36 protein-coding genes, 2 tRNA genes and 2 pseudogenes are annotated in these 44,438 nt (G+C 71.3%); 13 read left to right on the top strand and 27 right to left on the bottom strand.

Annotated features, from left to right (window positions below):
• The 5 genes and pseudogenes from IH45_RS0129240 to IH45_RS0129220 all read right to left on the bottom strand — a co-directional run.
• Positions 1–427, bottom strand: a pseudogene (locus tag IH45_RS0129240) (Rne/Rng family ribonuclease); the annotation flags it as partial.
• Between the two features lie 248 nt (positions 428–675).
• Positions 676–1,419 carry a TIGR03936 family radical SAM-associated protein gene (locus IH45_RS0129235; RefSeq protein WP_030675022.1) on the bottom strand — a complete coding sequence of 248 codons (744 nt, stop codon included), beginning with the start codon at positions 1,417–1,419 and terminating at the stop codon, positions 676–678.
• A 115-nt stretch (positions 1,420–1,534) separates the two neighbouring features.
• Positions 1,535–2,767, bottom strand: a complete 1,233-nt coding sequence (locus IH45_RS0129230) for a hypothetical protein (protein WP_234440717.1) — start codon at positions 2,765–2,767, stop codon at positions 1,535–1,537.
• Between the two features lie 105 nt (positions 2,768–2,872).
• Positions 2,873–4,798: a TIGR03960 family B12-binding radical SAM protein gene (locus IH45_RS0129225; RefSeq protein WP_030675015.1), complete on the bottom strand. Its 1,926-nt coding sequence runs from the start codon at positions 4,796–4,798 to the stop codon at positions 2,873–2,875.
• A 166-nt stretch (positions 4,799–4,964) separates the two neighbouring features.
• Positions 4,965–6,731: a CYTH and CHAD domain-containing protein gene (locus IH45_RS0129220; protein ID WP_030675012.1), complete on the bottom strand. Its 1,767-nt coding sequence runs from the start codon at positions 6,729–6,731 to the stop codon at positions 4,965–4,967.
• Between the two features lie 297 nt (positions 6,732–7,028).
• Here IH45_RS0129220 and IH45_RS0129210 point away from each other — a divergent pair, with 297 nt between their 5' ends.
• The 3 genes from IH45_RS0129210 (at position 7,029) to IH45_RS0129200 (ending at position 10,696) form a co-directional block, all read left to right on the top strand.
• Positions 7,029–8,408: a family 2B encapsulin nanocompartment shell protein gene (locus IH45_RS0129210; RefSeq protein WP_030675008.1), complete on the top strand. Its 1,380-nt coding sequence runs from the start codon at positions 7,029–7,031 to the stop codon at positions 8,406–8,408.
• The gene (locus IH45_RS0129205; RefSeq protein ID WP_030675006.1) at positions 8,395–10,065 is read left to right on the top strand and encodes a cysteine desulfurase; all 1,671 of its coding nucleotides are present in this window, start codon (positions 8,395–8,397) and stop codon (positions 10,063–10,065) included. The genes IH45_RS0129210 and IH45_RS0129205 overlap by 14 nt, the downstream gene beginning before the upstream one ends.
• 166 nt (positions 10,066–10,231) lie before the next feature.
• The gene (locus tag IH45_RS0129200) at positions 10,232–10,696 is read left to right on the top strand and encodes a hypothetical protein (RefSeq protein ID WP_030675004.1); all 465 of its coding nucleotides are present in this window, start codon (positions 10,232–10,234) and stop codon (positions 10,694–10,696) included.
• Positions 10,697–10,707: 11 nt separating this feature from the next.
• Here the strand turns inward: IH45_RS0129200 and rodA are convergent, their stop codons facing one another.
• The 9 genes from rodA to IH45_RS0129155 form a co-directional block, all read right to left on the bottom strand.
• Positions 10,708–11,916: a rod shape-determining protein RodA gene (gene rodA, locus IH45_RS0129195; protein ID WP_030675003.1), complete on the bottom strand. Its 1,209-nt coding sequence runs from the start codon at positions 11,914–11,916 to the stop codon at positions 10,708–10,710.
• Entirely contained in the window at positions 11,913–14,054 is a 2,142-nt protein-coding gene (gene mrdA, locus IH45_RS0129190) for a penicillin-binding protein 2 (protein ID WP_030675001.1), read from the bottom strand. The genes rodA and mrdA overlap by 4 nt, the downstream gene beginning before the upstream one ends.
• Complete coding sequence (gene mreD, locus IH45_RS0129185) at positions 14,051–14,773, bottom strand: rod shape-determining protein MreD (protein WP_030674999.1); 723 nt, start codon at positions 14,771–14,773, stop codon at positions 14,051–14,053. The genes mrdA and mreD overlap by 4 nt, the downstream gene beginning before the upstream one ends.
• Before the next feature lie 3 nt (positions 14,774–14,776).
• Complete coding sequence (gene mreC, locus IH45_RS0129180; RefSeq protein ID WP_030674997.1) at positions 14,777–15,709, bottom strand: rod shape-determining protein MreC; 933 nt, start codon at positions 15,707–15,709, stop codon at positions 14,777–14,779.
• 186 nt (positions 15,710–15,895) lie between these two features.
• On the bottom strand, positions 15,896–16,915 hold the full coding sequence (locus tag IH45_RS0129175) for a rod shape-determining protein (protein ID WP_003985182.1): 1,020 nt from the start codon (positions 16,913–16,915) through the stop codon (positions 15,896–15,898).
• 287 nt (positions 16,916–17,202) lie between these two features.
• A complete protein-coding gene (gene ndk / locus IH45_RS0129170; protein WP_030674994.1) occupies positions 17,203–17,616 on the bottom strand; it encodes a nucleoside-diphosphate kinase in 414 nt (137 codons plus the stop codon).
• Positions 17,617–17,837: 221 nt separating this feature from the next.
• The gene (locus IH45_RS0129165) at positions 17,838–18,197 is read right to left on the bottom strand and encodes a DUF4233 domain-containing protein (protein WP_030674992.1); all 360 of its coding nucleotides are present in this window, start codon (positions 18,195–18,197) and stop codon (positions 17,838–17,840) included.
• Positions 18,198–18,199: 2 nt separating this feature from the next.
• Positions 18,200–19,738, bottom strand: coding sequence for a bifunctional tetrahydrofolate synthase/dihydrofolate synthase (gene folC / locus IH45_RS0129160; protein WP_030674989.1), 1,539 nt, complete (start codon positions 19,736–19,738; stop codon positions 18,200–18,202).
• A gap of 58 nt (positions 19,739–19,796) precedes the next feature.
• Entirely contained in the window at positions 19,797–21,245 is a 1,449-nt protein-coding gene (locus IH45_RS0129155; protein ID WP_030674986.1) for a peptidoglycan D,D-transpeptidase FtsI family protein, read from the bottom strand.
• Between the two features lie 326 nt (positions 21,246–21,571).
• On the opposite strand from IH45_RS0129155, the gene IH45_RS0129150 reads away from it, so the two are divergent.
• Positions 21,572–22,777 (top strand): hypothetical protein, encoded by a 1,206-nt coding sequence (locus IH45_RS0129150; RefSeq protein ID WP_030674982.1) that lies wholly within the window; start codon positions 21,572–21,574, stop codon positions 22,775–22,777.
• Here the strand turns inward: IH45_RS0129150 and IH45_RS0129145 are convergent.
• On the bottom strand, positions 22,743–25,388 hold the full coding sequence (locus IH45_RS0129145; protein WP_030674980.1) for a valine--tRNA ligase: 2,646 nt from the start codon (positions 25,386–25,388) through the stop codon (positions 22,743–22,745). The genes IH45_RS0129150 and IH45_RS0129145 overlap by 35 nt on opposite strands.
• A gap of 159 nt (positions 25,389–25,547) precedes the next feature.
• Here IH45_RS0129145 and IH45_RS0129140 point away from each other — a divergent pair, with 159 nt between their 5' ends.
• Together IH45_RS0129140 and IH45_RS0129135 are read left to right on the top strand one after the other, a co-directional pair.
• On the top strand, positions 25,548–26,453 hold the full coding sequence (locus IH45_RS0129140; protein WP_030674977.1) for a hypothetical protein: 906 nt from the start codon (positions 25,548–25,550) through the stop codon (positions 26,451–26,453).
• 44 nt (positions 26,454–26,497) lie between these two features.
• Positions 26,498–27,433: a hypothetical protein gene (locus IH45_RS0129135; RefSeq protein WP_030674976.1), complete on the top strand. Its 936-nt coding sequence runs from the start codon at positions 26,498–26,500 to the stop codon at positions 27,431–27,433.
• Between the two features lie 80 nt (positions 27,434–27,513).
• Here the strand turns inward: IH45_RS0129135 and clpX are convergent, their stop codons facing one another.
• The 5 genes from clpX to IH45_RS0129110 form a co-directional block, all read right to left on the bottom strand.
• Positions 27,514–28,803, bottom strand: coding sequence for an ATP-dependent Clp protease ATP-binding subunit ClpX (clpX, locus tag IH45_RS0129130; RefSeq protein WP_030588820.1), 1,290 nt, complete (start codon positions 28,801–28,803; stop codon positions 27,514–27,516).
• 163 nt (positions 28,804–28,966) lie between these two features.
• The gene (locus IH45_RS0129125; protein WP_003983739.1) at positions 28,967–29,650 is read right to left on the bottom strand and encodes an ATP-dependent Clp protease proteolytic subunit; all 684 of its coding nucleotides are present in this window, start codon (positions 29,648–29,650) and stop codon (positions 28,967–28,969) included.
• A gap of 68 nt (positions 29,651–29,718) precedes the next feature.
• The gene (locus IH45_RS0129120) at positions 29,719–30,321 is read right to left on the bottom strand and encodes an ATP-dependent Clp protease proteolytic subunit (protein ID WP_030643979.1); all 603 of its coding nucleotides are present in this window, start codon (positions 30,319–30,321) and stop codon (positions 29,719–29,721) included.
• 358 nt (positions 30,322–30,679) lie between these two features.
• Complete coding sequence (gene tig / locus IH45_RS0129115) at positions 30,680–32,074, bottom strand: trigger factor (protein WP_030674973.1); 1,395 nt, start codon at positions 32,072–32,074, stop codon at positions 30,680–30,682.
• Positions 32,075–32,387: 313 nt separating this feature from the next.
• Positions 32,388–32,464 (bottom strand) — tRNA-Pro (locus tag IH45_RS0129110).
• Between the two features lie 181 nt (positions 32,465–32,645).
• Here IH45_RS0129110 and IH45_RS0129105 point away from each other — a divergent pair.
• The 3 genes from IH45_RS0129105 (at position 32,646) to IH45_RS0129095 (ending at position 33,389) form a co-directional block, all read left to right on the top strand.
• Positions 32,646–32,719: transfer RNA gene (locus tag IH45_RS0129105), tRNA-Gly, on the top strand.
• Positions 32,720–32,786: 67 nt separating this feature from the next.
• On the top strand, positions 32,787–32,975 hold the full coding sequence (locus tag IH45_RS0129100) for a hypothetical protein (RefSeq protein ID WP_030674970.1): 189 nt from the start codon (positions 32,787–32,789) through the stop codon (positions 32,973–32,975).
• 36 nt (positions 32,976–33,011) lie between these two features.
• Entirely contained in the window at positions 33,012–33,389 is a 378-nt protein-coding gene (locus tag IH45_RS0129095) for an arsenate reductase family protein (RefSeq protein WP_030674966.1), read from the top strand.
• 44 nt (positions 33,390–33,433) lie between these two features.
• Here IH45_RS0129095 and IH45_RS0129090 read toward each other — a convergent pair whose 3' ends face one another.
• Positions 33,434–33,628 (bottom strand): hypothetical protein, encoded by a 195-nt coding sequence (locus IH45_RS0129090; RefSeq protein WP_003983743.1) that lies wholly within the window; start codon positions 33,626–33,628, stop codon positions 33,434–33,436.
• A 605-nt stretch (positions 33,629–34,233) separates the two neighbouring features.
• On the opposite strand from IH45_RS0129090, the gene IH45_RS0129085 reads away from it, so the two are divergent.
• Positions 34,234–35,319 carry an acyltransferase family protein gene (locus IH45_RS0129085; protein ID WP_030674963.1) on the top strand — a complete coding sequence of 362 codons (1,086 nt, stop codon included), beginning with the start codon at positions 34,234–34,236 and terminating at the stop codon, positions 35,317–35,319.
• Positions 35,320–35,370: 51 nt separating this feature from the next.
• Here the strand turns inward: IH45_RS0129085 and IH45_RS0129080 are convergent, their stop codons facing one another.
• A complete protein-coding gene (locus IH45_RS0129080) occupies positions 35,371–36,165 on the bottom strand; it encodes an ABC transporter ATP-binding protein (RefSeq protein ID WP_030674960.1) in 795 nt (264 codons plus the stop codon).
• Positions 36,166–36,487: 322 nt separating this feature from the next.
• Here IH45_RS0129080 and IH45_RS0129075 point away from each other — a divergent pair, with 322 nt between their 5' ends.
• Entirely contained in the window at positions 36,488–37,693 is a 1,206-nt protein-coding gene (locus IH45_RS0129075; RefSeq protein WP_030674958.1) for a cation:proton antiporter, read from the top strand.
• A gap of 29 nt (positions 37,694–37,722) precedes the next feature.
• On the opposite strand, the gene IH45_RS0129070 is transcribed toward IH45_RS0129075, so the two are convergent.
• Both IH45_RS0129070 and IH45_RS0129065 read right to left on the bottom strand, forming a co-directional pair.
• Positions 37,723–38,172 (bottom strand): SRPBCC family protein, encoded by a 450-nt coding sequence (locus tag IH45_RS0129070; RefSeq protein WP_032918646.1) that lies wholly within the window; start codon positions 38,170–38,172, stop codon positions 37,723–37,725.
• 17 nt (positions 38,173–38,189) lie between these two features.
• Positions 38,190–39,332, bottom strand: coding sequence for a PP2C family protein-serine/threonine phosphatase (locus tag IH45_RS0129065; protein WP_030674956.1), 1,143 nt, complete (start codon positions 39,330–39,332; stop codon positions 38,190–38,192).
• 127 nt (positions 39,333–39,459) lie between these two features.
• On the opposite strand from IH45_RS0129065, the gene IH45_RS0129060 reads away from it, so the two are divergent.
• Positions 39,460–40,689 carry a GNAT family N-acetyltransferase gene (locus IH45_RS0129060; protein ID WP_030674953.1) on the top strand — a complete coding sequence of 410 codons (1,230 nt, stop codon included), beginning with the start codon at positions 39,460–39,462 and terminating at the stop codon, positions 40,687–40,689.
• A 37-nt stretch (positions 40,690–40,726) separates the two neighbouring features.
• On the opposite strand, the gene IH45_RS0129055 is transcribed toward IH45_RS0129060, so the two are convergent.
• On the bottom strand, positions 40,727–41,545 hold the full coding sequence (locus IH45_RS0129055) for an Fpg/Nei family DNA glycosylase (protein WP_030674949.1): 819 nt from the start codon (positions 41,543–41,545) through the stop codon (positions 40,727–40,729).
• 100 nt (positions 41,546–41,645) lie between these two features.
• Positions 41,646–42,134: a ribose-5-phosphate isomerase gene (locus IH45_RS0129050; protein WP_030674946.1), complete on the bottom strand. Its 489-nt coding sequence runs from the start codon at positions 42,132–42,134 to the stop codon at positions 41,646–41,648.
• Between the two features lie 205 nt (positions 42,135–42,339).
• Between IH45_RS0129050 and IH45_RS0129045 the strand changes: the two genes are divergently transcribed.
• A complete protein-coding gene (locus IH45_RS0129045; RefSeq protein WP_030674943.1) occupies positions 42,340–43,839 on the top strand; it encodes an amino acid permease in 1,500 nt (499 codons plus the stop codon).
• Here IH45_RS0129045 and IH45_RS0129040 read toward each other — a convergent pair.
• Positions 43,800–44,438: pseudogene (locus IH45_RS0129040) on the bottom strand (hypothetical protein); the annotation flags it as partial. The gene IH45_RS0129045 and the pseudogene IH45_RS0129040 overlap by 40 nt on opposite strands.

The raw sequence follows: 44,438 nt of genomic DNA, 5'->3' as shown, positions 1-44,438 counted from the left end.
GGGTGGCGCGGCGGCGGGGCCGGGCGCGCGGCGCCTCGTCCTCGGCGGCGGGCTGCTCCGGCTGCGCGGCCGGGGCCTCGGGCGCGCTCTCCGCGGCCTCGCTCACCTGCGGGGAGCCCGCGGGAGCGGTGGCCTTACGGGTGGCGCGGCGGCGCGTACGGGCGGGCTTGGCGTCGTCGCCGGAGACGACCGTCGAGGCGGCGCCCGTGTCGTCCTGTGCGGAGTTCGCGGCCGTGGCGGGCGCCTCGGCGCCGCCGTCGGCGGTCACCGGTGCCTCGGCGGGCGTGCTCGCCGCCGTGGGCGGGCCGGCCGGCCGGGATGCGGCGCGGCGCCGGCGGCGCGGCGGCAGCGTGTCGCTGGGGGTGCTGCCCTCGGAAAGCTGTTCCGCAGGGCCGCTGGATTCGTTGGGCTCAATGGGTTCGAGCATGCGGGCGGTTCTCCCGTCACGCTCCCGGGCGCCGCGCCTGGTTCCGGACGCGGCCCGCGTGATGTGCGCGGTGCCGCCCTCCGGGGCGCGGGCGCCGCACGGGAGCTGTCGTCTCGCTCGCCGGGCCCGTCTGCGGGACCGGCGAAAGTCTGCTGGTCAGTGCGTCTGCCGGACCGGGGTGGCTCCCTGGTTGATCGGCGACGCGACGACGGCGGTCCTGTGCAGGACCGTCCGGCGCCTCGCGGCACTCAGCCGGCGGCCGTTGTTCTGTCGGCCTCGGCAGCGTCGCGGTCGGGCGCGAGCGGGTCGGTCACCGCGCCGGTCTCCTCATCGAGCAGCCCCTGCGCCAGCCTGGTCACCGCAGCGGGGACCGGCGGCGCCAGGTCGGCCGTAGCTCGGAGGCCGGACAGGACGTCGTCGGGTCGTACGGCAGGTGTCGCATGCCGAACAACCAGCCGCAGTATCGCACAGGCATCGCCGCCCGGCCTATCGCCGTCCGCCGCCGCGGCTTCGAGCCGGGCCACTGCGGCCCGCGCGTCGAAGGTCCGCATGCCGTTCTTGGTACGGCGCTCGACCTGCACTTCTTCGGCGGCGAGGAAGGTCTCGACGGCGTGCGCGGCCTCGGCGGCCCCGACACCGTCGAGGCGCAGCTCCCACACCGACGCCTGGAGCCGGTCGGCGAGCCCGGACGTACGGGCCTCCACCGCGTCGGTGATGTCCAGGCCCGACGGCAGCGACTCGTCCAGCAGGGCGCGGAGCGTGTCCGGGTCGCGGCGCTCGGCGAGCTGGATCTCCAGGTACTCGGCCTCGCTGCCCGTACCGGTCGGTGCGGCGTTGGCGTACGACACCTTCGGGTGCGGGGTGAAGCCCGCCGAATACGCCATGGGGACCTCGGCGCGGCGCAGCGCCCGCTCGAAAGCGCGCTGGAAGTCGCGGTGGCTGGTGAACCGGAGGCGGCCGCGCTTGGTGTAGCGCAGTCGGATGCGCTGCACCGCCGGTGCGGGCGGCGGGCCTTCGGGCTGTCGCTTGCCCAGTGTTACTTCTCCTTGGTGTGAGGGCGCTACTGGACGTCACCCCCGCGGTGGCGGGGACGGTCCCGGATGACGCCTACCCAGCGTCGCCCAGTCCGGGCCCCCGCGTGGGCGGGGACACGTCGCGCCCGGACGTCTTACCTAGAGTACGTGCCGCCGGTACCGCCTGTTCCCGCCGGGGCTCGGGCACCGCGGCCGGCTCCGGCCGCTCCGGCACCCCGGCGCCCCCGAACAGCGCCCGCCGGATCTCGGCGCGGGTCTGCCGTACGGACTGCCGGGCGGCGCCCAGCGCACGGCGTACGGACCGGCCCGCCTCCCGTACGGCGTTGCGCACCGGGCGCCACAGCACGTCCCGTACGGCGTGGCCGACCGGGGTGAGGACGGCGCGGTAGACCCACCGGAACGGCTCGACGAAGATCCACCGCAGGAGTGTGCCGAGGAACCGGCCGACGGCCCGGGAGACGTGCCCCGCCACCCGCCAGGCGTGCCCGAAGGCGGCGCCGGTCTCGCGCGCCACAACCGTCACGGCGGCGCCGACCGCCCGGCCCACCGGGGCGAGGACGTACCGCCACACCGCGACGGCCGGGACGACGACCGTCCACCGTACGAGTGCGGCGACGGCGGCGCCGATGCCGCGGACCACCCAGGCGATGGCGTGCCCGACGGGCGTCAGCACGTGCCGGTAGCACCAGCGGGCGGGGAACACGACCAGGTGAAGGGCGAGCCAGGCGAGGCCCGCGCCCAGCCCCCGGAACATCCACCGGACACCATGTCCGACCGGCCTGAGCACCCGGCGGTGGACCCAAAGCGCCGGCACCACGATCAGGTGGTGGACCAGCCAGGCCACGGCCACGCCGACAGCCGTGCCGGCAGGCACCAGCACGTACCGCCACAACGCGACCCACGGCCAGTAGAAGAACGCTTTGCCCAGCCAGCCCAGCGCCGCGCCGAAGGCCCGCACCGTCCAGGCGATGCCGTGCCCGACCGGCGTCAGCATCCAGCGGTACACCCAGGCCAGCGGCGCGACGATCAGGACGCGCCCCAGCCAGGCGAGCCCACGGCCGACCGGACGCAGCAGCACCCGGTCCAGCGCCCGCGCCCCCGCGACCAGCAAGTCCCACACCATGCGCACCGGCACCACGAGCACCAGCACCACGATGCGCACCGGCATCCGGACCAGCCGCGTCAGGCACCCCTCCCCGGGCGCGTACCGCTCGGGCACCCGCTCCGGCACGGGCGCCCGGTGCCCCGCAGACGCCCGGCCCCCTTCATGCTCCTTGGACAGCGACGGCCCGGCCGTGGGCTCCATGCGGCTTCTTCCCCCTTGCGCCCGTTATGGGCACTGTCACGCACATGCGGCGGCCCGGCCGCCGCATCGCTGCGGGGACCGGGCCGGGGCACGTACCTGGAACGCTTACTTGACGACGGTCAGCGGCAGCAGCTTCTTGCCCGTGGGACCGATCTGAATCTCGGTGTCCATCTGAGGACACACCCCGCAGTCGAAGCAAGGAGTCCACCGGCAGTCCTCGACCTCGGTCTCGTCGAGGGCGTCCTGCCAGTCCTCCCAGAGCCAGTCCTTGTCCAGGCCGGAGTCGAGGTGGTCCCAGGGCAGGACCTCCTCGTAGGTGCGCTCGCGGGTGGTGTACCAGGCGACGTCCACGCCGTACTCGGGGAGCGTCTCCTCGGCGGCCTTCATCCAGCGGTCGTACGAGAAGTGCTCGCGCCAGCCGTCGAAGCGGCCGCCACCCTCGTAGACGGCGCGGATGACCGAGCCGACGCGGCGGTCGCCGCGGGAGAGCAGGCCCTCGACGATGCCGGGCTTGCCGTCGTGGTAGCGGAAGCCGATGGAGCGGCCGTACTTCTTGTCGCCGCGGATCTTGTCGCGCAGCTTCTCCAGGCGCGCGTCGGTCTCCTCGGCGGACAGCTGCGGCGCCCACTGGAACGGCGTGTGCGGCTTGGGCACGAAGCCGCCGATGGAGACCGTGCAGCGGATGTCGTTGGAGTTGGCCACCTGACGGCCCTTGGCGATCACGTTGACCGCCATGTCGCCGATCTGGAGCACGTCCTCGTCGGTCTCGGTGGGCAGGCCGCACATGAAGTACAGCTTGACCTGCCGCCAGCCGTTGCCGTAGGCGGTGGCGACCGTGCGGATCAGGTCCTCTTCCGAGACCATCTTGTTGATGACCTTGCGCATCCGCTCGCTGCCGCCCTCGGGCGCGAAGGTCAGTCCCGAGCGACGGCCGTTGCGCGTCAGCTCGTTGGCAAGATCGACGTTGAAGGCGTCGACGCGGGTCGACGGCAGCGACAGGCCGATCTTGTCTTCCTCGTACCGGTCGGCGAGGCCCTTGGCGATGTCGCCGATCTCGGTGTGGTCCGCGGAGGACAGCGACAGCAGGCCGACCTCCTCGAATCCCGTGGCCTTCAGGCCCTTGTCCACCATCTCGCCGATGCCGGTGATGCTTCGCTCCCGCACGGGGCGCGTGATCATGCCGGCCTGGCAGAAACGGCAGCCGCGGGTGCAGCCACGGAAGATCTCGACCGACATCCGTTCGTGGACGGTCTCGGCCAGGGGGACGAGGGGCTGCTTCGGGTAGGGCCACTCGTCCAGGTCCATGACGGTGTGCTTGGACACCCGCCACGGGACGCCGGAGCGGTTGGGCACGACGCGCGAGATGCGCCCGTCGGGCAGGTACTCCACGTCGTAGAACTTGGGGACGTACACGCTGCCGGTCTTCGCGAGCCGGAACAGCAGCTCGTCGCGCCCGCCCGGCCGGCCCTCGGCCTTCCAGGCGCGGATGATGTCGCTGATCTCCAGGACGGCCTGCTCGCCGTCGCCGACGACCGCGCAGTCCAGGAAGTCGGCGATCGGCTCCGGGTTGAAGGCCGCGTGGCCGCCCGCGAGGATCAGCGGGTGCTCGTCCGTACGGTCCTTGGCCTCGATCGGGATGCCCGAGAGGTCCAGGGCGGTGAGCAGGTTGGTGTAGCCCAGCTCGGTGGAGAAGGAGACGCCGAGTACGTCGAAGGCGCTCACCGGGCGGTGCGCGTCGACGGTGAACTGCGGTACGCCGTGCTCGCGCATCAGCGCTTCGAGGTCCGGCCACACGCTGTAGGTGCGCTCGGCCAGAATGCCCTCGCGCTCGTTGAGGACCTCGTAGAGGATCATGACGCCCTGGTTGGGCAGCCCGACCTCGTAGGCGTCCGGGTACATCAGCGACCAGCGCACATCGCAGGCGTCCCAGTCTTTGACGGTGGAGTTGAGCTCTCCACCGACGTACTGGATGGGCTTCTGGACATGCGGGAGAAGCGCTTCCAGGCGCGGGAAGACCGTCTCGACAGGCATCGCGGCGTCTTTCATGAGCTGGCAGGGGTGACCATCCAGCGTACCCCGGGAACGGGATCGCGTTGACGGGCCGTATCGGTGGTGAGCGGGCGGTCACGGGGCGGGTGCGGTGGGTCACGGGCGGGCGCCGCCCACGGCTCGCCGGACGAGCGGGCCGCGGGCCTGGTCAGGCGCCCAGTTTCCGCAGGAGCCCCGGCCTCGACGCCTTCCGCCAGACCTCGGGCAGCTCGCGCTCGCGGGCGACCGCCGCCGCTTCCTCGCGCCCGTACAGCAGCCCGAAGCTGAAGCCGCCCTCGCCCGCGCCGTGCGCCTGTACGGCAAGGTCGCGCAGCGCCTCCCGGGCCAGCACGCTGTCCTGGTGGTCGCCGAGCAGCTGCTGCACCCGCTTCATGCGCTTGGCGAACTTCTCCGCGGGGCGGCCCAGCTCCGGCCCGGCCGCCTCCGCCGCGTACCGCACGCGCTTGGCCGCCTTGCGGGCACTGTGCAGCGCCTCGTCACGGTCCGGCCCGGCCGGCGCCGACAGCGCGGCCGCCACCCGCCCGGCGAGCCGCCGGTAGTCCTTCAGCACGGCCTTCCCCATGGGGAGCGCCGGAGGGCGGGCCGCGGCCGGGCGCAGCGGCGGGTCCGCCAGGAGCGCGTGCAGGCGCTCCAGCAGCGCCAGGTGCCGCGCGCCGTCCAGGACCGCGAGCAGCGTCTGCCGCGAGCCGAGGCGGCGGCGCTGGGACCACAGGCGCAGCCGCGCGGCCACCGGGCCGAGCCGCAGCTCGCGCGACAGGCCCGCCAGCCCGGCGCGCAGCCGGTCCGCCAGCACCTCGCGGTCCCGGTCCACTCCCAACTCCCCTGCGAGCCACTTGAGTTCATCGCCGATCGGGTCGGTGACGGACCGGTCCAGCACCGCGCCGTACGAGCGGAAGGCACTGCGCAGGCGGCGGGTGGCGACGCGCATCTGGTGCACCGAGTCGGGCAGATCGCGCCGGACGGCCGGGTCCAGCTCGACGAGGGTGCGTACCTGCTCGCGGACGTACGCGAGGACGGCTTCACCGGCGGTGCGGGGGGTGGCGGGTGGGGGGCTGGGCTTCTTGGTCGCCTTGGTTGTCTCGGTTGTCTTGGCTGCCTTGGTCTTGCTGCGGGGCTTGTCGTTGGTCTTCTTGTCGGCCTTCTTGGGTGACTTGGTGTTCTTGGTGGCGGTCGTTTCCCCGGCGCCGGCCGTCTCGTTGCTGCCCGCCGCCCGGTTGCCGTCCGCCGTCTCGGCCAGCGCGCGGGCCAGCTTGGACGCGGAACCGGCCGGACGGATGCCCGCGGCCGCGAAGACCTCGTCCACCGCGTCCAGGAACCCGGCGTCGCCGTCCCCCACCAGCTCCACCTCGATCTCGCGCCAGCGGACCCCGGTGGTCACCCGGTCCGGCTGTGCCGGCCGCCGCTCCGCGTCCTCCGTCCCGTACGGACCCGCCCCGTCGTCCGTCCCGTCCTCCGCCCCGTACGGACTCGCCCCGTCGCCCAGCCGGTGCGCCACCACGTCGTCCACCGCCACCTCCGCGAGCGGCTCGCCGCCCGCGGTCTCCAGCACCCACAGCGTGCGCCGGGTCCGCAGGTGCACGACCGGCGCCAGGGGCGCGCCGCGCACCCGCGAGCGCACGAGGGCGGCGAGCTTGCGCGGCAGCCGGTCCGCCAGGGGCGTCCGCACCTCGTCCCGTACGCCGGGGGCCACCGGCAGCTTCAGGTGCCAGCCCGCGTCGCCGCCGCCGGTGCGCCGCCGCAGCGTGATGCCGTCGGCCGCGAGCCGCTGGTCCGGGGTGTCGTAGTAGGTGGCGGACAGGACGACGGTGCCCTGGTCCGCGAGGGCCGCGACCCCGGCGACGCCGGTCAGGTCGGGCAGTTCGGTGCTGTCGTCGGCCTCGTACTTCCGCTCGATTTCCCGCACGGTGTCCGCCATGGATCGAATCTAGCCGCGTGTGGGGCGCCGAGGCAGTCCCCGACCGGACGTTCGCGCGGTGACGCCCGGCCCGGCGGACGGATTCCGGCCTGGCCACACGGCATCCACGGCAAAAACAGTTCATCTCTGCACGAACACCTGCGAATGCCGGATAGCTCCTTTCCGGCCTGTTGCGGAAATACGCCGTCTTGCCGTCGGCAGTTGCCGCTCGGACGATCGGTCCCCTCCACACCGTGCGGACCGCGGCGGCCACGAGGGCCGCCGCGTGCCCGCGCGCCCTTTCCCGAGGAGGTCGTGATGACCACAAATGGCCGTTTGAGTCTCGGTCCCGACGCGGCACGGCAGCTCGCCACCACCACCAAGACCACGCCGCAGATGCGCGGCATCACCCCGCGCTATCTGCTGCGCGCCCTGCCGTGGGTGGACGTCGAGTCCGGCGTCTACCGCGTCAACCGCCGCCGCACCTTCATCCTGGGCGACGACCGGATCAGCACCTTCTCCGAGGGCGACAGCCACCGCATCGTGCCCGAGGACCTGCGGGAACTGCCGTTCCTGCGGCAGGCCGACGAGGGGCAGCTGCGCGAGCTGGCCGAGACGTGCGACGAGGTCACCTTCGACGCCGGGCAGACGCTGTGCTCCGAGGGCGACAACGCCGACCGCCTGTGGGTGCTGGTACGCGGCCGCGCCGAGAAGCGGGTGACCGGGCGGTACGGCGAGGACGCGTTACTGGAGGTCGTCGGCGACGGCCAGTTCTTCGACCTGACCGCCTGGGCCAAGGGCGAGTCGCAGCCGTACCAGGTGCGCGCGCTGACCCCCGGTGTCGCGCTGTGCATCAGCCGCGCCAAGCTGGCGGAACTGGCCGACCGCGACGAGTCGCTGCGCACCACGCTGGAGTCCTACTGCGCCGGCGAGATGCCGACGCCGGGTGCCGAGGCGCCGGTCGACCTGGCCGCCGGGCACGTCGGCGAACCGGACCTGCCGGGCACGTACGTGGAGTACGAGGACGCGCCGCGCGAGTACCACATGAGCCTCGCGCAGACCGTGCTGCGCGTGCACACCCGCGTCGCCGACCTGTACAACCAGCCGATCGACCAGACCCGGGCGCAGAGCAACCTGACCGTGCACGCGTTGCGCGAGCGCCAGGAGTCGATGATGCTCAACCACCCGGACTTCGGGCTGTTCAACCAGGTCGCGCCGGGCATGCGGGTGCAGACGCGCACCGGCGCGCCGACGCCGGACGACCTGGACGAGATGCTGGCCAAGGTGTGGAAGCAGCCCGGGTACTTCGTGGCGCACCCGCGGGCGATCGCCGCGTTCGGCCGGGAATGTACCCGCCGGGGTGTGCCCCCGGTGACCGACACCCGGTTCGGCAGTCCGCTGCTGACCTGGCGCGGCGTGCCGCTGCTGCCGTCCGACAAGGTGAACATCAACGGCGCGGGCACGACCGAGATCCTGCTGATGCGGGTGGGCGAGGCGGAGCAGGGCGTGGTGGGCCTGCGCCCGGCCTCCGTACCGGACGAGGCCGAACCGGGCCTGTCCGTACGGAACATGGGCGTCGACCAGAAGGCGATCACCTCGTACCTGGTCACGGCGTACTTCAACACGGCCGTCCTGGTGGAGGACGCCCTCGCCGTCCTCCAGAACGTCGAGGTGTCCAAGTACCATGACTACTCCTGAGTTCACGGGGCTCGCGGCACCGCTGAGCGCGCTCCTGGGCAAGGAGGCGAAGACCGGCGCGGCGGATGCGGCAGCGGCCCCTGCCACCGGCACGAACACGGCCGTCCGTACGGACACGGCCACGACCACGGCACCGGCTCCCGGCACGGGCGCGGCTCCGGGCGCGGGGGCGACCGTCGTCCCGGCCGCGGCCACGGCGGGTCTGCCGGGTATGCAGCCGGTTCCGAGCGCGGTGCCTGATGCGAGCGCCGTACCGGGCACGAGCGCACTGTCGGACACCAGCGCCGTACCGGGTATGGGGACGGTTCCGGGTATGGAAACGGTCCCGGGCATGAGCGCGGCCCCGACCGCTCCGGCCCAAATCCCCACCGCGGACTCCGAAACCACCACCATCCCCACCACCCCGACACTCACCCAACAATTCCCCGGCGCCCAACGCGGTGCCTTCTCCCCCGAGATGGCCCGGCGGGACTTCCCGATCCTGCACCGGCTGGTCAACGGCCGGCCGCTCGTATGGCTGGACAACGGGGCCACCACCCAGAAGCCGCGCCAGGTGATCGAGGCGGTGGCGGCCTTCTACGGTTCGGCCAACTCCAACATCCACCGCGGTGCCCACACGATGGCCCGCGACGCCACCGCCCTGTACGAAGCGGGCCGGGCCGCCGTCGCGGACTTCCTGGGCGCCCCGTCCCCCGAGGAGATCGTCTTCGTCCGCGGCACCACCGAGGCGATCAACCTGGTCGCCGAGACCTGGGGGCGGGCCAACATCGGTCCGGGCGACGACATCCTCGTCCCCGTGCTGGAGCACCACTCCGACATCGTCCCGTGGCAGCAGCTGGCCGCCCGGACGCATGCCCGGGTGGTGCCGGTGCCGCTGCTGCCGGACGGGCAGATCGACCAGTTCGCCTACGCCGACCTGCTCTCCTCCCGTACCCGGCTGGTGGCCGTCAGCCATGCCTCCAATGTGCTGGGGACCGTCCCCCCGGTGGCGGAGATGACGGCGCTGGCCCACCGGTACGGCGCCAAGGTGCTGGTGGACGGCGCCCAGGCGGTGGCCCACTTCCCGGTCGACGTACAGGCCATGGACGCCGACTTCTACGCCTTCTCCGGCCACAAGCTGTTCGCGCCCACGGGCATCGGCGCCCTGTACGCCAAGCCCGAACTGCTGGCGGCCATGGTGCCGTGGCAGGGCGGCGGGAACATGATCGAATCCGTTTCCTTCGACCGCACGACGTTCGCGCCCGCGCCGCACCGCTTCGAGGCCGGTACGGGTCACATCTCCGGCGTGGTCGGGCTGCTCGCCGCGCTCGACTGGCTGTCGTCCTTCGACCACGAGGCCATCGCGAAGTACGAGGCCGACCTGCTGGCGTACGCGCGGCAGGCGCTGGCCATGGTGCCCGGCCTCGAAGTCCTGGGGGACGCCCCGGACCGCATCGCGGTGCTGGCGTTCACGCTCGCGGGCCACGACCCGACGGCCGTGGCGCAGTCCCTGGACCTGGAGGGCATCGCCGTCCGCTCCGGCCACCACTGCGCCCAGCCCGCGCTGGCCCACTACGGCCTGGACAGCGCCGTACGCGCCTCCCTGGCCCTCTACAACACCCCTGAGGAGGTGGACCAGCTGGTCTCTTCGCTGCTGCGGCTGCAGCAGTCACCGTGACCTGACCGGAACCACCGTGACCCGACCGGAGCGCCCGTCCCGTACCGCCGGGGCGGGCGCTCCCCGGGCCGGGCACCCGCATGATCCACAACCCCCGCCCCGGGCTGTCACCCCTTACCGGTACAGTGCCGTCCTCGGTTGAGGGACATGACGGCAGGGGGAGACGATGCTCACGCATCTGGCGGACACCGCACGGCAGTTGGCGGCCGTCCTGTGGCAGCAGCACACGGTCTACCGCGACCGCACGGGCGGCGTGGTCATACGGGGCGAGCACGTCGAGCGGTGGATCAGTCTGTCCGCCACCGGCACCCGCGGGGACGTACTCATACGGGCGGGCCGCATCCTGGACGGCGGTACGAGCGCGCCCGCGCGGGCGGAGACCGTCATGCGGCTGGACAGCGGCACGGGCGAACTGGCCGCCGCCTGCCGCCGGTTGCTGGCCGACATCGCGATGAGATCCGAACCGGCGGCGCCCCGCGCGACGGAGTACGCGCGGCCCCCGCGGCAGCCCCGCACGCGGCCGCGGACGGCACGTGTCGCGCTGTGGGTGGTGCTCGCCACGGTGACCAGCGCCGCCGTGCTCGCCGTCCTCGTCGCGTACAGCTCCTACAGCGCCGCGTCCGGCCGCTGAGCGCCGGTTTCTCAGGCCGACACCGGCCGCTGTACGTGAATGGACTGGAGCAGCCCTATGGCGATCCAGACCGCGAACATGGACGTGCCGCCGTACGAGACGAACGGCAGCGGCAGACCGGTGACGGGCATGATGCCCAGCGTCATGCCGATGTTCTCGAACGACTGGAACGAGAACCAGGCGATGAAGCCCGCCGCCACGATCGTGCTGTACAGCTCGCTGGCCTCGCGGGCGATGCGGCAGGCGCGCCACAGCACGACGCCCAGCAGCACGATGATCAGGCCCGCGCCGAGGAAGCCCAGCTCCTCGCCGGCGACGGTGAAGATGAAGTCGGTCTGCTGCTCCGGCACGAACTGGCCGGTGGTCTGGCTGCCGTGGAAGAGTCCGGAGCCGGTCAGCCCGCCACCGCCGATGGCGATGCGCGCCTGGTTGGTGTTGTAGCCGACGCCCGCCGGGTCCAGGCTCGGGTTGGCGAAGGCGGCGAACCGGGCGATCTGGTAGTCGTCCAGCAGGCCCAGCTGCCAGATGGCGACACAGCCGACGACGCCGGCGCCCAGCAGTCCGAGGATCCACCGGTTGGAGGCGCCGGAGGCGAGCAGCACGCCCAGGATGATCGCGCCGAGGACCATCACCGAGCCGAGGTCCGGCATCAGCATGATGATGGCGACCGGTACGGCGGCCAGGCCGAGGGCCTGGACGACGGTGCGGTGGTCGGGGTGCGGGCGGTCGCCCGCGTCGACCCGGCCCGCGAGGATCAGCGCCATCCCCAGTGTGATCGTGATCTTGGCGAATTCGGCGGGCTGGAGGGAGAGCCCGCCGGGGATGGCCAGCCAGGAGCGGGAGCCGTTGATCGTGGCGCCCAGGGGCGTGAGGACGAGCAGCGCCAGCACCAGCGAGAGGCCGTAGAGGATCGGCACCGCGCCGCGCAGCGTGCGGTGCCCGAGCCAGATCGCGCCGGCCGCCAGGGCCAGCCCGATGCCGGTGTTCAGCAGGTGGCGCAGCAGGTAGCCGTATTCGTCGCCGTGGGTGAGTTCGGTGCGGTTGCGGGTCGCGGAGAACACCAGCACCGCGCCGATCAGGGACAGCGCCAGGCTGCACAGCAGCATGACCCAGTCCAGCTTGCGCACGACCGAGTCGCGCGCCGTCAGCTTGCCCCAGGCGCCGCGGTCGGGGCTGTAGCGGCGGACGGTGAAGCCGCCCGCCGTGTGGGAGCTGGTCACCGGCCCCGCCTTCCGGTCGCGGCGGGCGTTGCCGGGGCGGCGACGGGCGTGATGGGCTGCGCCTGGATCGTGCCGTCGCCCAGGATCCTGGGCAGTCCGGTCTGCGGCCTGGGCAGCAGCGCCTGCTTCTCGTCGATCTTGCCCTTGTCGTCCACCCCGTACAGCGCGTTGTAGATCTTGCGCACGGCGGGGCCGGCGGAGCCCGAGCCGGTGCCGCCCTGGGAGATGGTCATGACGATCGTGTAGTCCTTGGTGTACGTGGCGAACCAGCCCGTCGTCTGCTTGCCGTAGACCTCGGCCGTACCGGTCTTGGCGTGCATCGGGATCTTGTCCTGCGGCCAGCCCTGGAAGCGCCAGGCGGCGGTGCCGCGGGTGGCGACGCCGGCCAGCGCGCCGTCGATCTGGGAGAGGGTCCTGGCGGTCACCGGCAGCTTCCCGTGCGACTTGGGCTCGATGTTCTCGATGTGCTTGCCGTCGGGGCTGACGACCGCCTTGCCCACGGTCGGGTTGTACAGCGTGCCGCCGTTGGCGATCGCCGCGTAGATCGTCGCCATCTGTATCGGGGTGACCTGGGTGTCGCCCTGCCCGATGGAGTAGTTGACGGAGTCACCGGCGCGCATCTTCATGCCGGACTCGCAGTTCTCCCGGGCGATCTTCGAGACGTAGTCGTCGCCGGACTTGCCCTGCTTGCACCAGCTGTCCTTGTTGGCCTCCCAGTACCGCTTCTTCCACTGGCGGTCCGGGACCCGGCCGGTGACCTCGTTGGGCAGGTCGATGCCGGTCTCCTTGCCGAGGCCGAACTGGTGTGCCGTCTTGTAGAACCAGTCCTTCGGGTCCTTCGGCTTGTTGCCGCCGTCCTTCTGCCACTGCTGGTAGGCGAGGCCGTAGAAGACGGTGTCGCAGGAGACCTCCAGCGCGCGGCCGAGGTTGATCGGCCCGTAGCCCTTGGACTCGAAGTTCTTGAAGACCTGGTTGCCGATGCTGAACGAGGCGGTGCAGGGGTAGGTGCCGTCGAAGTCGTATCCGGCGGCGACCGCGGCCGAGGTCGAGATGACCTTGAAGATCGAGCCGGGCGCCGACTGGCCCTGGATCGCCCGGTTCAGCAGCGGATAGTTGGAGTCCTTGCCGGTCAGCCGCGCGTAGTCCTTGCCGGAGATGCCGCCGACCCAGGCGTTGGGGTCGTAGGACGGGTTGGAGGCCATGGAGACGATCCGGCCGGTCTTGTTCTCCATGACGACCACGGCGCCCGCGTCGGCCTTGTAGTTGGTGCCGGTGTTCTTGTCGTGCTCCTTGCGGGCGTCTTTCATCGCCTGCTCCAGTTCCCGTTCCGCTATGGCCTGGACGCGGGCGTCTATGCTCGTGACGACGTTGGAGCCGGGGACCGCCTTGTCGCTCTTGGCCTTGCCGATGACCCGGCCGAGGTTGTCGACCTCGTACCGCGTCACCCCGGCCTTGCCGCGCAGCTGGCTGTCGTAGGTCCGCTCCAGCCCGGAGCGGCCGATCTGGTCGGAGCGCAGCAGCGGCGAGCGGGTGTTCTTGGCCTTCTGGATCTCCTCGTCGGTGACCGGCGAGAGGTAGCCGAGGACCTGTGCCGTCTCGGCCTTGCCGGGCGCGGCGTAGCGGCGTACGGCGGTGGGCTCGGCGGAGATGCCGGGGAAGTCCTCGGAGCGCTCGCGGATCTGGAGGGCCTGCTGGGTGGTGGCCTCGTCGGTGATCGGGATGGGCTGGAAGGGCGAGCCGTTCCAGCAGGGCTGCGGGGTCTTGGCGTCGCACAGCCGGACCTTGTTGCGGATCTCCGTCTCGGACATGCCCAGGACCTTGGCGAGCCGGCCGAGCACGGCCTTGCCGTCGTCCTTCATCTTCAGCAGGTCGGTACGGCTGGCGGAGACGACCAGCCGGGTCTGGTTGTCGGCGAGCGGGATGCCGCGGGCGTCGAGGATGGAGCCGCGGGTGGCCGGTTCGACGACCTGCTGGACGTGGTTGTTGCGGGCCTCGTCGGCGTACTCCCGGCCGTTGCGGATCTGGAGGTACCACAGCCGGCCGCCGAGAGTCAGCAACAGCGAGAAGACGAGGATCTGGATGGCGACCAGCCGGATCGTGACGCGTGAGCTGCGGCCGGTCTCCGGAATGTTGGTCACAGTCGTTTGACCCCCTTGATGCGTCCTGCCTTGCCACGGACCGGTCTGCCGAGCAGTCCGCCGCGCTGGCCGCCGATGCGGGCCTGCTTGGACGGAAGGTTGGTGCGCATGGAGCGGCTCGCCTTGAGGCCGGTGCCGGAGCCGAGCCACCCGTAGGCGCTCCTGCGCCCCTTGCCGGAGCCGCCCGGCCCGCCGGCCGCGTCGGTGGCCAGCGGGTCGTGTTCGGTACGGCGGGCCAGCGCCATGACCACGGGTACGGCGAACGGGGCGAGCAGCAGGTCGTAGAGCGTGGCGGTGAACAGCAGCCAGCCCAGGCCCACCCGGGCGGCGGCGGAGTCGCCGACGAGCGAGCCGACGCCCGCGTACAGCAGGGTCGAGCCGAGGGCCGCGCCGATCACGACCACCAGCGGCATGGTGGCCGAGCGGTGCTGGCCGCTGTCCGGCTTGGTCAGCCCGGCCACGTACCCGATGATGCACAGCACCAGCGCGTAGCGGCCGATGGCGTGGTCGGAGGGCGGCGCGAGGTCGGCGAGCAGACCGGCGCCGAAGCCGATCAGGGCGCCGGAGACGTGCCCGTAGACCAGCGCGAGGCCCAGGACGACCAGGAGCAGCAGGTCCGGTACGGCGCCGGGCAGCTGGAGCCGTGCCAGCACGCCGACCTGGACCAGCAGGGCCACGACGACCAGCGCGGCCGAGAGCAGGATCCTCTTGATGCGCATCGGTCAGCTCCTGGGGGAGGCGCTCGCGGTGGGGGTGGCCGTGACGGTGACCGTCGGCGTCGGCTTGGGTTTGGCGGGCCTGGGCGGCAGCACCGTGTCGCGCGGGTCCTCGCGGGGCGGCTGGACGACCACGCCGACGACGTCCAGCTTGGAGAAGCCGACGAACGGGCGGACCTGGAGGGAGCGGGTCAGATCGCCGTTGGACGGATCGACCTTGACGACCCGTCCGACCGGGACGCCGGGCACGAAGGGCTTGTCGGCGCTGGAGCCGAAGGTGACCAGCCGGTCGCCGGTCTTCACCTCGGCCTTGCCGTTCAGCAGCTGCACGCGCAGCGAGTTGCCGCCCTGGCCGGTGGCGAACCCGATTTCGTTGGTCTTCTCCATGCGGGTGCCGACGGTGAAGTCGGGGTCGTTGGCGAGCAGCACGGTGGCGGTGGTGCGGCCGACGGTGGTGACGCGGCCGACCAGGCCGTCGCCGTTGAGCACCGTCATGTCGCGGGCGATGCCGTCCTGGGACCCGGCGTCGATGGTGACGGTCCAGGAGAAGCCCTGCGCCGCGCCGATGGCGATGACCTGGGCGCCCTTGATGCCGTACTGGCCGGTGCCGGCGGTCTTGAGCATCGTGTCCAGCTCGGCGGCGCGGTTGCGGTTGCGGTCGGAGGAGCCCAGCTTCGCCTTCAGGGCGGCGTTCTCCCGCTCCAGGGCGCTGATACGGGTGTGCCGCTCGCCGGAGTCCCGTACCGCGCCGACGGCGTTGCCCACCGGGTCGACGACCGTGGCGATACCGCTCTCGACCGGCCCGAAGACCGCCGCGGCGGCCTGCCGGGCACCGGCGAGCGGGGACCGTTCGCCGCCGCGGATGTCCACCGTGATCAGCGCGAACGCGATCGCGACCAGCAGCACCAGTAGCAGCCGGCTCTCTCGTGTGTCCCTCACGTGCGGCGGCCGTGTCCTTCCTCGTAGGACCGGCCGGCTGCGGGCCCGCGCCGGTCGCGCTGGGGAGTGCGTTGTGCCTTTATACGCAGTGCTCGCCTGTTGGGGCGTGGTGCCTGTATATCAACGATCCGCCGTACGGACGATCAGCCGCCCGTACGGCGGGATGTCGCCTTCCGGCCGACTGCGCTAGCGGCGCGGCTGGGAGTCCAGGACCTGCTGGAGCGCCTCGAACTCCTCGACGCACTTGCCGCTGCCGAGCGCGACGGAGTCGAGCGGGTCCTCGGCGATGTGGATCGGCATGCCGGTCTCGCGGCGCAGGCGCTCGTCGAGGCCGCGCAGCAGGGCGCCGCCGCCGGTGAGCACGATGCCGCGGTCCATCACGTCGCCGGACAGCTCGGGCGGGCACTTGTCGAGCGTCGTCTTGACCGCGTCGACGATGGAGTTGACCGGTTCCTCGATGGCCTTGCGGACCTCGGCCGCGGAGATCACGACGGTCTTGGGAAGTCCGGAGACCAGGTCGCGGCCGCGGATCTCGGTGTGCTCGTCCTGTTCCAGGTCGTACGCCGAACCGATGGTGATCTTGATGCTCTCGGCGGTGCGCTCACCCAGCAGGAGGGAGTACTCCTTCTTGATGTGCTGGATGATCGCGTTGTCCAGCTCGTCGCCGGCCACCCGGATCGACTGGGCGGTGACGATGCCGCCGAGCGAGATCACCGCGACCTCGGTGGTGCCGCCGCCGATGTCCACGACCATGTTGCCGGTGGCCTCGTGGACCGGCAGGCCGGAGCCGATCGCGGCGGCCATCGGCTCCTCGATGATGTGCACCTGGCGGGCGCCGGCCTGGGTGGACGCCTCGATGACCGCGCGGCGCTCGACTCCGGTGATGCCGGAGGGGACACAGACGACGACGCGCGGGCGGGCCAGGTAACGGCGCTTGTGGATCTTGAGGATGAAGTAGCGGAGCATCCGCTCGGTGATCTCGAAGTCGGCGATCACGCCGTCCTTCAGCGGACGCACCGCGACGATGTTGCCGGGGGTGCGGCCGATCATCTTCTTGGCCTCGGCCCCGACGGCGAGGATGCCGCCGGTGTTGGTGTTGATGGCCACGACCGACGGCTCGTTGAGGACGATCCCGCGACCCCTGACGTACACCAGCGTGTTGGCGGTCCCGAGGTCGACAGCCATGTCACGGCCGATGAACGACATGTTGTTCCCCATGAGGATACGTCTGGCCTTCCCAACTGGAGCGAATGCTTACTTGAGGTCGGCAGGTGTGGTGCGCCGGGGCGCGGAAACTCCATCGTAGTCACGAAGTCCCCACCGCTCGAACGCAGTGCGGGGTTCCTTCGCCATTGTCGGCGGAACACGGACCCGCCCCCTTCAATGGGACGCCGTGTCGCACCGAAGCGTTCCCCCGTTCGCCGCCGGCTTGCCGTGGGACGGCCGCAGGAGCGCGGTCGCCCCAGGTCACCGGGGCGCGAACGGACGGGAGGTCAGGAAAGACCGGGGAAGAAAATCTTGATCTCGCGCTCCGCGGACTCCTCGGAGTCCGAGGCGTGGATCAGGTTCTCCCGGGTGATGGTCCCGAAGTCGCCGCGGATGGAACCGCTCGGCGCCTTGATCGGGTCGGTGGGCCCGGCCAGCGTCCGCACGCCCTCGATCACCCGCTCGCCCTCGACGACCAGGCTCACCACCGGGCCGGACGACATGAACTGCACCAGCGGCTCGTAGAAGTCGCGGCCGACGTGCTCGGCGTAGTGCTGCTCCAGGATCGCGCGGTCGAGGGTGCGCAGTTCCAGCGCGCTGATCGTCCAGCCCGCCTTGCGCTCGATACGGCCGAGAATCTCACCGACCAGGCCGCGGCGGACCGCGTCGGGCTTGAGGAGGACGAGCGTGCGCTGGCTCACGGGATGGACTCCTTGGGTGACGGAAGTCGGCAGGTGACCTGAGGCTACATGGGTGACAGCGCTCATCCGTACGCGGTACCGGAGCCGCTACGGGGCCGTACGGGTGACGTGGGCCGGGTTTCGTACAGGCGTCCGGGTGCGGACGCGGGCGGATGTCCGGTCCCGGCCCGTACGTCCCGCCTGTCCGGATCACCGGGCCGGCGGGACGCGGGGAACCGTTCCTACGCCGCGCCCGGCTGCGGCCCGTCCTCGGCCATCGCCGCCCAGCGGGCCTTCGCCTCGTCGATCTTGCGCCCGAAGTGCACCGAAGCCCACCACAGCGCGGCGAAGACCGCCCCGAGGAAGAACATCGTGCCCACCACGAAGCCGCTGGCGATCAGCGCCGCCTGGAGGGCCCAGCCGAGCTGCACACCACCGGGGCGGGTGAGCACGCCGCACAGCAGGACGCACAGCAGCATCGCGATGCCGCTGACCGTCCAGACCGTGGCCGTGGAGTGGCCCGAGGTCTGCATCGCGACCAGCCCGGCGAAGCCGATCACGAAGAACTCGCCGATCAGCGTGCTCGCACACAGCGTGCGCATGGTCACTTCCTCCCCAGGAGCAGCCGGGCCTCGCCGACCGTGATCACGGAGCCGGTGACCAGCACACCGGCGCCGGCGTACTCACCCTCCTCCTCCGCGAGGGTGATCGCCGCCTCCAGCGCGTCGTCGAGCCGGGGCTCGACCTGCACCCGCTCGGACCCGAAGACCTCGACCGCGACGGCGGCCAGCTCGTCCGGGTCCATCGCGCGGTGGCTGGAGTTACGGGTCACCACGACCTCGGCGAAGATCGGCTCGAAGGCTTCGAGGACGCCGCGTACGTCCTTGTCGGCGCTGGGGCCGACCACCCCGACGAGTCGGCTGAAACCGAACGCCTCGCCGACCGCCTCGGCCGCGGCCCGCGCGCCCGCCGGGTTGTGCGCCGCGTCCAGGATCACGGTCGGGCTGCTGCGCACGACCTCCAGGCGGCCGGGCGAGGCCACCGCGGCGAACGCGGAGCGGATGGTGTCGATGTCCAGCGTGCGGGCGTGCTCGGAGCCGATGCCGAAGAACGCCTCCACGGCGGCGAGCGCCACCGCGGCGTTGTGCGCCTGGTGGGCGCCGTACAGCGGCAGGAAGATGCCCTCGTACTCACCGCCGAGGCCGCGCAGCGTCAGCAGCTGGCCGCCGACCGCCACCTCCCGGCTGAGCACGCCGAACTCCATGCCCTCGCGGGCGACCGTGGCGTCCACCTCGACCGCGCGCTTGAGCATCACGGACGCCGCGTCCACCGGCTGCTGCGCCAGCACCACCGTCGCGTCCTTCTTGATGATCCCGGACTTCTCGCCGGCGATCTGCTCGGTCGTCCCGCCGAGGCGGTCGGTGTGGTCCAGCGAGATGGGCGTGACGACGGCGACGTCCCCGTCGATCACGTTCGTCGCGTCCCAGGTGCCGCCCATGCCGACCTCGACGACCGCGACGTCCACCGGGGCGTCCGCGAAGGCCGCGTACGCCATGGCGGTGAGCACCTCGAAGAAGGACAGGCGGTACTGCTCGCGCTCGTCGACCATCTGCACGTACGGGGCGATGTCCCGGTACGTCTCGATGAAACGCTCGGCGGAGATCGGGGCGCCGTCCAGGCTGATCCGCTCGGTCACCGACTGCACATGCGGGCTGGTGTAGCGCCCGGTGCGCAGGTCGAAGGCGGTCAGCAGGGCCTCGATCATGCGGGCGGTGCTGGTCTTGCCGTTGGTGCCGGTGATGTGGATGGACGGGTACGCGCGCTGCGGCGACCCCAGCACGTCCATCAGCGCCTCGATGCGCTGCACCGACGGGTCCAGCTTGGTCTCGCCCCAGCGGCCCGCCAGCTCGCTCTCCACCTCGCGCAGCGCGCGGTCCACCTCGGGGTCTTCGGGACGGGCGGGAACACCGTCCCCCTGGGGCGGGCCCGCCTGCGCGCGCAGGGTCCGGCTGCCGGCCTCGATCACCGCGAGGTCGGGGTCCCGGTCGGTCTCGGCCTCCACCATCTCCTCGAAGGGGTCGGCCGGGCCGTCCGGGCCGGGGATCGGGTCGGGGTCGTCGTTTCGGGGGCGGTCGTCGCTCACGGGTCCAGTCTACGAGCCGCCACCGACACCGGCGGGCGGCGGCCTGCGGCCGGGACCGCTACGACAGCGCCGCCTTCATCATCGCCTTCGCCACCGGCGCCGCCAGCCCGCCGCCCGACACCTCGCTGCGGGCCGCGTCGCTGTCCTCGACCATGACCGCGACGGCGACCTGGTGGCCCTTGCCGTCCTTGGCGTAGGAGACGAACCAGGCGTACGGGGTGCCCTCGTTGTCCACGCCGTGCTGGGCGGTGCCCGTCTTGCCGCCGACCGTCAGGCCGTCGATCTTGGCGTTGGAGCCGGTGCCGTCGTTGACGACGGTCTCCATCGACGACTGGAGCTGCTCGGCGGTGCGCTGCGAGACCGCCTTGCCGTACTTCTTCGGCTCGTACTCCTGGAGCGTGTTGCCGCCGCCGTCGGTGAGCTTGTCCACCATCTGCGGCGTCTGGAGGTCACCGCCGTTGGCGATGGCCGAGGAGACCATGGCCATCTGGAGCGGCGTCGCGGTGTCGTCGAACTGGCCGATGCCGGACAGCGCGGTCTGCGGCTTGTCCATGCCCTTGGGGTACAGGCTCTTGCCCGCCCGTACGGGGGTGTCCAGCTTGCCGTCGTTGAAGCCGAACTTCTCCGCCTGCGCGCGGACCTTGTCCTGGCCCAGGTCGGCGGCCATCTTCGCGAAGACGGTGTTGCAGGAGTACTGGAGCGCGGTGCGGATGGTGGCGTTCTTGCAGGGGGCGGAGGCGCTCTCGTTCTTCAGCACCGTACGGGTGCCGGGCAGCGTGTACGGGTCGGGGCTGTCGGTGGCCTCGTCCACGGAGGAGTAGAGGCCGTTCTCCAGCGCGGCCGCCGCGACGACCAGCTTGAACGTGGAGCCGGGCGGCAGCGGCTGGCGCAGCGCGCGGTTGATCTCGGGGTGGTCCTTGTTGCCGGACAGGTCCTTCCAAGCCTTCTGGTCGCCGCTGCCGGACCCGGCGAACTTGCCCGGGTCGTACGACGGGGTGCTGACCATGCCGAGGATCCGGCCGGTGGCCGGGTCGAGCGCGACCGCGGCGCCGGTCTTGCCGCCGAGCGCTTCGTAACCGGCCTGCTGCACCTTGGCGTCGATGGTGGTGGCCACGTCGCCGCCCTTGGGGCGCTGGCGGGTCAGCACGTCGCCCGGGTTCTGCAGGCGGCTGTCGGAGCCGTCGAGGATGTCCCCGTACAGGTTCTCCAGCTGGTTGCTGCCGAAGATCTGCGAGCTGAAGCCGGTCACGGGCGCGTAGAGCGGGCCGTTCTTGTACGTGCGCTGGTACTTGAGGGTGCCGTCGGTGGCGGTGGAGCCGGTCACCGGCTGCCCGTCGACGAGGATGTTGCCCAGCGGGTTCGCGTACTTGGCTATGGAGACGCGTGGATTGTGCGGATCGTCCGAGAACGTGGATGCCTTGGCCCCCTGCAGCCAGGTGACCCACGCCAGCAGCGCGAGTATGAGCAGGATGCAGAAGACCGAGACGCGGCGCAGGGGCTTGTTCATGGGTGGCGCGGCTCCTCGTCGCTGGCCGGGGCGTGCGGCCGGATCGTGCGTTTTTGCCGGAAACTCCCGTTCGCGGCCCCATGCTCCACCGTCCGGATGAGAGACCGATGAGAACGCGGGTGCCCGCCGCCCCACCGTGACACACGCCTCTGATCGCCGGGCCCGGACAACGCACCACCCCCCTGCCGTCGTCTTCCCCGGCGGGCTCTGTGAGCCTGTACCGACAAGAAGATCAAAGCTCCGGTGGCGGTGGCGGACGGCCGCCGGTCCCCACCGGGCAGGGCGGGAGCTGAAAAAGCGTGCGCGTGCCGGCCATCAGTCAGCGGATGCACCTCGTGCTGCTCACCGCGTGGACCGTGCTGTGGTTCGTCGTGGTCGAGCCGAACGGGGGGTTCTCCTGGCACTACCTGCGCACCGGTGGCGAGCTGATCTACCAGGGCTCCGCCGGCGACGGCACCGGCGGCCTCAACCTCTACGCCCACCACCCGGAACTCCAGATGGGCCCCATCAGCTTCCTGGTGGCCGGCCTGTTCAACCCGTTCCCCGAGCACACCGGACAGTTCCTGGCGGCGGCCCTGATGTCGCTGCTCGGCCTGGTGATCGTGGTGCTGGCCGGGCGCAGCGCCGCCTGGCACTTCCTGGGCACCGGCACCAACCACCAGCGGCTGCGGCAGCGCGTCCTGATAGCCGGGCTGGCGTTCATCCCCATGTGGATCGAGGTCTCGGTCCGCTTCGGGCACCTGGACGACGTGCTCGCGCTGTTCTTCACCGCGCTGGCCGTACGGTCGGTGACCCGCGGCAACGCCGCGCTGACCGGCGTCTTCCTGGCCCTGGCGATGGACTCCAAACCGACCGCGCTGGCCTTCGTACCGCTGCTCCTCGCGCTCCCGAAGGAGAAGTGGCTGCGCGCGGGGCTGTGGATGGCGGGTCTGGTCGCGGTGGCCTGGCTGCCGTTCTTCGTCGGCGACATGAATTCGTTCTCGGCGGCCAAGTTCGCCATCCCCAACCATCCGGCGTCCGCGCTGCGCTGGCTGGGCGTGGCCGACCCGGAGACGCCCGGCTGGGACCGGCCCGCGCAGTTCGCGCTGGGCCTGGTGCTGGGCTGCCTGGCGGTGTGGCGGGGGCGCTGGGCCGCGGTGGTCCTGCTGGGCGCCAACGCCCGTATCGTCCTGGACCCCAGCGTCTACACGTACTACACCGCGTCCGTCCTGCTCGGCACGCTGCTGTGGGACGTCATCGGGCAGCGCCGGCTGGTGCCCTGGTGGAGCTGGCTGGCGCTGCTGATCCTGTACGGCAGTGTCTTCGCGGTGCCCGACGACTCGGCGCGCGGCTTCATCCGCCTGGCGTTCGTGGCCGTATCGACGGCGTACGTCCTGCTGTGGCCGGTACGCGAACGCGGCGACCGGCGCGGCAAGGGACGGCGCAGGCCCCCCGCCCGTGGTACGGACGAGGGGCCTGTGGAGACGCACGCGCCGGGGCCGTTCCCGGCGCCGGGCGCTACGCCTTGGGCAGGGCCGCCAGCTGCGCGCTGATGCGCTCGATGTCGGCCTCGGCCGTCTCCAGCCGCGTGCGGATCTTGGCGACGACGTGCTCCGGGGCCTTGCCCAGGAACGCCTCGTTGCCCAGCTTCGCGTTGGCCTGGGCCTTCTCCTTCTCGGCGGCGGCCAGGTCCTTCGACAGCCGCTTGCGCTCAGCCTCGACGTCGATGGCGCCCGACAGGTCCAGCGCCACGGTCGCGCCCGCGACCGGCAGCGACGCGGTGGCGGTGAACTCCTCGCCGGCCGGCTGGAGGCGCAGCAGCGAGCGCATCGCGGCCTCGTGCGCGGCGAGCTGCGTACCGGCCAGGTCCAGCCGGGCCGGGACCTTCTGGCCCGGCTGAAGGCCCTGGTCGGAACGGAAGCGGCGGACCTCGGTGACGACCTGCTGAACGGTCTCGATCTCCCGCTCGGCGGCCGCGTCGCGGAAGCCGGAGTCGGCCGGCCACTCGGCGATCACCAGCGACTCACGGCCGGTCAGCGTCGTCCACAGCGTCTCCGTGACGAACGGCACGATCGGGTGCAGCAGCCGCAGCGTGACGTCCAGGACCTCGCCGAGGACGCGGCGCGAGGCGTCGGCGGCCGGGCCGCCCGCCATGAAGGTGGTCTTGGACAGCTCGACGTACCAGTCGAAGACCTCGTCCCAGGCGAAGTGGTACAGCGCGTCCGACAGCTTCGCGAACTGGTAGTCGTCGTAGTACGCGTCGACCTGCGCGACGACCGTGTTCAGCCGGGACAGGATCCAGCGGTCGGTCGCCGAGAGCTCTTCCGCCGGCGGCAGCTCGCCCTCCAGCGTGGCGCCGTTCATCAGCGCGAAGCGGGTGGCGTTCCAGATCTTGTTGGCGAAGTTGCGGGAGGCCTGGACCCAGTCCTCGCCGATCGGCACGTCCGCGCCCGGGTTGGCGCCACGGGCCAGCGTGAAGCGGACGGCGTCCGCTCCGTAGGCGTCCATCCAGTCCAGCGGGTCCACCGAGTTGGGGTTGGACTTGGACATCTTCTTGCCGTGCTCGTCACGGACCAGGCCGGTCAGCGCGATGGTGTGGAACGGCGCCCGGCCGTCCATCGCGTACAGACCGAACATCATCATCCGGGCGACCCAGAAGAAGATGATGTCGTGGCCGGTGAGCAGGACATCGGTCGGGTAGAACTTCGCCAGGTCGGGGGTCTTCTCCGGCCAGCCCAGCGTCGAGAAGGGCCACAGCCCGGAAGAGAACCAGGTGTCCAGGACGTCGGACTCCTGGGTCCAGCCCTCGGCCTCGGTGCCGGGCGGCTCCTCGTCGGGCCCGACGCAGACGATCTCGCCGTCGGGGCCGTACCAGACCGGGATGCGGTGGCCCCACCACAGCTGGCGCGAGATGCACCAGTCGTGCATGTTGTCGACCCAGTCGAAGTAGCGCTTCGACATGTCCTCGGGGTGGATCTTGACCCGGCCGTCGCGGACCGCGTCACCGGCGGCCTGGGCGAGCGGGCCGACCTTGACCCACCACTGCATGGACAGGCGGGGCTCGACGGTGGTCTTGCAGCGCGAGCAGTGGCCCACGGAGTGGACGTACGGGCGCTTCTCGGCGACGATCCGGCCCTGCTCGCGCAGCGCCGCCACGATCGCCGAACGCGCCTCGAAGCGGTCCAGCCCCTCGAAGGGACCGTGCACGGTGATGACACCGCGCTCGTCCATGACGGTCATCGACTCCAGGTCGTGCCGCTGGCCGATGGCGAAGTCGTTGGGGTCGTGGGCCGGGGTGACCTTGACCGCACCGGTGCCGAACTCCGGGTCGACGTGGGTGTCGGCGACGACGGGGATCGTCCGGTCGGTGAGCGGCAGCTTGATCCGCTTGCCGATCAGATGGGCGTAGCGCTCGTCGTCCGGGTGGACGGCCACCGCCGTGTCGCCGAGCATCGTCTCGGCGCGGGTGGTGGCCACGACGAGGGTGTCCTCGCCCTCACCGTAGGTGATCGAGACCAGCTCGCCGTCGTCGTCCTGGTACTCGACCTCGATGTCCGAGATCGCGGTCAGACAGCGCGGGCACCAGTTGATGATGCGCTCGGCGCGGTAGATCAGCTCGTCGTCGTAGAGCCGCTTGAAGATCGTCTGGACGGCCTTGGACAGGCCCTCGTCCATCGTGAAGCGCTCACGCGACCAGTCGACGCCGTCGCCGAGGCGGCGCATCTGGCCGAGGATCTTGCCGCCGTACTCCTGCTTCCACTTCCAGACGCGCTCGACGAACTCCTCGCGCCCCAGGTCGTGGCGGGACTTGCCCTCCTCGGCGAGCTGCTGCTCGACCTTGTTCTGGGTGGCGATGCCCGCGTGGTCCATGCCGGGCAGCCACAGGGATTCGTAGCCCTGCATGCGCTTGCGGCGGGTCAGGGCGTCCATCAGCGTGTGCTGGAAGGCGTGCCCGAGGTGCAGGCTGCCGGTGACGTTCGGCGGGGGGATGACGATCGTGTACGGCGGCTTCTCGCTCGTGGCCTCCGCCTCGAAGTAACCCCGCTCTACCCAGCGCTCGTACAGCGGCCCCTCTACCTCGGCCGGCGCGTACTGGGTCGGCAGTTGTGCGGGGATGCTGTTCGGCCCACCGTTTCGGGGGCTCTGCTGAGTGTTCTCGGTCACGACGCTCAGTGTACGGGCGTGGATGTCGCAGTCTCGAATCGGTTTGGCCCCCGGAGCACCCGCTGACAGTGGCGTCGTACAGGATGTTGGAAACGCAGAGACATCAACTGTGACGGGCGTCATCGGTCGCCGTCAGTTGTCACGAGGGGAACCCGCTCCATGAGCTTCAACCAGCCGCCTCCCGGCCCGTACGGCCAGCCGCCCCAGCAGCCCGGACCGTACGGCCAGCCCGTGCCGCAGCCGGTCGGGCAGCCCGGTTACGGCTATCCGCAGCAGGGCGGTCAGGTTCCCCCGCAGCAGCCGTACGGCTACCCGCAGCAGCCCCAGGCCCCGTACGGCCAGCCGCCGCAGCAGCCCCCGTACGGCCAGCAGGTCCCCTACGGTCAGCAGCCGCCCCAGAACGGCGGCAAGGGCAAGGGCCTGAAGATCGGCCTGAGCATCCTGGCGGTGGCGGCCGTGGCGGGTATCGGTGTGGGGGCGTATTACGCGTTCGGGCCGGGTGGGGATGTGAAGCCGTACACGATCGCCCTGCCGGCCGATCTGCTCGGCGGGACGTTCAAGAAGGTGCCGGGCAAGGAGGACAAGAAGGAAAGCCTGGCCAACGACAAGGAGACCAAGGCCATGGGGATCACCGAGGGCACCGGTGTCCATGGCAGCTACGCGAACGACAAGAAGCAGTCGCTGGCCGTCACGGGTGTCTACGGCAAGGTCGCCGATCCCAAGAGCGCGGTGAACAAGATGGTCGCCCAGCTTGACAAGAACTTGGATAAGGCAAGTAAATCGGGCGCCAAGTTGGAGACGGTGACCCCGGTGACGGAGTTCTCCCCCGACGGTTTCGACGGCTCGGTCATGAAGTGCAAGGCGATCAAGAACACCATGTCGAACCTCGGCGTTACCGCGACCGCCACGATGACGTACTGCGTCTGGGGTGACTCCAGTGCGATGGCCGTGGTCATGAACAGCGGGATGGAAGCGCCGATGAACGCCACCGGCCCCGCCTTCTCCGCCCAGCAGCTCTCCGAAAAAACCCGCGAGATCCGCGACGCCGTCCGCCACGAGAAGTAGCCACCACGCCGCTCCGGACCACCGGCCCCAGGGGAGGACCACGCATGAGCTTCAACCAGCCGCCGCCGGGCCCGTACGGCAGCAGTGGACAGCCGCCGCAGGGGCCGTACGGAAGCAGCGGGCAGCCGCAGGGCGGGGGCTTCGGACCGCCCCAGGGACCGCCCCAGGCACCGCCGCCGGGACCGCCGCCGCAGCAGCCCGGACCGTACGGATACGGGCCCCCGCAGCAGCCACAGTTCCCGCCTCCGGGACCGCCCGGCCCGCCCCAGGGCCCCGGCGGCAACAACACCGGAAAGATCATCGCCGGGGTGGCCGCCGGCGTCGTGCTCGTCGGCGCCATCATCGGCGGGGCCGTCGTCCTCACCTCGGGCAACGACAACGGCAGCCGGGCCCAGGCCAACGGCAACAGCTCCGCCGCGCCTACCACCAGCTCGGACGCGGACCGCTCGTCCGAGGAGTCACCGGCCGCGGAGGACACCGGGCAGCGGATGCGGCTGACGACGCCCCGTACGGTCGACGGCGGCGCGTACACCCTGGAGAAGGACAAGGCGGCCCTGCAGCGTGACGGCCTGAAGCTGGGCTCGCCGCCCGCCGGTGTGACGCAGGAGATCGCCCGCTACCGGGGCACCCGCGACAGCCGGACCACCGGTCTGATGATCTCCGGCGGCTACGGCACCATCTCCGACCCGGACCGTGTCGTGGACAACATGTTCAGCGGCGTGTCCGACGCGAGCACCACGGTCGTCCGGCAGCGCGAGACGTTCCGGCCCGGCAAGGCCGGCGGCACGATCAAGATCGACTGTGAGGTCGTGCGGAACGCGTCGTTCGGCTACGCGCCGGTGTGCGGCTGGGCCGACGGCTCGACCGCCGCGGTGCTGCTCTACATGAACGGCTCGCTGCGCTCCGCCTCCGACATCAACCTGTCGCAGTACGCGGACACCACCGCCGTGGTGCGCGGCGAGACCCGCGCCCCGCGGTAACCGGCAAGCGAAAGGGCCGCCTCGCGACCAGTGGTCGTGGGGCGGCCCTCGCCGTCCGTGCGGGGGGAACGGACGGCGCGCTACGCGCTCTTCTCGTGGTGCTCGCCGGACTCGCCGCCGCGGTTGCGCGGCACCAGGGTCGGGTTCACGTTCGAGTGGACGACCTCTTCGGTGATCACGACGCGGGCCACGTCCTTGCGGGACGGGACCTCGTACATCACCGACTGGAGGACCTCCTCCATGATGGCGCGCAGGCCGCGCGCGCCGGTGCCGCGCAGGATCGCCTGGTCGGCGATGGCCTCCAGGGCCGGGCGGTCGAAGTCCAGCTCCACGCCGTCGAGTTCGAACAGGCGCTGGTACTGCTTGACGAGCGCGTTGCGCGGCTCCAGGAGGATCTGCAGCAGTGCCTCGCGGTCGAGGTTGTGCACCGAGGTCAGCACCGGCAGCCGGCCGATGAACTCCGGGATCATCCCGAACTTCACCAGGTCCTCCGGCATCACGTCCTGGAGCTGGTCCTTGGCCTCGACCTCGCGCTTGGAGCGGATGTTGGCGCCGAAGCCGATGCCCTTGGCGCCGGACCGGGCCTCGATGATCTTCTCCAGGCCGGCGAACGCGCCGCCCACGATGAACAGCACGTTCGTCGTGTCGATCTGGATGAATTCCTGGTGCGGGTGCTTGCGGCCGCCCTGCGGCGGCACCGAGGCGGTGGTGCCCTCCAGGATCTTCAGCAGGGCCTGCTGGACGCCCTCGCCGGAGACGTCACGGGTGATCGACGGGTTTTCGCTCTTGCGGGCGACCTTGTCGATCTCGTCGATGTAGATGATGCCGGTCTCGGCCTTCTTGATGTCGAAGTCCGCGGCCTGGATCAGCTTGAGGAGGATGTTCTCGACGTCCTCGCCCACATAGCCGGCCTCCGTCAGCGCCGTGGCGTCGGCGAAGGCGAACGGGACGTTGAGCATCCGGGCGAGCGTCTGCGCGAGCAGCGTCTTGCCGGAGCCGGTGGGGCCGAGCAGCAGGATGTTGGACTTGCCGAGCTCGATGCCGTCGTCACCGCCGCGCGCGCCACCGTTCTCGCCCGCCTGGACCCGCTTGTAGTGGTTGTAGACGGCGACCGAGAGCGCCTTCTTGGCGGGCTCCTGGCCTACGACGTAGCTCTCCAGGAACTCGTAGATCTCCCGGGGCTTGGGCAGTTCCTCCCAGCGGACCTCGGAGGTCTCGGCGAGCTCCTCCTCGATGATCTCGTTGCAGAGGTCGATGCACTCGTCGCAGATGTACACACCAGGACCCGCGATGAGCTTCTTCACCTGCTTCTGACTCTTCCCGCAGAACGAGCACTTGAGCAGGTCGCCGCCGTCACCGATGCGTGCCACGAGGTGCTTCCCCTTCGCCTGGGATCCGCATTGCTCCGCGGACCCGGGTGCTTGCCTATCGACGGTACCTTGCCGGGCCCCCCGTACGGGCCCCCCTTGGACCGACTCGGTCAACCCGGTCCAAGGGGGCGTTCTCTCCGGCTCACTTCGCGATGGGACGCGATCAGACCGAGGCGGCCGTCTTACGGGTCGAGACGATCTGGTCGACCAGACCGTACGCCAGGGACTCCTCGGCGGTCAGAATCTTGTCGCGCTCGATGTCGTCGCGGATCTTCTCGATCGGCGTGGTGGAGTGCTTGGCGAGCATCTCCTCCAGCTGCGTACGCATGCGCAGGATCTCGTTGGCGGCGATCTCCAGGTCGGAGACCTGACCGCGGCCGGTCTCGCTGTACGGCTGGTGGATCAGCACGCGGGCGTTGGGCAGCGCCATCCGCTTGCCGGGGGTGCCGGCGGCGAGCAGCACGGCCGCGGCGGACGCCGCCTGGCCCATGCAGACGGTCTGGATGTCCGGCTTGACGAACTGCATCGTGTCGTAGATCGCGGTCAGCGCCGTGAAGGAGCCGCCGGGCGAGTTGATGTAGATCGAGATGTCCCGGTCCGGGTCCATCGACTCCAGGCACAGCAGCTGCGCCATGACGTCGTTGGCGGACGCGTCGTCGATCTGCACGCCGAGGAAGATCACGCGCTCCTCGAAGAGCTTCGCGTACGGGTCGTACTCGCGCACGCCCTGCGAGGTGCGCTCGACGAAGCGCGGGACGATGTAGCGGGACTCGGCGGGCATGCCCTGGAACTCGGCCTGCGGGGCGTCGTGGCGCTCGTAGAGGCTACGGCCGGGGAAGTTGTTCATCTGGAGGTTCACCGTCCTGGTGGCGGTCAGAAGAGGCTGGGTCGGCTGCCGGGTGCGTATCGGGGCGCTCAGGCCCCGGTGCCGCCCCCGCCCGGAACGCCCGCCGCGGTGGTCATGACGTCGTCGATGAGGCCGTACGCCTTGGCCTCCTGCGGGTCGAACCAGCGGTCCCGGTCGGAGTCGCGGGTGATCTGCTCGACGGTCTGGCCGGTGTGCTGGGCGGTGAGCTCGGCCATGCGCTTCTTGGTGTGCAGCAGCCGCTCGGCGTGGATCTTGATGTCCGACGCGGAGCCCGCCAGGCCCGCGGAGGGCTGGTGGATGAGGATCTCGGCGTTGGGCAGCGCGAAGCGCTTGCCCGGGGTGCCGGCGCTCAGCAGGAACTGGCCCATCGAGGCGGCGAGGCCCATGGCGATGGTGACCACGTCGTTCTTGATGTACTGCATGGTGTCGTAGATCGCCATGCCGGCCGAGATCGAGCCGCCCGGGCTGTTGATGTAAAGGAAGATGTCCTTGTCCGGGTCAGCGGCGAGGAGCAGCAGCTGCGCGGTGATCTTGTTGGCGATGTCGTCGTCGACCGGCTGGCCGAGGAAGATGATCCGCTCGCCGAGCAGCCGGTTGTAGACCTGGTCGCCGAGGCCACCGAAGGTCGGCTCAGCGGCGGCGGAAGGCATCGGGATCGTCACGTGTCCACCTGCTCGTTGTCGGACGGCCCAGGGCCGTCTCAGCGTCGTCTTCTGGGGGCGTGGGGAGGGCGCGGCGTGCTCCGCCGGCGCGGTTTCGGGTACTCCCCTGCCCTCGTATCTACGGACCCTAACGCGCTGGTCGGCGGGCGCCATCCCGCATTGTCAACTGTTCGCTGTGAGCGCAGGCTCACCGGCGTCAGAGGGCCGTTACGGGGCCGTCGAGGGCCCTTCCGGGGCCCTGATGCCGTACGGGCCCGAACACGCGGGCGTGGCGTGTTCGGGCCCGTACATACGACTGGCGTCACGGGGCGGCCGGGGCCGCCCGTGCCACCGGGAAGGCCGGGGCTCAGCCCTCGGTCTTCCCGGCCTTCTCCGCCTCGGCGTCGGTGCCCTCGGCCTCGGAGGCCTCGACGGTCTCGGCCGTCTCGTCCTCGTCGTCCAGGTCGACGACCTCACCGTTGGTGTCCTTGACCGTGGCGGCCTCGACGACGACCGCGAGGGCCTTGCCGCGGGCGACCTCGCCGACGAGCATCGGCACCTGGCCGCCCTCGACGACGGCCTGCGCGAACTGGTCGGGGGACATGCCGGAGGACTGCGCGCGGCGCATGAGGTGCTCGGTGAGCTCCTCCTGGCTGACGTTCAGCTTCTCCTTGTTGACCAGCTCGTCCAGGATGAACTGGGTCTTGATGCCCTTCTCCGCCTGCTCCTTGGTCTCGGCGTCGAACTCCTCCTCGGTCTTGCCCTGGATCTCCAGGTACTTCGCGAGGTCGAGGCCCATCTGGGCGAGCTGGTGGTTGACCAGGTTGTGCTTGCGGGTCTCGATCTCGTCCGCGAGCAGCTTCTCCGGCATCGGGACCTCGACCAGCTTCAGCAGCTCGTCGAGGACCTTCTCCTGCGCCTGGGTGGCCTGGTCGTACTTCTTCATCTGGGCGAGGCGCTTGGCGCTGTCGGCGCGCAGCTCCTCCAGCGTGTCGAACTCGCTCGCCAGCTGGGCGAAGTCGTCGTCCAGCGCGGGCAGCTCACGGGCGGCCACGGCGGTGACGTCGACCTTGACCTCGGCCTCCTTGCCGGCGGCCGAGCCGCCCTTCAGCTCGGAGGTGAAGGTGCCGGACTCGCCGGCCTTCAGGCCCTTGACGGCCTCGTCGATGCCGTCCAGCAGCTCGCCGGAGCCGATGGTGTAGCTGACGCCCTGGGCGACGCCGTCCTCCAGGACCTCGCCGTCGACCTTGGCCTCCAGGTCGACGGTGAGCACGTCGCCGTCCTCGGCGGCGCGCTCGACCGGAGAGGTGGAGGCGAAGCGCTCGCGCAGCTGCTCGACGGACTTGTCGATGTCCTCGTCCGACACCTCGACGGAGTCGACCTCGACCTCGATGCCGGAGTAGTCCGGGATCTCCAGGGCCGGGCGGATGTCGACCTCGGCGGTGAAGGCCAGCAGCTCGCCGTCCTTCAGCTCGGTGATGTCGACCTCGGGCTGGCCGAGGACGTTCAGCTCACCCTCGTTGACCGCTTCGGTGTAGAACTTCGGGAGCGCGTCGTTGACGGCCTCCTCCAGCACGGCGCCGCGACCGAACCGCTGGTCGATGACGCGGGCCGGGACCTTGCCCTGGCGGAAGCCCTTCACCGTGACCTGCTGGTTGATCTTCTTGTACGCCGCGTCGAGGCTGGGCTTGAGCTCCTCGAAGGGCACCTCGACAGTGAGCCGAACCCGGGTCGGGTTCAGGGTCTCCACGGCGCTCTTCACGGTTCGGTCTCCTTGGGGCTGACTTCTGGGGTTCTGCTTGAGATCTGCCGGCGCCCGGGGTCCAGGCGCCCTGCGGATCGCGCCCGGGAGAAAGACACACGGGCACGCAGCTTGCATAGTAACCGCAAGCGGGTTGGCAGCCGCAATGTGATCTTGACGGGCCGCTTACGGGCCTGCCGGGGCGGGGCCGGGGCGGCCGGGCGGCCCGGGCGCGCGCGGCGCCGTCGCGCCGCGGGCCCGGCCAGGAGAAAGCCGCGGGCCCGGCCAGGAGAAACGGGCCGGGACGCCGTACGGCCGAACGAGAAGAACCTGCTGGTCGGGGTGGCCGGATTCGAACCGACGACCTTCCGCTCCCAAAGCGGACGCGCTACCAAGCTGCGCCACACCCCGTCGGTGCGACACGTAGGGTACATGGCCGCGGACGGCGCGGCTGCCGGATACCACGGGCGCACGCCCCGGACACGGGCCGGCGGCCCGGCGCGCGCCGGGCGGAACGGGGCGGAGTGTGCGACGGACCCGGGTGACCCGCTACGATGCATCGCGTGCCACGGTCACCCGACCGGCGGCGCATGCGGGCGTAGCTCAATGGTAGAGCCCCAGTCTTCCAAACTGGCTACGCGGGTTCGATTCCCGTCGCCCGCTCCATACCGTTCAGGGCCAGGTCAGAGGGTGTTTCCCCGACCTGGCCCTGAGTGTTTGCGGGGGGGCAGGCATGGCCAGGAGGCGCTACGTCGCGCGGGGCGTGCCCGGCGGCTACCGGATCCGGGACAACCGGGGCCGGCGCTGGTGGGGCGACCTCTACGAGCTGTGCCCGGACGATCTGGTCGCGGAGCTGAACGGCGGAGCCGATCCCGCGAAAATCACGGCCCTGCTGAAGCGGTACCGGGCCGCGAAGCGGTAGGTGCCCGCCGCCAGGGCACCTGGCTAGGCTGCCCCCATGGAGATCTGGCTCAATCCCGCGTGTTCCAAGTGCCGTTCCGCCGTCGATCTGCTCGACGGGGAGGGGGCGCAGTACACGGTGCGCCGCTACCTCGAACAGCCGCCGACCGCCGCCGAGTTGCGGGAGGTGCTGGGACGGCTGGGGCTGGAGCCGTGGGACATCACGCGCACGCAGGAGGCCGAGGCGAAGGAGCTGGGGATCGGCGACTGGGGGCGTACGGACGCCGACCGCGAGCGGTGGATCGAGGCGCTGGCCGGCCATCCGCGGCTGATCCAGCGGCCGATCATCACGGCGGACGACGGCACGGCACTGGTGGGGCGCAGCGAGGAGGCCGTACGGGAGGCGGTCGCGCGGAGCGGACGCGACGACCGCTGACGTGCCGGCCGGGCCCCTGCGGGCGCGGTAGGGGCCCGGATGCGCTAGAAGCTGATGTTGTTGATCGTCTCGGCCACCGAGTTCAGGAACCGGTTGATGGACGGCGCGATGCCCGTGGAGGCGAGGAAGAAGCCGAAGAGGATGGCGACCAGCGCCGGACCCGCCTTGAGCGATTTGCCGCGTATCAACACGACCATGATGATGCCCAACAACAGCACGACGGACAGCGAAAGAGCCACAACTGATCACACCCTCGGTCGGAACGCCTGGCCGGCCCCGGAAGCATGCAGCCGCGCACACCCCCGCTCGGCACCATCGTGCCACCAAGTCCTTGCCCAGTGGAGGCGGGTGGCGAATCATCGGCCAAGGCTTTGCCCGTACACGGGACGACCGGGCACCGGCACCCGGCCGGACGGCCCGCGCCCGCACGGAATTTGGCCCCACCGACCGCTTTCCGGCCAACGGCCGGATCCTTTCGCGCCCCCGGCCGAAGGTCCGCACACCGCCCGGATCCCCTTTGTGCGTACGTGAATTCGCCTGACGCGGACACGCCCAACGGCCGCCATCCGTCACCGACATACCGGCAGCGAAGCGGACATCACCCCCCGGGTCCACCGTGGGGCATATGCCCTTCCATGGCCGGACGAGGCGTACGGAGACAGTTATTCACCGGCGCTCCGCAAAAGACCCGGAAGCGCCACCGCGACGTAATCCCGAACGCTTCCCGGCGGGGAATTCCCCGCCGCGCCGCCCGTAATACACATTCAGCGGCGAGGGTTTTACGCATTCACCGGCCGCCACTAGGGTGCGGCAGATGTTTTCCGCCGCACCGACCTCACGACGTGTGCTTCCGCCGACCGCACGGGCTCCGGACCGGGGCCCGGCGGTCGCCGCGGGGACCGTGCGGACCGGCGGCGGTGGCGGCCGGGACGCCTTTTTCGACAACGCGAAGTACCTGGCGATCGTGCTGGTCGCCATGGGCCATTCCTGGGAACCGCTGACCGGGCAGAGCCGCGCCGCCGGCGCGCTCTACCTGACCGTGTACACCTTCCATATGCCCGCGTTCATCGTCATCTCGGGCTATTTCTCGCGCAGTTTCGACCTGCGGCCGGACCGGCTGCAACGGCTGGTCACCGGCGTCGTGGTGCCGTACGTCGTCTTCGAGACCGCCTACACCCTGTTCGCACGCCGGGCGGCCCACGATCCCGATATGCCGGTCAGTCTCCTGGACCCCTGGTACCTCACCTGGTTCCTGGCGGCACTGTTCGTGTGGCGGCTGACCACTCCCCTGTGGCGGATCGTGCGGTGGCCGGTCCCGCTGGCGCTGGCCGTGGCCGTACTGGCCTCGGTGTCCCCGGAGATCGGCAGCGACCTGGACATGCAACGGCTGCTCCAGTTCCTGCCGTTCTTCGTGCTGGGACTGAATCTGCGGCCGGAGCACTTCGCGCTGCTGCGGCGGCGGGAGGCGCGGATCGCGGCCGTGCCGGTCTTCGTATGCGCCCTGACGCTCGCCTACTGGGCGGTGCCGCGGATGACAGCGACGTGGTTCTACCACCGGGAGAGCGCGCAGGAGTTGGGGGCGCCCTGGTGGGCGGGGGTGGTGATGACGCTCGCGATGTTCGGCTGCTCGCTGGTGCTCGTCGCCTGCTTCCTCGCCTGGGTGCCGGACCGCCGTACGTGGTTCACGGTGCTGGGCGCCGGCACCCTCTACGGCTACCTGCTGCACGGCTTCCTGACCAAGGGCACACGCTTCGCGGGCTGGTTCGACGACCACCCGTGGCTGCACTCGCCGCCCGGCGAGATCGCGGTCAGCCTGACGGCGGCGGCCGCGGTGACCGCGCTGTGCACCCCGCCGGTCCGCCGGGCCCTGCGCTGCGTGGTGGAACCCAGGATGGCGTGGGCGTTCCGCAGGGAACCGGCCGGGCGCTGAACGCCGAGCGCGCGGATCAGGCCGCCGGGCGCTGAACGCCGGCCGCTCGGATCAGGCCGCCGACCGCCGGGCGTGTCCCGCGAGGGCCGCCATCCGGGCCGCGACCTCGTCGGCCGAGGGCCGCTCCAGACTGCCGGTGAGCGCGCCGTCGGCGAGGAAGAGGACCCGGTCGGCCCAGGAGGCGGCCACCGGGTCGTGGGTGACCATGACGACGGTGGTGCCGAGCGCGTCGACGGCGTGCCGCAGCAGGGCGAGGACTTCGGCGGCGGTGGCGGCGTCGAGCGCGCCGGTCGGCTCGTCGGCGAAGACCACGTCGGGGCCGGTGACCAGGGCGCGGGCGATGGCAACGCGCTGCTGCTGGCCGCCGGAGAGCTGACCGGGGCGGCGCCCGGCGTGCTCCCCCAGGCCCACCCGGGCCAGCGCCTCGGCCGTCCGCCGCCGGTCGGCGCGCTGCCCGGCGAGCCGCATCGGCAGGGCGACGTTCTGCTCGACGGTCAGCGACGGCAGCAGGTTGAACGCCTGGAAGACGAAGCCGAGGCGTTCGCGGCGCAGGGCGGTGAGCCGGCCCTCCCGCATGCGGGTGATGTCCGTACCGGCCACGTGGACCGTGCCGCCGGTCGGCCGGTCCAGGCCCGCGGCGCACTGCAGGAACGTGGACTTGCCGGAGCCGGAGGGCCCCATCACGGCGGTGAAGGTGCCGCGCGGCAGGGCGAGGTCGATGCCGCGCAGCGCGTGCACGGCGCCCGCGCCGCGGCCGTACTGCCGCCGGACCCCGCGCAGCTCCACGGCGCAGGCGCCGCCGTCCCGCCCCGGTCCGTACCGGTGTTCCTCGCCCCTCGGGCCCATCGTGTCGTCCCCCGTCTCGTACGTCCGGTCCACCCCTCGACCGTACGGAGCCGGGGTGAACCTGGGCCATGACGGCTGCCGGTGGCTCCGGGGTGGGGAAAACCCCAGGCAGGGCTCTCGACGGGAGGCCCGGGAAGGTCCGGAGGCGGGTCGGTGGAGGAGTGGGCGGCAGCCCGGCGAAGCGTGCGGCGGAGTCGGGCGTTCCGGCCGGAAAAGTCGTTTGGTAAACTAACTACTAACGCTTTCTTGACTCCCCCTTGACCGAACATCGTCCGGCCGAACCTCTGGAGGAGCCATCGGACACGCAGACACCCTCCTCGCGATGGGCGGGGCCTTCCTGGCCGCCGCCGTCCTCGCCCGCCTGGGCAGCCGCATCGGGCTCCCCACGATCCCCCTGTTCATCCTGGCCGGGATACTGCTCGGCCCGCACACCCCCGGCATCTCCCTGGTCGACGACCCGCACGAGCTGGAAATGCTCTCGCTGCTGGGTCTGGTGCTGCTGCTCTTCTACCTCGGCCTCGAATTCCATCTGGACGACCTCAAAGAGGGCGGCCGGAAGATGGCCGTCGCCGGGGCCGCCTACCTGGCGCTGAACGTCGGCGCCGGACTCCTCTTCGGCTTCCTGGTCGGCTGGGGCACCTCCGAGGCGCTGGTGCTGGCCGGTGTGCTCGGCATCTCCTCGTCGGCGATCGTCACCAAGGTCCTGATGGACACCGGCCGCCTCGGCAACCCCGAGACCAAGCCGATCCTCGGCATCATCGTGGTCGAGGACATCTTCCTCGCCCTGTACCTGGCCGCCCTCCAGCCGGTGATCTCCGGCGCCGACTCGATGGCCTCGGCAGCGCTCGACGCGGGCAAGGCGTTCGGCTTCCTGCTGCTCCTGGCCGTGGTCGCCCGCTGGGGTACGACGGTGATCGGCAAGCTGATCGCCACCAAGGACAACGAGCTGCTGGTCATCTCCTTCCTCGGCGCCGCCGTCTTCGTGGCGGGCGTCTCGGAGTGGTTCGGCGTGGCGGACGCGATCGGCGCGTTCATGGTCGGTCTGATGCTCGGCAGCACCGGCTCCGGCAAACGGATCATGGAGCTGGTGCACCCGCTGCGGGACGCCTTCGGCGCGATCTTCTTCTTCGCGTTCGGCCTGTCCATCGACCCCGGCGACCTGCCGTCGGTGGTGTGGCCGGTGCTGATCGCGGTGGCGCTGACGCTACTGATGAACGTGGTCGCCGGGCTGGTCGCGGCCCGGATCTACGGCTTCGGGCCGCGCCCGGCCGCGAACATCGCGACCGCCCTGCTCGCCCGCGGCGAGTTCGCGCTGATCCTGGCGACGATGGCGGCGGGCGCCGGGCTGGACGAGCGGCTGGCGCCGTTCATCGCCGGGTACGTGCTGATCCTGGCCGTGCTCGGGCCGCTGGCGGCCGGCCGGTCGGCGTGGCTGGCGCGGGTCCTGCCGGGCGGCGGGGGCCGGGAGCCGGACGCGCCGCAGACCGGCGGTACGGAGCCGGCGCCCTCGGCCGCCGGTCGCGGCTGACGCTCACCGCAGCCGGGCGGGCCCGGCGCTCACGGCATCGCCCACGGCTCGCACGGCAGCGGACGGCCGGTCTCCAGGAGCGTCTTGAGGTTGGCGAGCACCGCAAACCAGCCCTGGGCCGCCGCGTCCCGCTCGGCCTCGTCGGCCAGGCCCTCGTGCGTCAGGGTCAGCCGGACGATCTCGCCGTACGGCTCGATGCCGAAGGTCACGGTGGAGGCGCCGCCGGCGTCCGCCCCCGGGTCCGCCCACGTGACCGCCAGGCGCGTGGGCGGCACGCTCTCCAGCACCGTGCCCTCGACGTCCGCGACGCCCGACCCGTCGGTGCGCCGGTGCTCCCAGCGGGATCCCGCCTGCCAGTCGGAGAGGTTGCTGTGCCCCCAGTAGACGGCGGTCGCGTCCGCATCGGTCAGGGCGTGCCAGACCTTCTCCGGCGTGCCGGCGATGTAGGTGACGTGGCGGAAGGTGCGGGTGTCGGCCATGACAGCCACCGTACGGTTCAGTCGCGGCAGATCAGCAGCAACGCGCGGTCGTCGTTCACGTCCTTGGCCACCGCCTCGATCAGATGCCAGGCGGCGCCCGTGAAGCCGCAGGCCACATAGCGGTCGGCCTCGCCGGTCAGCCGGTCGATGCCCTCGGCGATGTCCCGGTCGGCGGCCTCGACCAGGCCGTCCGTGAAGAGCATCAGCACGTCGCCGGGGCGCAGCGTGCCTTTGACGGGATCGAACTGCGCCCCGTCGTACACCCCGAGCAGCGGCCCCTCCGCCGCCTTCTCCTCCCAGCGGCCGGTGCCCGCGCTGAGCTGGAGGGCGGGCAGGTGCCCGGCGGACAGCAGCTCGTAGTCGCCGGACTCCAGGTCCAGCACCAGGTGGATGGAGGTGGCGAAGCCCTCGTCCCAGTCCTGGCGCAGCAGGTAGCCGTTGGCGGCGGGCAGGAAGCCGTGCGGCGGCAGCGAGCCGAGCAGGCCGCCGAAGGCGCCGGACAGCAGCAGCGCGCGGGAGGCCGCGTCCATGCCCTTGCCGGACACGTCGGTCAGCACGACTTCGAGGATGTTGCCGCCGTGCGTGCGGGAGGCGACGACGAAGTCGCCGGAGAAGGACTGCCCGCCGGCCGGCCGCAGCGCCATCTCGTGGTGCCAGCCGGCCGGCAGCTTGGGCAGCTTGCTCTGGACGCGGATGCGTTCGCGCAGGTCGAAGAGCATCGTCCCGCCGCGCCGCCACGGCACGCCGACCCGGCTGCGGAACTGCGCGATCAGCAGCCCGGACAGGCCGACCGCGGCGACCACCAGGACGGTGCCCGGGGTGATCCGGTCGCGGCCCTGGTCGTACGGGCCGAGCAGCGACGCCTCGACGATCAGGGCGGCGGCGGACGTGCCGTACAGGGCGAGCAGATTGGCCGGACGCAGCAGCAGGCCGCCCGCGATGACCGGCAGGACCAGCGCGGTGGGCGAGATCCAGTCGGGCCGCCAGACGGTGCCGCAGGCGATGGCGGGGACGGCGATCAGGAGGGCGGCCAGGGCGATCCAGTCCGAGCCGTCGCCGCGGAAGTAGTCGACCCCGGCCTTGCGCACGCTGATGCGGGCCCGGTGGAACGCCTTGCGCCACCGGGCCGTCAGGGACTCCGCTCCCGAGCTGCTCGCCATTGTTCTGGGACCTTATCCACCCGTTCGGCGGCGCGTCGATTCGCGGCGCGCCGCCCGGCGCAATCGCCCGGAAACGGCGTTCGAAAAACGGTCGCGCGGCCGGAAGGCGTCCTGCTACCCATGGCCCATGACGACAGAGTTACGGCAGCTGCGCCCGGACGAGTGGGACGGCTGGTACGCATCGCTGGAGCAGGTGTTCGGCGGCACTCCGGAGGCCCCGGAGGAGCGCGCCCTGTGGCGGAGTCTCGGGGATCCCGAGCGCAGCCTGGCCGTCCGGGACGGGAGCGATGTCGTCGGCACGGCGGGGGCGTTCACCTTCCGGCTGGCGCTGCCCGGCGGCGCCGTCGTCCCGGCGGCCGGCGTGACGATGGTCAGCGTGCAGCCGACGCACCGGCGGCGCGGCATCCTGCGCGAGATGATGCGCCACCAGCTCGCGGACATACGGGACCGGCGCGAGCCGCTGGCCGTGCTGACCGCCTCCGAACCGGCCATCTACGGCCGGTTCGGCTACGGCACCGCGTCCGAGGCGGTGGGCATGACGCTCGACACGCTCCGGCTGTCCGTGTCCGCGCCACCCGGCGCCGACGCCGTACGGCTGCGGCTGGCCGATCCGGAGACCGCGCTGACGGACTGCGAGAAGGTCTACGAGCAGCTGGTCACCGGCCGTCCCGGCATGCTCGCCCGGCAGCCCGGCTGGGAGCGGCTGCCGCTCCTGGACCCGGAGGCGGACCGGGACGGCGCCGGGCCGGTGCTGTGCGTGCTGGCCGAGGTGGACGGCGAGGTGCGCGGATACGCGCGCTACGCGGTCAAGGCGGGCTGGGACGGTGGCGGCCCGGACGGCACGGTGGTCCTGCGCGACGTGGAGGCGCTGGACCCGGTCGTCTACGCGGCGCTGTGGCGCTATCTGTTCGGCATCGACCTGACGTCCCGGGTGACGGTGCGCAACCGGCCGGCCGATGATCCGCTGCTGCATTTGGTGGACGACATCCGGCGCTGCCAGGTCAGGGTGCGCGAGTCGCTGTTCGTACGGCTGGTGGAGGTCGGCAGGGCGCTCGCGGCGCGGACGTACGCGGCGCCGCTGGACGTGGTCCTGGAGGTGGCCGATGCCTTCTGCCCCTGGAACGAGGGGCGGTGGCGGCTCACCGGCGGCCCGAAGGGCGCCTCCTGCGAGCGGACCGAGGACCCGGCCGATCTGTCCCTGTCCGTACGGGAACTGGGCTCCGCCTACCTGGGCGGCTTCTCGCTGAGCGCGCTGGCGGCGGCCGGCCGGGTGCGGGAGCTGCGGCCCGGCGCGCTGCGCGAGGCGTCGGTGGCCTTCGGCTGGCATGTGAAGCCGTGGCTGCCGCACGGATTCTGAGGACGGCGCGGGGTGCCCCGGCCGCCCGGCCGGGGCATTACTTCGGCTGGCAGCCAGGGCACCAGAAGAGGTTGCGGTTGGCCAGGGACGCGGTGCGGATCTCGGAGCGGCAGATGTGGCACTCCTGGCGGGCACGGCGATAGACGTAGACCTCGCCGCCGTGGTCGTCGACGCGTGGCGGACGGCCCATGGCCTCGGGGAGGTGTTCCGCGCGTACGGTGTCGATGCGATTGTGCCGGACGCCTTCACGCATCAGGGCGACCAGATCCGCCCAGATCGCGTCCCATTCGGACCGGAGCAGATCACGTCCGGCGCGGTACGGGTCGATGTTGTGCCGGAAGAGCACTTCGGCGCGGTAGACGTTGCCGACGCCCGCGATCACCTTCTGGTCCATCAGCAGCGCCGCGACCGACGTACGGCTGCGCGAGATCCGCGCCCAGGCCCGCTCGCCGTCGTCCCCGGGACGCAGCGGGTCGGGGCCGAGCCGGTCGTGTATCGCCTGCTTCTCGGCGTCGGTGAGGAGCGCGCAGGCGGTGGGCCCGCGCAGGTCCGCGTAGGCCGTGTCGTTGGCCAGCCGCAGCCGTACGGTGTCGGTGGGCGGCGGCGCGGGGGCGTCGCCGAAGTTCAGCTTGCCGAAGAGGCCGAGGTGGATGTGGATCCAGCCGGCGGGCCCGGAGTCGAGGAAGCCGAGGAAGAGGTGCTTGCCGTGCGCCTCGGCGGTGGTCAGGACCCGGCCGTCGACGAGCGCCGCGCTGTCGGAGAACTTGCCCTGGGGGCTGCTCGCCCGGACCGGCGCGCCCTCGAAGCGCGCACGGTGGTCCAGCGCGAGGCGGTGGATCGTGTGCCCCTCGGGCATGGGCCGGTGCCTCCTCGGCGGGTGGGACGGGGTGGGTCCACGGGGTACGTACGGCGTCCGCCCGCGCCGGTGGCGGCGCGGGCGGTACGGATGAGCGGGCTCAGCCCTGCTGCGGGTGGTGGGCCGGGATGTCCGGCAGCTCGCCGGTGCTCTCGTAGCGGGAGAGCATGTCGATGCGGCGGGTGTGCCGCTCCTCGTTCGAGTACGGCGTGGCCAGGAACGCCTCGATGAACTTCGTGGCCTCGTCCTGGGTGTGCATCCGGCCGCCGACCGAGATCACGTTGGCGTTGTTGTGCTCGCGGCCCAGCTTGGCGGTCTCCTCGCTCCAGGCCAGGATCGCCCGTACGCCCTTGACCTTGTTGGCGGCGATCTGCTCACCGTTGCCGGAGCCGCCGATGACGACGCCCAGGCTGTCCGGGTCACCCGCGGTCCGCTCGGCGGCGCGCAGGCAGAAGGGCGGGTAGTCGTCCACGGCGTCGTAGATGTGCGGGCCGCAGTCCACGGGCTCGTGGCCGTGGGCCTTGAGCCACTCGACGAGGTGGTTCTTCAGTTCATAACCGGCATGGTCGGAGCCGAGATACACGCGCATGTGCCGAGTGTTGCACGAGTGTGTGGCCGATCAGGCCCGGGGTAGGCGCCGCCGGGGTTCCCGACCGCCCATACGTGCCATGTACACGCGATGACATGCGGAAATGAGATCCAGGCAACGATCCGGATTCAGATCTTCCAAAACGGCCGTTAACGCAGTTCTAATGCGGGGACTCGACACCGAGAACCACAGAAGGACGGTGCACATGGGCGCGCAACCGCCGACCATGAACGCGGGCCGGGCGGCCGGGAATCCCGGCGGCGGCCCCGGCGAAGGCCAGTCCCCCGGCGGTCTGCAAGCAGGTCTCAAGAACCGCCACTTGTCGATGATCGCCATCGGCGGCGTGATCGGCGCGGGCCTGTTCGTGGGCTCCGGCGCCGGCATCGCGGCCGCCGGACCCGGCATCCTGCTCTCGTACGCGCTCACCGGCCTGCTGGTCGTCCTGGTGATGCGGATGCTGGGCGAGATGGCCGCCGCCTCCCCCACCTCCGGCTCGTTCTCCGCCTACGCGGACCGGGCGCTGGGCCGCTGGGCGGGCTTCACCATCGGCTGGCTGTACTGGTTCTTCTGGTCGGTCGTGCTGGCCGTCGAGGCGACCGCCGCCGCCTCGATCCTCACCGGCTGGGTCCCCGCCGTCCCGCAGTGGGCGTGGGCGCTGCTGGTGATGGTCGTGCTGACCGGCACCAACCTGATCTCGGTGGGCTCGTTCGGCGAGTTCGAGTTCTGGTTCGCCGGCATCAAGGTCGTGGCGATCGTGGTGTTCATCGTGGTCGGCGCGCTGGCGATCTTCGGGCTGCCGCCCGGCGACCACGCGGTGGGCATGGCGAACCTGACCGGCCACGGCGGATTCCTGCCCAACGGGCCCGGCGCGATCCTCTCCGGCATGCTGCTGGTGGTCTTCTCCTTCATGGGCAGCGAGATCGTCACGCTGGCGGCGAGCGAGTCGCCCAACCCGGTGCAGGCCGTCCGCAAGGCCGTCAACAGCGTCATCTGGCGGATCGCGCTCTTCTACATCGGCTCGATCACGGTGATCGTGACGCTGCTGCCGTGGGACGACCCGGCGCTCGACAAGAGCCCGTACGTGGCCGTGCTGAAGTCGCTGGACATCCCGGCGGCCGGCACCGTCATGGACGTCGTGGTGCTCACCGCCGTGCTGTCCTGCCTGAACTCCGGCCTCTACACGGCGTCCCGGATGGCGTTCTCGCTCGGTGAGCGCGGCGACGCGCCGAAGTCCTTCGCGCGGGTGAACAAGGGCGGCGTCCCGGCGACCGCCATCTGGGCCTCGGTCGCCTTCGGCTTCGTCGCGACGATCTTCAGCTACACCTCGAAGGACACCGTCTTCGAGTTCCTGCTGAACTCCTCCGGCGCGGTGGCGCTCTTCGTCTGGCTGGTCATCTGCTTCTCGCAGCTGCGGATGCGCAAGGTCATCGAGCGGGACATGCCGGAGCGGCTGACCGTACGGATGTGGCTGTACCCGTACCTGACCTACGCGACGATCGCGCTGATCCTGTTCGTCGTCGGCTACATGTTCTACAGCCCCGACGGGCGCAAGCAGATGGTGCTGTCGGTGGTCGCGGCCGTGGTCGTGCTGGCCGTGGGGCTGGTGCTGGACCGCCGGCGCCGGGCCGGGACCGCCGCGGACGGCGGCGACGGCGGCCCGGCGGGTCAGGAGGACGTGCGGAAGGACTCCTTGACCCGGTCGTAGGCGCGCAGGGCGGCGGCCTCGGCGGAGTCCAGATACCAGAGGTTGACCTGGTAGGTCCGGTACCCGGTACGGAAGCCGAGCTGCCGCCCGTGCGCCGGTTTGCCGTCCCTGAGGTAGGCGAAGTCCCACACGACGGCGGGGTGGCCCTGGAAGGTGGCGCGCTCCAGCCGCGTCCTGCGGTAGCCCGGCACGTCGTGCTGCTGTGCCTCGTACTGCTGCCAGACGGTCAGCAGGTCGCCGCCGGAGGACGGGTCCTGGCGCGCGGAGACGAGCGTGGAGCCGTCCTTCGTGCTGTACGTGACGTGGCTGGACGACTCCTCGGTACGGTTCCAGCCCGCGGGCGGGATCCAGCTGAAACCGTTCTCCGTACGGCGGGGCCCGGCCGAGGCCGCCGGGCCGCCGCTCGTCGCCGTGGTGCTCGCCCCGGCCGTGGCCGAACGCCCGGCCCCCGTACCGGCACCGGCCGTCCCACCGGAATCCGCGCCCTGCGCCAGCACGATGACCACCACGACCGCGGCGGCCGACATGGCGGCGCCCCCGGCGGCGAGCAGGGCGTGGCGCTTGCGGCGGGGGCGGGGTGGTGGGGTGGAGTGCGGGGG

The organism is Streptomyces rimosus subsp. rimosus, assembly GCF_000720725.1.
Lineage (GTDB): Bacteria > Actinomycetota > Actinomycetes > Streptomycetales > Streptomycetaceae > Streptomyces > Streptomyces rimosus_A.
This window is presented reverse-complemented; position numbering and strand designations above follow the sequence as displayed.

Excerpts from the sequence above, each read along its gene's own strand:
- IH45_RS0129230 (WP_234440717.1), bottom strand. The coding sequence starts at position 2,767 with ATGGAGCCCACGGCCGGGCCGTCGCTGTCCAAGGAGCATGAAGGGGGC.
- IH45_RS0129120 (WP_030643979.1), bottom strand. The coding sequence starts at position 30,321 with ATGCCTTCCGCCGCCGCTGAGCCGACCTTCGGTGGCCTCGGCGACCAG.
- IH45_RS0129205 (WP_030675006.1), top strand. The coding sequence starts at position 8,395 with ATGACTACTCCTGAGTTCACGGGGCTCGCGGCACCGCTGAGCGCGCTC.
- IH45_RS0129125 (WP_003983739.1), bottom strand. The coding sequence starts at position 29,650 with ATGAACAACTTCCCCGGCCGTAGCCTCTACGAGCGCCACGACGCCCCG.
- IH45_RS0129155 (WP_030674986.1), bottom strand. The coding sequence starts at position 21,245 with ATGAACAAGCCCCTGCGCCGCGTCTCGGTCTTCTGCATCCTGCTCATA.
- IH45_RS0129050 (WP_030674946.1), bottom strand. The coding sequence starts at position 42,134 with ATGCGCGTGTATCTCGGCTCCGACCATGCCGGTTATGAACTGAAGAAC.
- IH45_RS0129100 (WP_030674970.1), top strand. The coding sequence starts at position 32,787 with ATGGCCAGGAGGCGCTACGTCGCGCGGGGCGTGCCCGGCGGCTACCGG.
- IH45_RS0129060 (WP_030674953.1), top strand. The coding sequence starts at position 39,460 with ATGACGACAGAGTTACGGCAGCTGCGCCCGGACGAGTGGGACGGCTGG.
- IH45_RS0129065 (WP_030674956.1), bottom strand. The coding sequence starts at position 39,332 with ATGGCGAGCAGCTCGGGAGCGGAGTCCCTGACGGCCCGGTGGCGCAAG.
- IH45_RS0129135 (WP_030674976.1), top strand. The coding sequence starts at position 26,498 with ATGAGCTTCAACCAGCCGCCGCCGGGCCCGTACGGCAGCAGTGGACAG.
- IH45_RS0129165 (WP_030674992.1), bottom strand. The coding sequence starts at position 18,197 with ATGCGCACGCTGTGTGCGAGCACGCTGATCGGCGAGTTCTTCGTGATC.
- IH45_RS0129080 (WP_030674960.1), bottom strand. The coding sequence starts at position 36,165 with ATGGGCCCGAGGGGCGAGGAACACCGGTACGGACCGGGGCGGGACGGC.
- IH45_RS0129140 (WP_030674977.1), top strand. The coding sequence starts at position 25,548 with ATGAGCTTCAACCAGCCGCCTCCCGGCCCGTACGGCCAGCCGCCCCAG.
- IH45_RS0129095 (WP_030674966.1), top strand. The coding sequence starts at position 33,012 with ATGGAGATCTGGCTCAATCCCGCGTGTTCCAAGTGCCGTTCCGCCGTC.
- IH45_RS0129210 (WP_030675008.1), top strand. The coding sequence starts at position 7,029 with ATGACCACAAATGGCCGTTTGAGTCTCGGTCCCGACGCGGCACGGCAG.
- IH45_RS0129150 (WP_030674982.1), top strand. The coding sequence starts at position 21,572 with ATGCACCTCGTGCTGCTCACCGCGTGGACCGTGCTGTGGTTCGTCGTG.
- IH45_RS0129045 (WP_030674943.1), top strand. The coding sequence starts at position 42,340 with ATGGGCGCGCAACCGCCGACCATGAACGCGGGCCGGGCGGCCGGGAAT.
- IH45_RS0129225 (WP_030675015.1), bottom strand. The coding sequence starts at position 4,798 with ATGCCTGTCGAGACGGTCTTCCCGCGCCTGGAAGCGCTTCTCCCGCAT.
- IH45_RS0129200 (WP_030675004.1), top strand. The coding sequence starts at position 10,232 with ATGCTCACGCATCTGGCGGACACCGCACGGCAGTTGGCGGCCGTCCTG.
- IH45_RS0129220 (WP_030675012.1), bottom strand. The coding sequence starts at position 6,731 with ATGGCGGACACCGTGCGGGAAATCGAGCGGAAGTACGAGGCCGACGAC.
- IH45_RS0129175 (WP_003985182.1), bottom strand. The coding sequence starts at position 16,915 with ATGTCGTTCATCGGCCGTGACATGGCTGTCGACCTCGGGACCGCCAAC.
- IH45_RS0129055 (WP_030674949.1), bottom strand. The coding sequence starts at position 41,545 with ATGCCCGAGGGGCACACGATCCACCGCCTCGCGCTGGACCACCGTGCG.
- IH45_RS0129070 (WP_032918646.1), bottom strand. The coding sequence starts at position 38,172 with ATGGCCGACACCCGCACCTTCCGCCACGTCACCTACATCGCCGGCACG.
- IH45_RS0129075 (WP_030674958.1), top strand. The coding sequence starts at position 36,488 with ATGGGCGGGGCCTTCCTGGCCGCCGCCGTCCTCGCCCGCCTGGGCAGC.
- mreD (WP_030674999.1), bottom strand. The coding sequence starts at position 14,773 with ATGCGCATCAAGAGGATCCTGCTCTCGGCCGCGCTGGTCGTCGTGGCC.